We start from the raw sequence: 51,513 nt of genomic DNA, 5'->3' as shown, positions 1-51,513 counted from the left end.
CCACTGGGTCGGCCTGGTCACCCCCGTTCCCGCGGGCATCGCCCGGCCGCTGGTCGAATCCCTGCGCAACCAGGCCGTCTGCGGCGATGACGACTGCGGCGTGCAGGTCGCGGGGATCGGCCAATGAGTCGTAGAGGGTCTCGCGGACCAGGTCGTGCGCGAAGGCGAACTCGCCGCCGCCCTTGGTCACCACGAGCTTGGCGACCACGGCCAGCTCCAGCAGCCGGTCCACGTGCGCGACCGGCGCCGCCACCGTCGCCGCCAGCACCTGCCGATGGAACTCGCGCCCCAGCACGGCCGCCGCCGGCAACAACTCGGCGACCGGCCGCGGCAGCAGGGAGAGCCGGCGCAGCAGCGCGTCCCGGATGCCGGGCGCGATGGCAGTGGCCGAGCCGCCGCTGCGCCACAACCGCGCGGTCTGCTCGACGAAGAACGGGTTGCCGCCCGTGCGCCGATGGACCTCGGTGACCAGGTCAGGCGGCGGCTCCTGACCGGCGGTGCGGGCCATGAGCGCCGCCACCCCCGCCTCGTCGAGGCCGGTGAGCGTGATGGTGGTGGCCTTGGCGACGAGCGGCGACAGCAGGTCGCGCAGCGGGTGGTCGACCGGCTCGACCTCGGTGTCGCGATAGGTGCCGATCAGCAGCAGCCGCTCGAACCAGGTCTGCTGCGCCGCGAACTCCAGCAGCCGCAGCGAGGCGGGATCGGCCACGTGCAGGTCGTCGATGACGATGACGACCGGGCGGCGCTGCGCGAGCGCGACCAGGGCGGAGGTGACGGCGTCGTAGAGCCTGAAGGCGTCGGGGACCTCGTCCCCGCCCGGGGTGACCGTGAGGAAGGGGGACTGCCCGTTGCCCTGCTGAGCCTGGTCGCCATCCGGCACCTGGGTCTCGCCGAGGATGGCGGCCAGGCTGGCGCCCGCCGCCTCCTCCGCCGCGGCCCACTCCTCGGGCTCGGCGCCGCGGCGCAGCGCCCGGATGACCTGCGTCCACGGCCAGTAGCCCGGCGCGCTGCCGGAGTCCCAGCACGCGCCGCCCACCACCAGCGCGCCCTGCCGCCTGGCCTCCCGCGCCGCGCTCGTGACGAGCGTGGTCTTGCCGATGCCGGCCTCGCCGGTGACCAGCACCAGGCCGCCGTGGCTGCCGATCAGCCGCGCGATCTCGGCACGCAGCAGCGTGGCCGGGTGGTCCCTGCCGATGAGCTCGTGGGTGGCGGCGTCGATAGGCATGACGGTTGCACGCTACCCGCAGCCCCCGACAAATCCACTACGACACATCCACTACCAGGCGACCTCCAGGGACGACAGGCCGTACACGAGGCTGAACGAGCGGAACTTCGGCTCGTTGTCCGTCAGGCGCAGCCCGGGGAAACGCTGGAACAACGCCGGGAAGGCGATCTTCATCTCCATGCGGGCGAGCGGGGCGCCCAGGCAGTGGTGGACGCCGTGACCGAACGCGACATGGCCGGGCGCGCCGCGCGCCACGTCGAACGTGTCCGCGTCGGGCATCAGCGCCGGGTCGCGGTTCGCGGCGGGAAGGGCGCAGATCAGCAGGTCGCCGGGCGCGATGGTCTTGCCGCCGAGCTCGGCCTCCGTCATGGCGACCTTCGTCGTGCCCGAGTGCACGATGCTGAGCCAGCGCAGCAACTCCTCCACCGCGCCGTCGATCCGCTCGGGCTCCTTCTTCAGCAGCTCGAGCTGCTCCGGGTGGCGCAGCAGTGCCAGCGTGCCAAGGGAGAGCATGTTGGAGGTGGTTTCGTGCCCGGCGAACAGCAGCAGGCTCCCGATGCCGATGAGCTCGTCGGTGGTCAGGTCGTCGCCGTGCTCGCGGACCAGCATGCCCAGCAGATCCTCGCCCGGGTCCGCCTGAATGCGCCGGACCAGGTCCTCCATGTACCCGCGCGCCTGGAACTGCAGCCCCACCCGCTCCTCCGCGGGCACGGTCATGTCGAGCATCCGGCTGGAGCGGTACTGGAAGCCCTCGCGCTCCTCGTACGGGACGCCGAGCAGCTCGCAGATCACCAGCGACGGGATCGGCAGCGCGAACGACGACACCAGCTCGGCCGGGGACCCGGCGGCCTCCATCGCGTCCAGGTGGTCGTCGATGATGCGCCGGATCCGCGGCTCCAGGCGGCGCATCCGCCGGATCGTGAACTCGGGGGTCAGCATGCGCCGCAGCCGCGTGTGCTCGGGCGGGTCCACGCCGATCAGGTTGCCGGCGTTGATCTTGGCGAGCTGCTCCTTGGTCATCTCCGGCGCCCCGGGCAGCCGGGCGATGGTCTGCGGTGCGATCTTGAACCGCTCGGCGTCGCCCAGGACCTCGCGGACGTCCGCGTACCGGGTCACGAGCCAGGCATCCGCCCCGAACACGGTGGTGATGCGCTTGACCCCCTCCTCGTCACGCGCCGCCGCCAGCTCTGGAGCCGGGTCGAACTCCACTCGCCGCGTGTGCAGCGGCATCACCGAGGACTCGGTCATGGGGAACCCCTAGATGATCGTCGTTGGTCGCGTAAACCGTAACAACCGCGGGGGGTCCGTACTAGTGCGATCTTCGATTGGATATGAGGCAGGCTCGTATGATCCGGCCTTGACCCGGGCCGTGCGACACCACGACCATGCCCATGTTCATGGGAAAGATTGAGGGCGGTATTCATGAGTATGGTGCCCGTGCTGATCGCCGGAGGTGGGCCCGTCGGCCTGGCGACCGCCGTGGAGTTGGCCCATCACGGTGTCCGGAGCCTGGTGGTGGAGCCGCGCGAGACGGTGTCGTGGTTGCGGCCGCGGGCCAAGACGACGTCGGCCCGCTCGATGGAGCTGCTGCGCCGGTGGGGGCTGGCCGAGACGCTGCGGGCCCGTGCGCCGCTGGCGGTGTCGTGGTCGGACGAGGCGGTGTTCGTCACCAGCCTGCTCGGGCGGGAGATCACCAGGATCGGCGGCTGCTTCGGGCTCGATCTGGTGGGCTCCGACCTGGCCGCCGAGCCGGGGCAGCAGGCGCCCCAGCCGCTGGTGGAGGAGATCCTGCGCGAGGCGGTCGGCGACGCGTTGCTCACCGGGTGGCAGGTGGCCGGGCTGCGGGAGGACGCCGAGGGCGTCACCGTGCGCATCGTGTCCGGCGACGGCGAGGAGCGCGAGGTACGCGCCGGCTACGTGGTCGGCTGCGACGGGCCGCGCAGCGTGACCAGGGCCGCGATCGGCGCCCGGTACGAGGGCCGCCAGGACGCCAGGCCCAACTTCAACATCGTCTTCCGCGCCCCCGGCCTGGCCGAGCGCATGCCGCACGGCCCGGCCGTGCACTACTGGGTGCTGAACCCGGCGCAGCCGGGCCTCGTCGGCCGCCTCGACCTCAAGGACACCTGGTGGTGCATCGCGCAGGGTGTCCGGGCCGAGGACGCGGACCCGGTGCGGCTGGCGCACAACATCGCGGGAGCCGAGATCGACGTGGAGATCCTGGCCACTGACCCGTGGACCGCGCGGATGTTGCTGGCGGACCGGTACGCGAGCGAGCGCGTGTTCCTGGCCGGCGACGCCGCGCACCAGAACCCGCCGTACGGAGGGCACGGGTTCAACACGGGCATCGGGGATGCCGTCAACATCGGCTGGAAGCTGGCCGCCGTGATCAACGGCTGGGCGCCGGCCGCGTTGACGGCCACGTACGAGGCCGAGCGCCGCCCCATCGCCGCCGACACCATCGAGGCCGCGGCCGCGAACATGGCCACCCTGGCCCCCGAGCTGGCGGACCCGGGGCTCATGGGGGACGAGGCCGAGTTCGAGAAGGTGCGGCCCGCGGTCGCGGAGGCGGTGCTCAGGACCAAGCACAGCGAGTTCCACAGCCTCGACCTGGTGCTCGGCTACACGTACGCGGGCTCACCGATCGTGGCGGACGGTGCCGGCGAGCGGCTGCCGCACCGGTGGCTGGCGCCCGGGGAGTCCCTGTACGACCGGCTCGGCCGCGGGTTCAGCGTGGTCGGGGACCGGCGCGCTCCCGGCGTGGCCGCGTTGATCGAGGAGGCGCGGGAGCTGGGCGTGCCGCTGCAGGTGGTGGATCTGCCCGGCGAGCCGCTGACCCTGGTCCGCCCCGACCAGCACGTCGCCTGGCGCGGCGAGGACCCGGCCGGAGCGCTGCGCCGGGCGCTGGCACACGCGTAGGTCACGGCTTCCGCCACACCGACACGTGGCTGCGGCTCTCGCCCGTGAAGGGCTCGCGTTTCCAGCCGGCCCAGCGCTCGTGCAACGTCATGCCCGCCAACCGCGCCATCAGGTCCAGCTCCGCCGGCCATACGTAGCGGTGCGGCGTGGAGCGGGTCTCGAGCTGCCCGTCCACCACCCAGTAATGATGCGAGTACGCGATCTGCGTCGCGACGTCGTACTCCTCGAAACCCAGGTGCTCCGGGGTCACGGTGAACGGGTGGACGGTCTGGCCGGGCGGGAGCCGGCGCAGCTCGGGCACGTACACCTCGATGACGAAGCAGCCGCCGGGCTCCAGCTGCGCCGCCACCGTGCGGAAGCACTCGACCTGCTCGTCCTGCGTCGTCAGGTTCGTGATCGTGTTACGCACCAGGTACGCGACCTTGAAGGGCCCGCGCACCCTGGTGGTCGCGAAGTCGCCGATCGTCACGCCGATGTGCTCGGAGCCCGGCGCGGCCCGCAACTGCGCCACCATGGCCGGCGACAGCTCGATCCCGTGCACCGGGACGCCGCGCCGGCTGAGCGGCAGGGCGATGCGGCCGGTGCCGATGCCGAGCTCGAGAGCGGCGCCCGATCCCGCCAGATCGGCGAGAAAGTCCACCACCGGGTCGACGACCGCCGGGTCGAAGAGTTCCGGCCACTTGGCCGCGTACGTCTGCGCTGTCCGTTCGTCGAAGTTGTTCTCAGGCATACCCCGTCTGTGCCCGATCGAGGAGGACCGGGCACAGACGTGGCTCACTTCCGGTTGTACAGGCGCATGGTCAGCGTGCCGAAGACCGCGATCAGCACCACGGAGGACACCAGCACCCACGTGATCTCCCCGGCGTCCGGCGTGCCGGCCATCGTCGACCGTACGGCGGTCACCAGGTGGGTGATCGGGCTCGCGTTCACGAACACCTGCAGCCAGCCCGGCATGGTCGACGGATCGACATAGACGTTGCTCAGGAAGGTCAGCGGCATCAGCACCAGCATGCTGACCCCCATCACCGACTTCTCGCTCCGCATCAGCAGCCCGAACATGGTCCACAACCAGGAGAACGCGAACGAGAAGGCGAGCAGCAGCAGGATCCCGCCCGCCGCCCCGGTGACCCCGCCCGCGGGGCGGAAGCCCAGGAGCAGCCCGACCGCCAGGATGACGACCGAGGCGATCGTGTACCGCAGCAGGTCGCCCAGCAGGTAGCCGACCATGGTGGACGGGCGCCAGATCGGCAGGGTGCGGAACCGGTCGAAGACGCCCTTCTCGATGTCCTTGTTGACCTCCACACCCGTGTACATGGTGATCATCACGACGCTCGTCACCATGATGCCCGGCAGCAGGAACTGCAGGTACTCGGTCGGCGACCCGGCCAGCGCGCCGCCGAACAGGTACGTGAACATCAGCGTCATCATCAGGGGGAACGCCGTCACGTCGAAGAGCTGCTCGGGCACGTGCTTGATCTTCAACATCGCCCGCCAGCCGAACGTGACCGACGCCGACCAGGCGCTCGGCCGCGGCGGCCTCGCCCCCGGCGCCAGGACCATGCCGAGGGCCTCGGCCGCGGGCGCGTACGTGGTGGTGGTCTCGGTCGTCGTGCTCATGCTGCCTCCTTCGTCGGCCGCATGAGCACGATCGTGGCGTGTCTGATTGTTCGCTCGCTCATGCTGCCGCCTCCTCGGTGGCGCGATGGTCGGTGAGGGCGAGAAAGACCTCGTCCAGGCTGGGCTGGCCGAGGGAGAAGTCGTCGACGACGATGCCGGCCTCGGCCAGCCGGTGGAGGGCGCGCGAGGCCTGTTCCGCCTCGTTGCCGCTCCCCGTGACGCGCGCGGTCAGGGCGACCGGGTCGGACTCCAGGTAGACCGGTGCGTTCAGGGCCTCGGCCAGGACTCGCTCGGCGTCGGGGCGGGTGGCCGGGTCGCGCAGCCGTACGTGGACCGAGCCCGCGCCGACGGACGACTTCAGCTCGCCAGGAGTGCCCTCGGCGATGACCTTGCCGTGGTCGATGACCGCGATGCGGCTCGCCAGCCGGTCGGCCTCCTCCAGGTACTGGGTGGTGAGCAGCACGGTGGTGCCGTGGGCCACGACGATGCGGACGATGTCCCAGACGTTGTTGCGGCTGCGCGGGTCCAGCCCGGTGGTCGGCTCGTCGAGGAAGAGCAGATCGGGCGTGTTCAGGATGCTGGCCGCGATGTCGATGCGCCGCCGCATGCCGCCCGAGTACGTCTTGACCTGCCGCCCCCCGGCCTCCGCCAGCCCGAACGCCTCCAGCAGCTGGGCCGCCCGCTCCCTGGCGGCCGGCTTGCGGTGGCCGAGCAGGCGGGCCAGCAGGATCAGGTTCTCCTCGCCGGTCATCTCCTCGTCCACGGAGGCGTACTGGCCGGTCAGACTCACCCGGCCGCGTACGGCGTCCGCCTCGCGCACCACGTCGTGCCCGAACACGGTGGCCTGTCCCGCGTCCGGTTTCAGCAGCGTGGCCAGCATGCGTACCGCGGTCGTCTTGCCCGCGCCGTTGGGGCCGAGCACGCCGTACACGGCGCCGGTCGGCACCTTGAGGTCGAGGCCGTCGACGGCCCTCGTGTCGCCGAAGGTTTTGACCAGTCCTGAGGTCTCTATCGCCAGCATGATCTTCCTTTCACGAGACGTACGGCTGGGCGCGGCGGGCGTCCCGCAGGGCGCGGCCCCACCATGTGAGCTGATCGAGCATGGCCGCGATCGCGCGCAGCCGGTCGTCGGTGTCGCGGGGCCGCCCGCATCCCTCGAAGCCCTCGCCGAGCAGGTCCAGCCCCACCCAGTCGCGCATGGTGACGGCGTGCAGCGCGCAGAAGACCGTACGGAGGTGCTCGACCGCGTACAGTCCGGCCGAGCCCGAGCCGTATGCCACGAATCCGACCGGCTTGGCCTGCCACTCGTCGTAGGCGAAGTCGATGGCCTGCTTGAGCGAGGCGGGGAAGCTGCGGTTGTACTCGGGCGTGACCACGACGAACGCCTCCGCGTCCCCGACCGCCGCGGTGAAGCCCCGCATGGCCGGGGTCGCGGCGGCCGGGTAGCAGCCGGGGAAGGTGTACCCGGCCAGGTCGAGCACCTCGACCGCTAGGTCGTCGCGGCAGCGGGCGCGTTCGGCGAACCAGTGCCCGACCGCGTCGCCGGCGCGGCCGATCCGGGTGCTGCCGATGATCACCGTCAGCCGCAGCGGGCCGTCGCTCGCCATGGTCCGTCCTCCCCTCTGCGCCGTCACTCCCTAGGCGCTAGAAAGGCCGCTAGATCAGATCTAGCGGCCGGGGGCACACACAAATGACCCCGCCGAGACCAGCGGGGGAGAGGAATCCGATGAGGCTGGTCTCGGCGGGGTGGCTTGGGCAGGGTGACGTTTTACCGGCCGTGGTGGTGGCGGTCGTCACGCTGCTTCTTGGCGTCGGCCACGGTGAACGAGGCGGTGGCGACCTTGTTGCCGACCTTGACGGTCACGGTCTTCTTGCCCGGCTTGGCCTTGGCCGGCGCGGTCAGCGTGAGCGTGCCGCGGCCGCCGGAGAGCGCCACACGGTACGTCTTATCCTCAGGGCTCGTCACCGTGGCCGTGCCGGAGGAACCACCCTTGGCCAGGATCGTCACTTCGTAGGTGCCGCCGGCCCGCACCCGTCCGGGGTCGACGGAGACCTTGACCTCGACCCGGCGCTTGCCGTCCTTGTCCCACGCCGGGTGCACGTCCGTCTGCTGTGCCGGATGCTGGGTCGTGATCGTCGCCGTGGGCTGCGGCTTGGGCGTCTCCGCGAGGGCGGCGCCCGAGAACGGCAGGGCGAGCATGGCGGCGCTGACGAAAGTCACGGCAAGGGGCTTGGAGAAGCGCACTGGTAACCATCCAATCCGGGACCGACCTGGCCGAACATCTGCGTTCGGCTCCCGAAGGCCGTCCCATGCCGAACACTCTGCTGAGCGAATCTAAGAGCGACCTGTCACGACCTTATGAATTGCATGAGCGCAGGTCGTGGCCCTGACCTGCACTCAGTGATCTGCAGCACATAACTTCTCTCATGCGATTTTCAGCTTCTTATCGGGTTCGTTCTCAGGATCCGCGCGGGGTTGGGGAACGGCATGAGGCCGGGCGACCCCCGGGAGACCACGGCACGATCACGCGTATCTGTGCGCCGGATAAGTCCGGACAAAGCGGGACAAAACGCCGTCCTCAACCGGGATACCTTCCTGCCTCAACAGACGCACCGAACGCTCATGGCGTTCCCGCGACGAGCAAGGAGTACCCCCTTGAAGATCAAGCACACCCTCGTGCCCCTAGGCAGTGGCGTCGCGGCCACGGCGCTTCTCGACGCCGCACTGGCCGGGTCCGCGCAGGCCGCCCCCGACGTGAAGCCGTCCGAGAGCGTCAGCAGCACCACTGCCAAGGGCATCGCCGCGTACTGGCTGGAGAACAACGGCGCGGCGCTGAAGGCCGCCACCTACGTCGAGGAGGACACCACCGACGTCGACAAGCTCGTCTCGACCGGCACCGCCTCCACCGACACCAAGGCGGGCTCGGTCGCGCCGACCGGCACCACGACCTCCACCCCCTTCCGCTGCTCACAGGCATTTCATAAGCAGGCATCATCAAACCCTCATGCATGGCTGCCATCGTCACGACCATGCACAGGACCAGTACGATCAACATCCTCGTCGTGGACGACGAGCCCCCGCTGACGGAACTGTTGTCCATGGTCATGCGCCAGGAATCCTGGGACGTCCGCAGCGTGCACAACGGCGGCGAGGCCATCCGCGCGGCCCGCGGGTTCCGCCCGGACGCCATCGTCCTGGACGTCATGCTGCCCGACATGGACGGGATCGAGCTCCTGCCCCGGCTGCGTGCGGTGCTGCCCGGCGTGCCGATCCTGTTCCTGACCGCGAAGGACTCGATGCAGGACCGGCTGATCGGCCTGCGGGCGGGCGCCGACGACTACGTCACCAAGCCGTTCAGCCTGGAGGAGGTCGTCATCAGGCTGCGCGGGCTGCTGCGCCGTACGGGCGCGGCGCAGGCGCGGCCCGACGCCGGGCTCGTGGTCGGCGACCTCACCCTCGACCAGGAGACCCGCGAGGTACGGCGGGCCGGGCAGCCGATCAAGCTCACGCCCACCGAGTTCGAGCTGCTCAGATTCCTCATGCACAACCCGGGACGGGTGCTCAGCAAGGCCCAGATCCTCGACTGCGTGTGGGCGTACGACTTCGGCGGCCAGAGCAACGTCGTCGAGCTGTACATCTCCTACCTGCGCCGCAAGATCGACGCCCAGCGCCCGCCGATGATCCACACGATGCGCGGCGTGGGCTACACCCTCAGACCCGCGGAATGACACTCTCGCTGGAGGCCAAGCTGGTGGTCTCCTCGATCGCGCTGCTCGCCGTCGTCTCCGCGGTCATCGCCTCCGCGACGACCTTCCTGTTCCACGGTTTTCTCACAGACCGGCTCGACCAGCAGGTCAGCTCGGCTGCCCGCCGGTCGGTCGGCGCCGCCGGGCAGCCGCCGCACACGGTGTCGTTCCTGCTGGCGCCCGGGCAGGCCGAGGGCACGTTCGGGGCGCGGGTCCGGCACGGCGCGGTGAGCCGGGCCGCCGTGCTGACCGGCGCGGGCGCCGCACGGGACGTGACCGCGCCGGCCGCCGTGGCCCAGGTCACCGACCGGCCCGTCACGATGAACCTGGGATCCCTCGGCGACTACCGCATGGTGAGCGCCCGCGCACCCGACGGTGACATGCTCGTCACCGGGCTGCCCCTCACCGGCGTGCAGACCACGCTGACCAGGCTCGTCATGGTGGAGGCTGCGGTGACGCTGGCCGGCGTCGCGCTGATGGCCGTGGCCTGCACCCTGCTCGTGCGCCGCGCCGTACGCCCGCTCGGCCGCCTCGCCGCCACTGCCGCCAGGGTGTCGGAGCTGCCGTTGGCCACCGGCGACGCCGTGCCCCTGGACCGCGTCCCCCAGATCGACACCGACCCCCGCACCGAGGTCGGGCAGGTGGGCGGGGCGCTCAACCGCATGCTCGGGCACGTCGAGACCGCCTTCGCGGTACGGCACGAGAGCGAGACCAGGCTCAGGCAGTTCATCGCGGACGCCAGCCACGAGCTACGCACGCCGCTCGCCTCCATCGTCGGCTACGCCGAGCTCACCAAGCGCGGCGGTGAGCCGCACGGGCCGCAGACCGCCCACGCGCTCGGGCGCATCCGCTCCGAGGCGGGACGGATGACCACGCTGGTCGAGGACCTGCTGCTGCTGGCCAGGTTGGACGCCGGCCGGCCGCTGGAGCGACTGGAGCTGGATGTATCGAGATGCTCGCGGACAGCTGGGAGATGGGGCTCACCGCCGGGCTGGTCGGCGAGGCGATCGAGCTGCCGATCCACTCGCCGCGGGCGTCGCTCGCCCGCTCCAACGCCCGCATGGAGCGGCTGGCCACCGCTCTCATCAGGGCGTGCGACCTCGACAGGACCAGCGCGTATGCGATGGTCGCCGCCGCCATCGGCGCGATCAGCGGGGCCGTCGCGGTGGCGCTGAGCGAAGGGCGGACCGACGAGGAGGCGCTGGCCGAGGCCGCCCGTGCCTGCCGCCGGGCACTGGCGGGCTTCGACGCGTAGACCCGGTCCGCGGCTGGGCGTCCGAAAGGTCCGAAAGCGTCACGCGGGCGCGGTGCTCGACCGGACGACGAGGGCCGTGGCCAGCTCGGTGCGGGCCGCGGGCGCGCCGGACAGCAGCGCGGTCAGCGCGGCCGAGCCCAGCTCGGGCCAGGGCTGGCGGACCGTCGTCAGCACCGGCGAGACGTGCCCGGCCGCCCACGAGTCGTCGTAGCCGACCACGCTGACGTCGTCGGGCACATGCAGACCGTGCTCGCCGAGCGCCTGGTAGACCCCGATGGCCATCGAGTCGGAGCAGGCGAACACGGCGGTCGGCGGCTCCGGCAGCGTGGCGAGCAGCTCCCGGGTGGCCAGCAGGGCGCTCTCGGTCTGGAAATTGCCGCACACCTCCCACCGCGGGTCCACCCGCAGCCCGGCCGCGGCCATCGCCTGGCGGTAGCCGGCCAGCCGTTCGGCCGCGCACGGCACTCCGGTGCGTCCGGTGACGATGGCGATGCGCTCGTGCCCGAGACCGATGAGGTGCTCGGTGGCGGCCGTGGCGCCGGCGCGGTTGGCCGAGACGACGACCGGCACCCCGGACGGAGGCTTGCGCCGGGGGTCCACCATCACGGCCGGGATCCCGTGATCGGCCAGCCAGGCCCGCTGCGTGGCGGTCGGCGACGTGCGCACCAGCAGCACGCCTGCGCTGTCACGAGCGCTGATCCGGTCCAGCCAGGCGGGCGGCGGCTGGCCGTTCTTGGTGCGGTCGACCACGGCGGAGACCACCAGGTCCACGCCGAGCCGCCAGGCCGCGTCCTCCACGCCGCCGAGGATCGCCAGCGCGTACACCGAGTCCAGGCCCTGCAGCATGACGTCGACCATGCTGCCGCGCGCCGGCTTGACCCGCTGCCGGGGATAGCCGCGCCGCTCCAGCACCTCGGCGATGAGGCGGCGAGTGTGCGGGGAGACGTCCGATCTGCCGTTGAGCGCTTTGGAAACGGTTGCGACAGACACGCCGGCCTCACGGGCGATCACCGCTAGCTTGGGCAGCGGCTGGGGCTGGTCTTCGGCGGCCATGCCCCCACTTTCCTCCGCGTGCGGGGTAAAAGGCCAGGCCATGGCACCGAAAATTTCGAGATTTCGGCATTTGCCCTGATGGTGGCGCCGGCGCGCTCCCGCGCCATTGACGTTGCGGTCGTGCTACCGCAACGTTTCCTGCAACCGATTGCACCCCCGCCCCCGAAGGAGTCGTGCACGTTGGCGCAACCACGCCGAGCCGGTCCGTGGACACCTTATGTGCTGATCGCCCCGTCGTTGATCGCGATGCTCGGGTTCCTCGTCTACCCGATGGGCAGCGTGATCTATTACAGCCTCCAGCACTACAACGTGGCGAAGCCTTGGGACAACGGCTTCGCCGGGCTGGAGAACTTCCGCACGCTGCTGTTCGAGGACCCGCTCTTCTGGCAGAGCCTCGGCTTCAGCGTCCGGTGGGTGGTCGTCGAGGTCGTGCTGCAACTCCTGCTCGGGCTCGCGCTCGCGCTGATCGTCAACGAGAGCTTCGTCGGCCGGGCCCTGTCGCGGGCGCTGGTCTTCTCCCCGTGGGCGGTCTCCGGGGTGCTGACCACCGCGATCTGGGTGCTGCTGTACAACCCGTTCACCGGGATGTCGCGCTACCTCGCCGACATGGGCCTGATGGAGTACGGCGCGGCGCCGCTGGCGAACCCGGACACCGTGTTCTGGGCGGCGGTGCTGGCCGAGTTGTGGCGCGGGGTGCCGTTCTTCGCGATCCTGCTCCTGGCCGACCTGCAGTCGGTGTCGAAGGACCTGTACGAGGCCGCCGCCGTGGACGGCGCGAGCCGGATGCGCCGGTTCCTGCACATCACGCTGCCGCACCTGCGGGACGCGATCATCCTGTCCACGCTGCTGCGCTCGGTGTGGGAGTTCAACAACGTCGACCTGCTCTACACGCTGACCGGCGGCGGCCCGGCGCACCAGACGACCACGCTGCCGCTCTACGTCGCGCAGCAGGCCGCCCAGTCGCACAACTTCGGCTACGCGACCGCGCTGACCACGGTGGCGTTCCTGATCCTGACCTTCTTCTCCATCGTCTACCTGCGGCTGAGCAAGTTCGGAGCGAAGTCATGAGGGGGGCGCGGCGCTGGCAGATCTACGTCCCGCTGGGGTTGTACCTGCTGTTCACGCTGGTGCCCTTCTACTGGATGCTGGTCTTCGCGTTCCGTCCGCGCGGGTCGACGTCGATCGTGCCGTGGCCGATCACGTTCGAGCACTTCGACACGGTCTGGAATGGGATGGGGTTCGCCGTCTTCTTCCAGAACAGCCTGCTCGTCGGCCTCGCCTCGCTGGTCGCCACCACGGTGGTGGCTCTGGCCGGCGGGTACGCCCTGGCCCGCTACGCCTTCCGCGGCAAGGCCGCGTTCATGGTCGGGATGCTCTGCACGCAGTTCATCCCGGGCGCTCTGATGATCATTCCGCTCTTCGAGATCTTCCGGACGCTGTCGCTGACCAACTCCTTGTGGAGCCTGGTGATCGCGGAGACGGTCTTCCAGCTGCCGCTCTCACTGATCCTCATCAGCGGCTTCATCAGGAACATCCCGTACGAGCTGGAGCAGGCCGCCTGGGTGGACGGCTGCTCGCGGCTGCGGGGCTTCCTGGCCGTCGTGCTCCCGCTGCTCCGCCCGGCGCTGGTGGCGGTCGGCTCGTTCGCCTTCATCCACAGCTGGAACAACTTCCTTTTCGCCCTCATGTTCATCAACGACCAGGAGAAATTCACCGTGCCCGTGGGCTTGGCCTACAACCTCGGCGAGAACAGCGTCGACTTCGGCGCTCTGGCCGCCGGCGGCGTCGTCGCCGCGCTGCCCGTCGTGATCGTCTTCGCCTTCATCCAGCGTTACCTCGTCCAGGGGCTGTCGGCCGGGGCGGTGAAGGGATGACCGGTGAGGAGATGACGGGCACCTACCGCAATCCGGTGCTGAACGCCGACTGGTCCGACCCCGACGTGATCCGGGTGGGGGAGGACTTCTACCTGACGGTCTCGACCTTCACCAAGGTGCCGGGGCTGCCGATCCTGCACTCTCGCGACCTGGTCAACTGGACGATCATCGGACATGCCGTGACCAGCGGCTATGACGACGTACGGCCCGGGTGCGGGGTGTGGGCGCCGTCGCTGCGGCACCAGGACGGCCGGTTCTGGATCTTCTACGGCGACCCGGACGTGGGGATCTGCCAGGTGAACGCCGAGGATCCCCGCGGCCCGTGGAGCGAGCCGCGCGTGGTCAAGGAAGGGCTCGGGCTGATCGACCCGTGCCCGCTGTGGGACGACGACGGCCAGGCGTACCTGGTGCACGGCTGGGCCAAGAGCCGCGCGGGGATCAACAACCGGCTCACCCTGCACCGCATGTCGCCCGACGCCCAGAAGGTGCTGGACGACGGCACGCTGATCATCGACGCCGACCTGCTGCCGGGGTACCGCACGCTGGAGGGCCCCAAGCTGTACAAGCGCGACGGCGTCTACTGGGTCTTCGCGCCGGCGGGCGGCGTGGAGAACGGCTGGCAGTCGGTGTTCCGGGCCGAATCGATCTTCGGCCCGTACGAGGACCGCATCGTGCTGCGGCAGGGCGGCACCGATGTCAACGGCCCGCACCAGGGCGGCTGGGTGGACACCCCATCCGGTGAGCACTGGTTCATGCACTTCCAGGACCGCGGTCCCTACGGCCGGGTGGTCCACCTGCAGCCCATGACGTGGAACGGCGGCTGGCCGGTCATGGGTGCCGACGGCGAGCCGGTGCCCGGCGGTCCCGTGCCGGTCCCCGGCGGCGCCCCGAGCACGCCCGCCACCTCCGACGACTTCTCCGGACCCGAGCTGGGGCTGCAGTGGAGCTGGCAGGCCAACCCCGTCCCGTCCTGGTGGGAGCTTCGCGACGGCACGCTGCGCCTGGCCTGCGCGCCCGGACCCGACGACCTCACGCAACGCCCGTCCGTGCTCGGGCAGCGGCTGCCCGGCGACCCCTGCACGGTCACCACCACTCTCACCCTGGAGGGCGAGGGCCGGGCCGGCCTGGCCGTGGTCGGCGACACCGCCGCCTCCATCGCGCTGGAGAGCACCCCGGACGGCACCTTCCTGGTGTGCGGGGATGCCGAGCCGGTGCCGGCCAAGGCGGGAGAGCCCGTCACCGTGGGGGCTCGGATCGGGGAAGGCGCCCTCGTCACGTTCCTGGCCGACACCGGGGAGGGGCTGCGCGAAGTGGGCGAGTCCTTCCAGGCCACGCAGGGCCGGTGGGTCGGCGCGGTCATCGGCCTGTTCGCCGCGGGCGGCGGGACCGGCCAGGCGATCTTCGACGCGTTCACCGTGGACATCGAAAGGTAGAAGCCAATGAGACGACGTGTGGTGCCGGCGGCGTTCCTGGCCGTGGCGGCGCTGGCCGCACTGGCCGGATGCGGGTCGGACGCGGGCTCCGGCGGCAAGACCGAGATCACCTTCTGGGACACCAACGCCGGGCCATCCCGCACGCCGATCTGGCAACACGCGATCGCCGAGTTCGAGAGGGCCAACCCGACCATCAAGGTCAAGTACGTCGGCATCCCCATCGCGCAGGCGCCGCAGAAGCTCGACACGGCGATCGCCGGTGGCGGCGTGCCGGACGTGGCCGACGTGTCCACCTCGGGGCTGGCCAACCTGGTCGCGCAGAAGGCGCTGGACCCGGTGGACGACCGCATCAGCAAGAATCCCGCGTTGACCGGCAAGTTCAACGAGGCGCTGCTGACGACCGTCAGGAACGTGGTGCCGGACGGCAAGACGTACATCGTCCCGCTCTCCACCAACGCGGGCGCCTTCTGGTACCGCAAGGACTGGTTCAAGGAGGCCGGGCTGGAGCCGCCCAAGACGTGGAGCGAGTTCTTCACCGTGGTGGACAAGCTCACCAAGCCGAGCGAGAACCGGTTCGGCTTCACCATCCGCGGCGGCGCCGGGTCGATCGCGCAGATGCTGGAGGTGGTCTACGGCCAGTCCGGCATCACCGAGTTCTTCGACGCCGCGGGCAAGGCCACCATCAACGACCCGCGTAACGTGACCGCGCTGGAGAAGTACGCCGGGCTCTACAAGAAGAACACGCCGGAAGCCGACCTGCAGAACGACTACGTCAAGATGGTCGCCCAGTTCGACACCGCCGGCAGCATCGCCGTCATGCAGCACAACCTGGGCTCCTACCAGGACCACATCAAGGCGCTCGGCCCCGACAAGGTGGCCTCCTTCTCGGTGCCCAAATCGGACTCCGGGACGCAGGCCGTGTTGTCCAACCCGGTCGGCGGCGTCGGCGTGTTCTCGGCCGGCGAGAACAAGGAGGCCGCGTTCAAGCTCGCGGAGTTCTTCGCCTCGAAGGACATCGACGGCTACATCGCCGACAAGACCGGCGTCATCCCGGCCAACACCGACGTGCAGGGCACGCAGGCCGCGCACATCGTCGAGGCGCAGCGGGTGCTGAACGACCCGGCGACCAAGGTCGTGCAGATGCCGTACCACCTGCCGGAGTTCAACGAGATCACCAAGACCTGGGCGGAGCCGCTGTTCCAGAAGGTGCTCCTCGGCGAGCTGACCGCCAAGGACTTCCTTGACCAGCTCGCGGCCAAGCTGACGGAGGCACAGGCCGGGTACAAGGAGCGGCACGGCTGACGTAACGTCTACATCCTGGACAATACGTGGCCTTTCGCCGACGGCCTCCGGGGACCGGCGCGTGACCTCTACGATCACCTCGTGTCCTTCGACCCGAACACGCCGAATCCTGCCCGCATGTACGACTACCTGCTCGGCGGCAAGGACAACTTCGCCGTGGACCGCGAGGCCGTCGACCGGCTCGTCGCGCACATCCCCGAGGCAGGCTCCCTGGCCAGGGCCAACCGCGCCTTCCTGCAGCGCGCGGTGCGGCACCTGGCCGCGGCCGGCGTCCGGCAGTTCCTGGACCTGGGCAGCGGTCTGCCCACGCAGGGCAACGTGCACGAGGTGGTCCGTGACGTGGCCCCCGACGCCAAGGTCGTCTACGTGGACCACGACCCGGTCGTCGCCACGCACGCCAGGGAGATGCTCGAAGAGGCGGGCCGGGTCGCGTTCGTCCAGGCCGACCTGCGGTGCCCGGCCGAGCTGCTGGCCGCGCCCGAGGTCACGGGCCTGCTCGACCTGACCGAGCCCGTCGCCGTGCTGCTGGTGTCGATCCTGCACTTCGTCCAGGACGACGACGATCCGCAGGCCATCGTGAAGATCCTGCGTGACGCGATGGCGCCTGGCAGTTATCTGGTGCTCACCCACGCGGTGGCCACGCTCGGCCGGCGGCAGGCCGAGGACGGCGCCAAGAAGGTGTATCGAGGGTCCTCCAACGGCGGGGCCACAGGCCGCACGGTGGCGGAGATCCGGGCCTTCTTCGGCGACTTCGAGCTGGTCGAGCCGGGGCTCGTGCAGGCCATGGACTGGCGGCCCGACGGTCGCCTCCTCATGGGCGACACGCCGCCGTCCGGTTACCTGCTGGCGGGCGCGGCCAGGAAACCACTCGGATAGGACCTTTACCCGGCTCACCGCACAACCCCAGCGTAATCATGTCATCGCACACAGTTACTATGTGTCAGGTTCGTGCATGTACGCATCGTGCGGGTCCGCCCGAAACGAGCGGCCCGTACCGGGGGGATGAAATGAACGACGACGACACCAGGGCCGACAACCTCGCCGAAGTGAGCACCGAGGCCGAGGAGCCGCTGCTGCACGCGCAGGACGACCCGCTGGCCGCCGCGGCGGTCGACATGGCCGTCGAGACGGAATTGCTGGAGGACGACGACCTCGCCGACCGCGCGGCCGCCGAGGCGGAGTGGCTGGCCGCCAGGCGGGAGAGCGAACACCAGATCGCCGAGCTGGACTCCAAGGACCAGGACCGCGTACGCCGGGTGCAGGGTGAGCTGCGTGCCCTCGGCGCCGACGTCTGGCCGGTCGCCAGGTGGTGGGGCTTCGAGGTGAGCCTCAACGAGACCGCCGCGGTGCGCGCCGCCGAGATCTCCAAGCTGATCGGCGAGATCTCGGGCGCCGTGCTGGGCGGCTGGCTCGCGCCGATCGTCGAGCGGCAGGCGAAGAACAAGGCCAGTTGGATCACCTCGATCGCCCGGCCGTACGGCGTGAAGCTGGTCTCGTCCTGGACCACGCCCGCCGCGCTCATCCCGGTCCGCGTGGCCGGCGCGTCCGACGCCGACGCCCGCCTGTGGTGGACCGTCTACGAGCCGGGCGAGGGGTGGAGCGAGGACCAGCGGTTCGTCGACCACTTCACGGCCTCGGGGCCGGCCCTCGCCGAGTTCCAGGACCGGCTGTACGTCGTCCACCGGGGCAACGACGGTGATTCCGCCCTGTGGTGGACGGTCTACGACGCGGAGCAGGGGTGGAGTGAGGACCAGCGGTTCCCCAAGCACGTCAGCGCGAGCGCGCCGGCGTTGGCGGCCTACGACGGGCAGCTTTACTGCGTGCACCGGGGCGTCGCCGACGACAGCCTGTGGTGGACGCGGTGGGACGGCTCCAAGTGGAGCCCGGACGCCAAGCTGCCGAAGCACGTCAGCGCGAGCGCACCGGCGCTGGCGGCCTACGACGGGCAGCTCTACTGCGTGCACCGGGGCGGTGACGACGACAACCTGTGGTGGACGGTCTGGGACGGTGCCAAGTGGGGTGCCGACCAGCGTTTCCCCGGCCACAGCAGCCGGTCCAACCCGGCGCTTGCGGTGTACCGGGGCCACCTCTACTGCGTGCACCGCGGCGGGGGCGACGACACGTCGCTGTGGTGGACCCGCTGGGACGGCTCCAGCTGGAGCGCCGGTCAGCGGCTGCCCGGCCATTTCTCCGCCGAGGGCCCGGCCCTGACCGTCTACAAGGACCGGCTCTACGTCGTGCACCGCGGCGCGTCCGACCAGAGCCTGTGGTGGGCCTCTTTCGACGGCTCAAGCTGGAGCGCCGACGAGCGCCTGCCCGCGCACCACAGCGCCGAGGCGCCGGCCGTCATCGCCTACCGCGACAAGAACGCCACCCGCGACCAGCTCCTGGTCGTGCACCGGGGTAACCGCTGAGGCGACGGGTGCCGGCTCCGCCGGGCCGGCACCCGCTCACGGGCCGCTCACCAGCCGGCCAGCTGTGCCACGAACCACTCCACGAGCGCCTTGGACACACCGCCGTGCGGATGATTGCCGGTGTCGCAACAGAACGTGTCGAGGAACGTGTCGTCCTTGGGCAGCTCCCGCAGGTCGGCGTAGAGATCGGCCTGCCACTGGCGGGGGTCCCTCGCCAGCGCCACCGCGCTGACAGACGGGACGAAGCAGGTGCCGCGGAAGCGGTCCTCGATCGGCAGCCCCATCGCGTCGGCGACCCGCCCGAACGCGTCCAGGGTCCCCCCGGGCGCCCCGTCGAACGCTCCCACATGGGAGGTCGCGCTCGTCCACACCGGCTCACCGAAGCCGATCGCGCCGACGTTCCGCAGCTCGCCCATGTCCGGCTGGATCCTGGCGACCAGCCGCAGCGGTCCTTCCTCGCCCAGGTCGAGTACCGGCGTGCCGGGCTTGAGATCCGGCCCCCGGCCGTCGCCGGTCCCGTTGGCCAGGCCCAGCTTGTACGGCCGCATCGGAAACCAGCCGATCCTGCGTAGATCGTCCAAGAACTCCTTACGCAGCGGGCTCGCGGTCACCTGGCCCGAATAGCTCGCGCTCTCGGCCCAGCCCCACAGCAGCTGCTGCGCCGCCGGGCTGCGGATCAACTCGGCCTGCCCGGCCCCGTCGTGCCGGGGCTGCAGCGACTCGTGCAGGTAGGCGAGCTGCTGCAGCACCAGCGGGATCCACGCGCCGAGATGCGGGGTGTCGTAGGAGAAGTACTTGTCGGTCTGGTGGTCGACCCGCTCGCTCTCCATGCGGGCCAGCGCATACCTGGTGACCAGGCCGCCCATGCTGACCCCGCCCACCACCAGCGGGCTGTCGCCCCGCCGCTCGGCCAGCGCCCGCATGACGCAGGCGACCGCGACGCCCGCGTTGGCCTGAATGTACGTCTGCCGCTGGTCGAAGCCCAGCAACACCACGTCAATGCCCAACGTCCGCAACTGGTCCAGGAGACCGGGGACACCGTTCTCGTACGGGGCGTTGAAGCGCCGCCACATCGCGTTCAAGTCACTGGGCCCGTAGTTGAAGCCGTCGGCGAAGATCAGCGGACGGGCCAGAGCGGAGTGCTCGGCCGCCAGGTAGACGTGGGCCCGGCCGGTCGCGATGTGCCCCCGATGCGGCTTGTCGCCCACCAGCTCCCACACGAAGTCGGGCCTGGCCGCCTGGCCTGAGCGCACCGGCGGCGTGGCGAACCACACCCCCGGGTCGCCGAGCGCGCTCGCCACCCGCTGGATCTGCTCCGGGGTCAGGCTGCTCTCGACGGTCCTGGCATTGATCTCGACGTCGATCCTCGGTTCCTGTGCCATAGTCCATCCCTCCTGGCTCGATCACTCACAGTAATCGAGCCAGGTGGGAGGGGTGGCGACGGCACGCGCCACCTGATCGCGCAGTTGCTGCCGCGCTGATGCCGTGACCATGGAGGCGTTGGGGCGGAGGAGAGCAGAGTGACAGAAGAGGTGTGGATTGAGTCCTGACATTGGTCGTAAGGAAGTTGCGGAGGGGTATGTCAGCGTTGGGGCGTCGTCCGCCAGCCTGTCATGCAAACGGAGCGTCGCCACGTTTGCGGGCAGTCGCGGGGGTAGGGGCGCGACGAATAATGCGAGCAGGGACGATCGTGTTCCTGTGATCACGGGGGTGAAAGGCAATGGCTCTGCCCATGAGACGTAATCGGGCACCCGTTCAGTACGGTGGTGGCTCCTGGCCGGGCCGGTCATGGGACCCGTTCACGGAGTTCCAGCAGTTGTGGGATCAGATGGGCAGGCTCTTCGAGCAGAGCGCCGAGACCGAAACCGCCGCCTGGCGGCCCCTTGCCGAGACCGAGGAGACGCCGGACGCGTACGTCGTGCGCACCGAGCTGCCCGGGCTCAGGCGGGAGGACGTCAACGTCGAGGTCGACGGCAACGAGCTGCGCATCTCGGGGGAGATCAACGAAGAGGAGAAGGACAAGGGGAACATGCTCCGCCGGCGCACCGGCAAGTTCGTCTACCGGACGATCCTGCCGACCGACGCCGACACGGAGAAGATCGACGGCGACCTGCGTGACGGCGTGCTGGCCGTACGTGTGCCCAAGACCGAGCAGGGCCGCTCCCGTCGCGTCCAGATCAAGGGCTGACCGAGCGAGTACCTATGGCCGGGACCCAGGCGTTCTGGATCGACGCCGCGCACGAGGGCACGCAGGCGCGCTACGGGGAGCACCTGCGCAGGTGGCGGCACGCGTTCACGGTCGCGGAGGGGGAGCCCGGGTCTGGCGGGATCACGCTGGACCCGCTGCACTTCGCGTTGAGCGCGTGGGAGGTCGCCACCCGCCCGATGGCCGAATCGCCCTACGTGCGCTGCCACCCCCGCGTGCTCGACGCCACCTGCCACCGGCCGGAGGAGACGCGCGGCCCGCTGGCCGTGGTCGAGCTCGCGGTCCCGGCCCCGGTCCCCCTGCCTGAAGGCTGGTCCAGCTGGCACCGGCAGGACGGGGCGGACCCGGCGTACGTGGCGCCGCCGTACGAGCGGCCGACCGCCCTGACCACGCTGGAGCTGCGGGTGCCGCTGGCGGCCGACAGGCTGCCGACGCCCACCCGGGCGCGGGCCGACGGGCTGCCCAACCTGGACGACGCCCAGGCCTCGCTGGAGGTGCTCGTGGCGGAGCTGAACGACGTCGTCACACCGTTCCTGCGCGAGCTGGACCGAGAATGAACAACAAGCCACATGAGGAACCGGACGACGAGTTCTTCGCGCCCGTGCTGCGCGATCCGCCGCCCCGCGAGCCGGGGGAGGTGAGCGACACCGGCGTGCCGGGTGTGGCCGGCGCGGGACGAGGGCGGTGGGCGAAGTCGCCGCCGCCCTCGAACGCCCTCGAATGGCGCCTGCTGGCGGCCGCGCTCGCCCTGCTCGCCGGGGTGGTGCTGGCCGTGTGGGCGCTGCTGGCCGGGCAGGCGGCGCTGGCGATCCCGCCGGCCGTCGTGGCGCTGGGTGCGGGCGCGTACCTGGTGGTGTTCGCCGTGCGGCGGACCCGCTCGGACGGCGGGCCTCCGACGTTCGGGTGAGCCGGGTTTCAGGTCTTTCACCTGGGTGAGGAGAACGGCATGAAGCACCATCCTGAACTGACGCGGCTCATCGACCGCGAATGCGTCCGGCGGCTGCTGGAGTCGGGGGACCCCGACCCCACGCTCGTCTACGTGCGCGGCGAATGCATGGTCATGCCGGCCGCCGAGGTGGACGACGCGCACAAGGGGCTGGTCATCGCCCGCCGCGACGAGCTCGTGACCCATCTCCCGGAGGTGGAGATGACCGATCACCTTCTCGATGCCGTGGCCGACCGGCTGGACAACATCGTCCGCGACCTGGGCGCCTGAGGCCCTTCCCGCGCAGCGTGCCGTAAGCATTCCCTTCCCGCCAGGAGACTCTACGCACCGTGCTTGCTTGACTACGTTCGGTAGCGAGACGGAAGCGGCGATTGCGAGGGAACATGCCCCCCACGGATGCGCGGTCGAGCCTGGACACCCGGGCCGCACGCAACCTGGCCACCACCACCAAGACCCGTCCCCAGATGCAGGCCATCACCTCCCGGTGGTTGCTGCGCATGCTGCCCTGGGTGGACGTGCGCGGCGGCACCTACCGGGTCAACCGCCGGCTGACGCACCAGGTCGGCGGGGGCCGGGTGAGCGTGGCGCAGCACGGGGCGGACGACGTACGCATCATCCCGGAGACGCTCGCGGAGCTGCCCCTGCTGCGCGGCTTCGCCGACGTGGACGTGCTGTCGGCCATCGCGGCGACGTTCACGCCGCGGGAGGTGCAGGCCGGCGAGGTCATCGTGGAGGCGGGCGCCCCCATCACCGACACCTACGTGATCGCCCACGGCCGCCTGGAGCGGCTCGCCACCGGCCCGTACGGCGCCCCGCAGGCCCTCGGCGTCATCGCCGACGGCGACCAGTTCGGCGACGAGGCCGTCGGCCGGGAGGACCCGCGCTGGTCGCGCACGGTCAGGGCGGCCACCGCGGGGATCGTCCTGGTGTCCCCGCTGGCGGAGTTCCAGCGCATAGCCGGCCGATCGCCTGCCCTGCGCGAGCACGTCGAGCGGTATCTGGACGGACTCCGCAAGCCGGTCAACCGCCGCGGCGAGGCGGCGGTCGACATCGCCGCCGGTCACGTGGGCGAGCCGGTCATCAACGGCACGTTCGTCGACTACGACCTCCATCCCCGCGAGTACGAGCTCAGCGTCGCGCAGACGATTCTGCGCGTCCACACCCGCGTGGCCGACCTCTACAACGAGCCGATGAACCAGCTGGAGGAGCAGCTGCGCCTGACCGTCCACGAGATCCGCGAGCGCGAGGAGTCCGAGCTGCTCAACAACCGCGAGTTCGGGCTGCTCCACAACGCCGACTACGGCCAGCGCATCTCCACCTGGTCGGGGCCGCCGACCCCGGATGACATGGACGACCTGATCAGCATGCGCCGCAAGACCCGCCTGCTGCTCGCCCACCCCAAGGCGATCGCCGCGTTCTTCCGCGAGTGCAACAGGCGCGGGCTGGTCCCGGGCAGCACCGAGGTCAACGGCCACGAGATCCCCGCGTGGCGGGGCATCCCGATCTTCCCGTGCGGCAAGATCCCGATCAGCGCTCACCGGACCACCTCGATCCTGGCCCTGCGAACGGGTGAGGACGACCAGGGGGTGGTCGGTCTCTACCAGACCGGCCTCCCCGAGGAGTACGAACCCGGGCTCAACGTGCGCTTCATGGGCATCACCCCGCAGGCCGTGATGTCGTACCTGGTCAGCGCCTACTACTCGGTGGCCATCCTGGTCCCCGACGCGATCGGGATCCTCGAGAACGTCGACATCGCCGCCCCGCGCTCCTGACCCCATCGACCAGAGGAGGAGACGCGCCATGACGTCCGTGCCGCCCCTGCCCACCGGCCTGGGAACGTACACGCTCAGCCTCCGGGCCGCAGACCCGAGTGCCTTCGAGGAAGGGGACGGGCACGAGCCGGGCCTGCCCGGTGGCGGTCACTGGCACGACCTCGCCCCCCTGCCCTACCGGGAGCGGGAATGGGGCGACGGGTCGTACCCGCCGCTCTACTGCCCTGACACCGTCCGGGTCGACGACGGCCTCGGCGAGGAGGTCGACCGGCGGCTGGCCGCGTGGGCGGAGCGGGCGGGTCTGCACGAAGGGCGGATGGAGGAGTTCCGCGCGACGGGGTTCGGGCGGCTGGCCATGCTCACCCACCCGGACGGCGACGACCCAGACGTGCTGCTGGTCGCCGCGCAGATGAACACCGCCTGGTGGGCGGCCGACGACTACTACGCCGACGAGAGCGACCTCGGCGCCCGGCCGACGGAGTTGCCGCCGCGGCTCGCGCTGGTGATGTCGGCCATGGACCCACCGCCGCCCGCGGGCGACTACACCCGCCAACTGGAGGAGGCGATCAAGTCCGACCCCGTCCTGGTCTCGCTGCGCTCGGCCACCAGCCACATGAGCAGGCACGCCACTCCGTCGCAGGTCATGCGGGCCTGCTGCACCACGTTCCAGATGTACGTGAGCTGGTGCGCCTACGCCGCCTGGCGCTACCTGGAGACGTCGCCGCCGGTCTGGCGCTACCTGGCGGCCCGCCAGCACGACAGCTTCTACACCTCGATGACGCTCATCGACATCGTCGGCGGCTACGAGCTGCCCGCGGACCTCTTCTACGACCGGCGTTTCCACACCGCGCTCATGCAGGCCGGCACCGCCAGCGTCATCGTCAACGACCTGCACTCGGTCGCCAGGGAGGCGGCCGACGAACTCCCCGACTCCAACGTGATCCTGCTCATCGCCGCCGAGGACGGATGCTCCATCCGCGAGGCGACCGAACGCGCCGTCGCACTCCACAACGACTTCGTCAGGGGTTTCGAGGCCAGCCAGCGCAGGCTGGCCGCCGTGCCGTCCCCCGAGCTGAAGCGTTTCCTGCGCGGCGCGCAGGCGTGGATGGCCGGATGCCTCGAATGGCACGGCAGCAGCAGCCGCTACCAGTGATCGACCCCCATCGAAAGGAACCCGCTAGGTGACCGCCAACCCTGTGCTCGAAAGCCTCTACCAGCATTCTGTCGCCAACTATTGGAACGCGGAGAAGAACCCCGTCAATCTGCGGCTGGGCGAGGTGGACGGCCTCTACCACCACCACTACGGCATCGGTGACGTGGACTGGTCGGTCCTGGACGGCCCCGCGGAGACCAGGGAGAAACGCATCGTCAACGAGCTGCACCGGCTCGAGTCCGTCCAGGCCGAGACCCTGGTCGCCCGGCTCGGCCCGCTGCGGCACGAGGACCGGGTCATGGACGCCGGCTCCGGCCGCGGCGGCTCCAGCTTTCTCGCCAACCTGCGCCACGGCTGCCACGTGGACGGCGTGTCCATCTCCGAGTCGCAGGTGGCCTTCGCCAACGAGCAGGCCAGGCAGCGCGGCGTGGCCGACAAGGTCCGCTTCCACTTCCGCAACATGCTCGACACCGGCTTCGACACCGGCTCCTTCCAGGCGATCTGGAACAACGAGAGCACGATGTACGTCGAGCTCTCCCTGCTGTTCGCCGAGCACGCCCGGCTCCTGCGGCGCGGCGGCCGCTACGTCTGCATCACCGGCTGCTACAACGACGCCTACGGCCTGCCGTCCCGGGCCATCAGCCAGATCAACGCCCACTACATCTGCGACATCCACTCCCGCAGCACCTACTTCCGGGAAATGGTGGCCAACCGCCTCGTGCCCATCAGCGTCGTGGATCTGACCGCCGCCACCGTTCCCTACTGGGAGTTGCGTGCGAAGACGCATCTGGCGACCGGCATCGAGCAGTCGTTCCTCGACGCGTACAAGAACGGCAGTTTCCAATATCTGCTCATCGCCGCCGACCGCGTCTGACGGTCACTTCTTCTCTTCCATGGTGACGGTCACGGCCTGCGTCGCGCCGTCGCGTACGTAGGTGACCTCCACCTGCTGGCCCACCTTGAAGCCGCGGACCTGGCCGATGACCGTGTCCCCGCCCTCGACCGTCGTGTCGCCGATCTTGGTGATGAGGTCGCCCTGCTTCAGTCCCGCCTTCTCCGCCGGGCTGCCCGACGCCACCTGACTGATCAGGGCGCCGGGCGCCTGGCCGGCGGCGTTCGTGACGCTCACGCCGAGGTACGCGTGGCTCACCGTCCCCTTGCTGATGAGCTGCCCGGACACCAGTTTGGCGGTGTTCACGGGGATCGCGAAGCCGAGGTTGACGCCCTCGGCGGACACCGCGCTGTTGATGCCGATCAGCTCGCCGGCCGCGTTCACGAGGGCGCCGCCGGAGTTGCCGGGGTTGATCGCCGCGTCGGTCTGGATCATGCCGCCGAGCGTGGTGGTCTCGCTCCCCGTGCCCTGGCGGTTCCAGCCGGGCGGCAGTTGCTGCTCGCCGGGGTTGCCGCCGACGGTCACCGTACGGTCCAGCGCGCTGACGATGCCCGATGTCACCGACCCGTCCAGGCCGAGCGGGCTGCCCAGGGCCAGCACCTGGTCGCCCACCTTGACCTGGTCGCTGTCCCCGAGTGTGGCCTTGGCCAGTCCCTTCACCCCCTCGGCGCGGATGACGGCGAGGTCGGTCGCCGGGTCGGTGCCCACCACGCTCGCCTTGGCCGTCCTGCCGTCGTTGAACTTCACGGTCAGGGCGTTCTGTCCGGACACGACGTGGTTGTTGGTGAGGATCAGACCGTCCTCCGACAACACCACGCCCGAGCCCTCGGCCGTCTGTCCCTGGATCATCACGACGGACGGCTGCACCTTCTCCGCCACCTGCGCGATCGTGAGCTGGTCGGCGACCGTGCGGAAGACCGGGCTCGCCGCGGTCGCGGTGGCGGTCGGGGCCGGGCGGGCGGCGCCGGCGACGTACGCGCCGACCGCGCCCCCGCCGAGCGCCGCCACCCCCAGGGCGGCCGCGGCCGCCAGCGCGAGCCCGGCGATCGCCTTGCGGCCCAGCAGGAAGCCCTGCCGCGGCGGCGGTGGCGGCGGCAGGCCGGGGCCCGTACCGGGGAACCCGCCCGCGGTGGGCGGTGTGTCACCGAACTGGCTCCAGCCGCCGGCACTGTTCCCGCGAGGCTCGTTCGTGTCCATGCCATCTCCTTGCGTCCCGATGACACAAGCGTGATCAATGGCGAGTAAGTGCTGGTTAAGCCCGAGGTCGCGGCGGCTGCGGCCCGCTGACGCCGGCCTTATCGCCGCTGGCAGCGCGCGAGTGCCGCAGCCGGAAATCTGCTGAAATTTCTCCTGCGAGTTGGCTCACGAGACGGTGCGGGATTCTCGCGCCGCCCGGTAGAGGGAGACCGAGAAGGGGCGGTGGGCGTCGCGCTCGACGCGTTCGCCGATCTTGGAGAGGCCGGGGGCGGCGTCGGCGAACCGGTGCAGCCGCCTGGCCTCCGGCCACGGGTGCACGAGGACGAGGATGCCGCCGGCCGCCAGCAGCGAGGTCAGCCGGTGCGAGGCGTGGCGTAAGCGGTCGCCGCCGCCCACGTAATAGAGGGTCTCCGCGCAGACCACCAGGTCGAAGCCGGCCTGCAGATCATGGTCGAGGATGTCGGCGTGGACGAACCGTACGCGGTCGGCGAACTCCCCGTTACGCAGGCGGGCACGTTCGAGTGCCTTCTCCGAGATGTCCACCCCGGTGATGTCCGCGTCCGGGTACGCGGTCGCGAGGAGCTCGGTGAAGACACCCTCGCTGCAGCCGGCCTCCAGCACCCGCCGGTAGGCGGCGTCGGGCAGCTGCTCGAGTGTGGTCTGGTACTTGTGCTGCTCGTACGTGTCGGTGGACAACTGCCACGGGTCGGGCCGGCGGTGCCACCAGTCGAAGTACCGGCGCAGGACGGCCCCTTGGGATCGGCGGCCGAGCAGGGAGAAGGACTTGAAGAGAGCTCGATGCAAGATGTCGGGAAACCTGGTCACAGGGCTCCTTCGGAAGACGGTCTTCCCCTGGGAACCTATGCGCCCGAACCAGAACGTGCGTCACCGTCTTGCAGAAGGATTGTCGGTAATCTCCGGCACTTCGCTTTTATGCCTGCGTAAGAGTTTCCTCGGCCGGGCGGGATTGCTGGAGAGCGGCGAGCACCGCCTCCTGAACCGTGGCGTGCACGTGCAGAACGGTATTCGCCTGGGTGACGTCCATGAAACCCGCCACCTTGGGATGGGGGGCGGCCAAATGCAGGGCGCCGCCGTGCTGGCGGGCGAAGGTGTGGGTGTTGAGCAGGACGCGCAGGCCCGCGCTGCCCAGGAATCTGGCCTCGCTGAGATCGATCACCACGTGCTCGCCCGGCCTTCGCCGGCTCTGCTGGATGTGGCGGTCGAGCAGGCCGGCGTTGGCGGTGTCGATCTCCCCGGCCACGGAGATCACGCTCACACCCGGCAACCTCTGGGTGGCGAACGTCAAATGCAGCATGCGATGCCCACCGATCGGAATTCGGCGCGAATTTCGGAGAACATGGACGCAGGCGTTGGCTTGCCTCATCGCACAATAACCGGCGTTCGCCCGCCGTAGAAGATGCCCGCGTCTCTTTTCTCACTCGGGTTTCTCACGCCGGTGTTCAGGTAATTGTCAACGTCGCGCCCGGCGGGGGCGCATGATGAGCGCGGCGACGTAGTACGTGCACGCGACCGTGCCCGGATTGGCGTAAGCGTGTTCGACGTCGGCCGCGAAATAGACCGAATCGCCCGCGGCGAGGTCGAGCTCCCTGTCACCGAGGGTGAGCCGGAGGGTGCCGGACTCGACGGCGACGTACTCGTGGGAGCCTGCCGCGTACGCCGGGAACCGTCCCGCGTCGCACCGCGGCGGCAGCGTGGTGCGGATCCACTCGAAGTTCACCCCGGGCACCACCGGCGTGAGGACGGTGCGGTGCCAGCCGCCTGGTTCGTCGATGTGCTCCTGGTCGGCGGCGCGGCGCACGACGACGCGGTGGTCGCCGGGCGGCGTGACCAACTCGCCGACGGGCACGCCGAGCCCGTCGGCGATGCGGGCGAGCACGACGATGGTGGGCGCCTTGTGGCCGTGCTCGACCGAGGACAGCATGCTCACGCTCACGTCGGCCGCGTCGGCCAGTTGCTGGAGCGTCATGGCCCGCTCGTGGCGGAGCTCCTGAATGTGCTTGCCCAGGGCTTCGAGGTTCACTGGCTCCTCATCGTAGCCAAGGATGATGTAAGGGTTATAGTGAAACTATAAGCCTTACGGGAAGGGCTGGGGCGTGGACATCTCCATCAGTGATTACGCGGTGGGGGCCGGGGTGGCGACCGGCCTGGTCAACACCGCGCCCGCCGTGCGTGGGGAGGCGCTGCCCGACGTGGACGCGCTGGTGGCGTTCCTGTCCGAGCATGGCGTCCGGGGCGAGCGGCTGCCGGACGGTGACGATCTGCACCAGGTGCGTCTGCTGCGCGGCGAAGTGCGTGCCGTCCTGGAGACCGAGACGGAGGAGCAGGCCGTCGCGGGCGCGACGGTGCTGGCCGGGTGGGCGGGCCAGGCCCCGGTGCTGCGCCGTGCGGGTGACGGCGGCTGGCAGTGGTACGTCCCGACCGCCCCGGGTGTGCCGCTGGTCGCCGAACTGGCCGCCCTCATCGGTGTCGGCCTGCTCGGCGCCGTCCGCGCGCTCGGCCATGGACGCTTCCGTGGTTGCGCGGCGCCGGGCTGCCGGGGGGTGTTCGTCGACACCAGTCGCGCGGGCCGCCGCACGTACTGCATGCCAGGCCTGTGCGGCAACCGCGTCAACGTCGCCACCCACCGCGCCCGCCGACGCACCACTAGCGAGGCCCGATGAGCGGGCGGGTGAGGAGGGTGATCCGGTGAGTGGTCTGCGAGACGAGGGGCGTGGCGCGATGAGCGGTCCCCCTTTGGCGGGTGCGTTCCGGCTTCCGGACGGCTCATGGGTGCGGGGCCGGGGCCTGCGGCGGCCACTCGCGGCCGGCCCGGCGCCCGACTTCGGCCTCTATCTGGGGTCCGGACGGCTCCGCCGCCGCCACGAAGGCGCGTTGCCGTGGCGGCACGCCTGGGTGGAGTGGCCCGACTTCCTGCTCCCGCGCGACCGTGACGAGGCCGTCCGGCACATTCGCGCACTGCACGAGCGGGCGCGGGCGGGGGAGGCGGTCGAGGTCGCCTGCGGTGGTGGCGTCGGCCGCACCGGCACGGTCATCGCCTGCCTCGCCGTGCTCTCCGGACTGGACCCCGTCGCCGCCGTGGCCTGGACCAGGGAACATCATCATCCCCGTGCCGTCGAGACCCCGTGGCAACGCCGCTGGGTAGCCCGGTTCCCGGCGCTATAATGTGATCTAGTTTCGCTATAGAGAAAGACGATCACTGTGGCGCCTCCCCAAGCCGTGATCCGCCCGGCGGTTCCCGCGGACCTCAAGGCCGTGGCCGAGATCAACGCCCACTACGTCACCAATACCGTGATCACCTTCGAGGAGACGCCACCGACCGTCGACGACTGGCATCGGAAGCTGGCCGACCTGACCGGCCGTGGTCTGCCCTTCCTCATCGCCGACCTGTCCGGCGAGGTGGCCGGGTACGCCTATGTCGGCCCCTGGCGCCCCAAGCCCGCCTACCGGAACACCGTGGAGGACACGATCTACCTGTCCCCCGAGCACACCGGCCGGGGGCTGGGCGGGGCGCTGCTGGGCGAGCTGGTGAGCCGGTCGATCGCGGCCGGCCCGCGCCGCATGATCGCAGTCATCGCCGACACCGGCGACGGCCACTCGATCGCCTTGCACCGCCGGTTCGGCTTCACCGAGGCGGGCCGGCTGACGGAGGTCGGCTACAAGCACGGCCGCTGGATCGACACCACGCTCATGCAACGCCCCCTGGCCGGCTAGGCGACCTTCGGGGTGCGCGCATCGGTTTCCTGGGCGCTGCCCGGGTAGCCGGACCTGGTCAGGTCGTTCGCTAAGGAAGTGGGCAGATGCGTGCGTCGTTCCGTCTGGGCCGCATCGGCGGGGTCGTCGTGGGGCTCAACATCAGCGTCCTGTTCATCGTCTTGATCCTGGTGGTCGGGCTGGCGTTCGGGCGTTTCCCGATCGTCTTCCCCGGCTACTCCGTGACCACCTATGTGCTTGCCGGGCTGGGTTCGGCCGTGTTGTTCATGGCGTCCCTGCTCGCGCACGAGCTGGCGCACGCCCTGATGGCCAAGCGCCACGGCATCGAGGTGCCGCAGATCACGCTCTGGCTGCTGGGCGGGGTGGCCGAGCTGCGGAGCGAGCCCCGGACGCCGGCCGCGGACCTGAAGATCGCCGTCGTGGGCCCCGCGGCCAGCCTGGCCTGCGCTGTGGTGTTCGGCGCACTGGCGCTGCCGGCGTCCGGCGCGCCGCTGGTAGCCGGGATGTTCGCGTACCTGGCCGGGGTCAACGTCCTGCTGGCCGTCTTCAACCTGATCCCGGCCGCGCCGCTGGACGGCGGGCGGGTGTTGCGTGCCGCGCTCTGGGCGCGGTGGCGGGACCGGGTGCGGGCCGCCGTCATCGCCGCCCGCGCGGGGCGGGTCTTCGGCTACGTGCTCATCGCGCTGGGCTTCCTGCAGGTCGTCACCGGGCGCGGCTTCGACGGGCTGTGGCTCGCGCTGATCGGCCTGTTCCTGGTCAACGCCGCCAGCGCCGAGGAGCAGCAGGCGCAGATCGGCGCCGCCCTGCACGGGGTGCGGGTAGGTGACGTGATGTCATCCCGGCCCGTCACCGCCTTCCCGGACGAGACCGTGTCCGGGCTGGTCGACCGGCTGGTGATGAGCCGGCGCCTGTCCACGTACCCGCTCGTGGACGAGCACGGCGGATTCCTCGGCCTGGTGACGCTCAACCGCATCCGGGAGGTGCCTCCCGAGGCGCGGGACACGACCCGGCTCCGCGAGATCGCCTGCCCGTTCGAAAAGGTGCCGCGGGCGACCACGGAGGAGCCGCTGACCGGCCTGCTGAGCCGCATGACCGGCTGCGCCGACGGGCGCGCCGTGGTGCTCGACCCCTCCGGCCGGCTTGTCGGCCTCCTCACGCCGAGCGACATCAGCCGCGCGATCCAGACGGCCGGCCTGCGCGGGAACGACCCCTATCCGCACCCGCGCGGCGCCGACATGGCCGTGCCGCACCGCGACGCCTCCTGAAGCGTTACTCGAAGTCGTCCGGGTTGAGCTCCTTGCTGCGGATGAAGGCCGCGTCGAACTCGTCCAGGATCTCGCCGGGCTCCTCGTCCGCCGCGAGCTTGGGCGGCTCCTCCTTGTCCGTGGTCAGCAGGGTCCGGATCCTTGCTTCGTCGTCCCCCCGCTCGGTAGGCGGGCGCTCTCCAGGGCTGCTCATCTCCATTCCCCCTCTCCAGGCACCTCTGCCCAGCCGGCCCCACGTCATGTCGAGGCTTTGGACTGATCCGCCGCCCGCGGGGTAGTGTCCGACGACTCGGGATAGGGCTGGTGGCCGTCGTCCTAGATGCCGTGGAGGTGGCCGGGATCGGGCCAGGATCGGGCCAGGGATCGGGAAGGCGGCGTGGGTGACGGTCAGCGCGGAAACTCAGATCACGGATCTGACGATCGACGACCACGCCTGCCTGACCTACGGCGAGCCCGAGGAGCTCCTCGACCTGACCGCCGCCTTCGTCAGAGACGGGCTGGCCGAGGGGCAGCGGATCGTCTGGCTGGCCGAGGAGCCCGAGCGCCGGCTGGCCGAGCTGGGCCGGCGCGGCGCCGTCGCGCGGGCGGCCGCGCGGAGGGGGCACGTCACCGTCCTGGCCTGTCAGGACGGCCTGCTGGACGGGCAGGCTTTCGCGGTGGAGCACGCGATGCGCTGGCTACGCGACCAGATCGCGAGCACGGCACGCGAGGGGTATCCGGGGCTGCGGGTGGCGCTCGACATGAGCTGGGCCCTGCGGCCGGTGACCGGGATCGAGCAGCTGCCGGCATTCGAGCAGGAGATCGCGGCCACGCTCGCCGGCGCGGGCGCCGCCGTGTTGTGCCAGTACGACCGCGAACGCTTCGATCCGGTCACCCTCGCCTCCGTCTCCGGCTACCACACCCGCTCGGTCGCCGCGGCCACCTACCATCGCGACGCGTTGTTGCGTATCTGCCGGCAGTACGCGCCGCCGGGGATCCGGCTGGCCGGGCAGATCGACCGGTCGGCCGAAGAGGCACTCGGGCTGGCAATGAGCGAGGCCATCAGAGTCGACGGCGACATCACCGTTAATATGGCGGAATTGTCGTTCATCGACCTGTATTGCGCACGCATGATCATTGATGCCGCCCGTAGCCTCCCACCATCCCGCAAGGCCGTGCTTCGTTGCAGCCCCGTCGTCAGCGGGCGGTTCCTCCTGCTCGGCGCCACCGCCGTGCCCGGGATCACCCTGGTGACCACCCATGACACGTGACCGGCCACCCAACAGCCCGCCGCCGGCCTCCGGCGGCGTCGCCGGAAACGGCAGTCCTTCCACCGTCCTGGAACAGCCCTTCGACCGCAACTCGCTGTACGTCCTGCGGGCGACGGTGGAAGCCCACGCGATCCACGCAGGCCTGCCGGAGGGCCGCACCGCCGACCTGGTGCTCGCCGTGCACGAGCTGGCCACCAACGTCATCCTGCACGGCTCGGGGTCGGGACGGGTCCGCCTGCGCGCCGGTGACGGCATGCTGCACTGCCAGGTCATCGACACCGGCGCCACCTCCACGGAGCCGGGAATCCCCGCGTGGCCGTACGAGTACGGTCACGGGTTGTGGATCGCCCGCTCCCTGGGTGACCGCCACTCGGTGACCCGCGGCCCGGACGGCACCGCCGCCACCGTCGGTTTCGTCCTTCCCCATCCCCGCTTCCCCTCCTTCCAGCTCACCCGGCACGACCAGGACGGCCGCACCACACTGCGCCTGATCGGCAGCCTCGACCAGGGAACGGCCCCCGACCTCACCGCCGCCGTCGAATCCCTGATCGCCGCAGGCCGGCCGCGCCGCCTGGTCCTGGACTTAAGCGGCATGACCCTCTGGGACTCCATCGGCATCGCGACCCTCCTCGCCGTGCAGGAACAGGTCAACGCCGCCCCGGGTGTCTCCATGACGCTCACAGGGGTCTCCGCCGACTTCCGCCGCCGCCTCGACTCCCTCACTTTCATGCCGCTCGACTACGAGAACCCCCGCGACTAGCCACACCTGCCGGGCCCGGCTGCGGCTCGCGGATGTGGAGCGGGGCCGAACCCGCCGGCCCTGGCGGCCGTACCTCACGGTGGAAGGGAGGCGGCCACGTGCGGCACCGGATCACGAGCGCAGCCGTCGTGCTGCTGCTGTCGTCGGGCGTGATCGCCGGCCCGGCGGGCGCGCACGGCGCGCTGGAGAGCCCGCTCAGCCGGGCGGCGGCCTGCGGCGCGGACAGCCCGCTGGCGAAGAAGCCGGCCGCCTGCAAGGCGGCCACGGCGGCGAGCGGCTCGGCCCTGCCCGGCGATTGGGACAACCTCCGGGTGGCGAACGTCGCAGGCAGGGACCGGCAGGTGATCCCGGACGGCGCGTTGTGCAGCGGCGGCCTGCCCGCCTTCAAGGGCCTCGACCTCGCCCGCGCCGACTGGCCCGCCACCACGGTCAAGCCGGGAGCACGGTTCGCCTTCAGGTACCGCGGCACCATTCCGCACCGGGGCACGTTCCGGTTGTACGTCACGACGGCCGGCTACGACCCGGCCAAGCCGCTGAAGTGGTCCGACCTGGAGCGCGAGCCCTTCCTCGAGGCCACCGACCCCCAGCTGACCGGCGGCTCGTACGTCATCAAGGGCCGCCTGCCCACGGGCCGCACCGGCCGCCACCTCATCTACACGATCTGGCAGAACTCCGATACCCCGGACACCTACTACTCCTGCTCCGATGTGATCTTCCGCAAGGACGGCGGTACGACCGGGCGTCCCCGCCCCGTGGCGGCGTCCCAATTCACTGGCCGATCCACCGGCCAGTCCACCGGCGCCGGCGGCCTCCCCTGGCAGATCGGGCTGGCGGTGCTGTTGTCCGCGGGCGTCGGCGTCGCGATCATCATGGCCGCTCGCGCGCGGCGACTGCGATAGGCCGGCTCGGCGGCCAGGAGCCAACTACGTTCGGGCCACTTAGTCCGATTGCGCGCGAAAGATGCTCGATCGCGCGTAATTAGGCCCTCGTCCATCGGCGTAACTCGGGTTACATTCACGTTACTTTGCCCTCTCTTATCCCCCCGAGTAGACCGAAGGGAGAGGCATGAGAGCCCGAACCGCAATCGCGGCCATGACTGCTGCGGCGATCCTCATGCCGGCCGCCGCTGCGAACGCCACGGGGACCGCCGGAGCCGCGGCCCCGCCGCCGGACGACCAGTTCCAGAAGGTGACACTCAACGACAACCCGGGCGAGCCGATGGACCTGGCGGTGTTACCGGATTCGAGGGTGTTACACACCACCCGGCCGGGCGAGGTCTGGTTACACGACCCGAAGACCGGGCTCAACACGCTGGCCGCCCGGCTCGACGTCTACCAGCACGACGAGGAGGGACTGCAGAGCATCGCCCTCAGCCCCGGGTTCGGGACCGGCTCGAAGAAGGACGACTGGGTCTACCTGTACTACTCCCCGCCGCTGAACACCCCGGTCGACGACCCGGCCACGCCCGACGTCAACGAGGGCGACGCGCCGTTCACCGGCACGCCGCAGGACTTCGCGCCCTTCAAGGGGCTGATCCGGCTGTCCAGGTTCCGCTTCGCCGGCGCCACCATCGACCTGCGCAGCGAGCAGCGCATCATCGACGTGCCGGTGGACCGCGGCATCTGCTGCCACGTCGGCGGGGACATCGTCTTCGACGCCGACGGCAACCTCTACCTGTCGACCGGCGACGACACGAACCCGTTCTTCTCCGACGGCTACACCCCGATCGACGAGCGGGCCGACCGCAACCCGGCGTTCGACGCCCAGCGCAGCTCCGGCAACACCAACGACCTGCGTGGCAAGATCCTGCGCATCAAGGTGCGGGACGACGGGTCGTACACGATCCCGCGCGGCAACCTGTTCAGGCCCGGCACGGCGGGCGCCCGGCCGGAGATCTACGCGATGGGCCTGCGTAATCCGTTCCGCATCGAGCTCAACCGGCGGACCGGGGAGCTGTACGTCGCCGATTACTCGCCTGACGCGGACGAGGCCGATCCGCAGCGCGGTCCGGCGGGGCACGGCAAGTGGGCGGTCGTCCGCAAGCCGGGCAACTACGGGTGGCCCTACTGCGCGACGGCGCGGCTCCCGTACGTGGACTACGACTTCGCCACCGGGGCGTCAGGCGCGCCGTTCAGCTGCGCGGCGCCCGTCAACGAGTCGCCGCGGAACACCGGCCTGCGCGCGTTGCCGCCGGTGGTCCAGCCGGAGGTGTGGTACTCGTACGGGCCGTCGCAGGAGTTCCCGCAGCTGGGCACCGGCGGGATCGGCCCGATGGCCGGGCCCGCGTACGACTTCGACCCGCGCGACACCCGCGGCCGCGCTCCCGTGGCCTGGCCGAAGTACTACGACGGCGTCCCGCTCTTCTACGAGTGGACCCGCGACTACGTCAAGGCGTTCCACGACAACGGGCGGCGGATCGAGGACGTGCTGCCCTCGCTCGTCTTCGACAACCCGATGGACATGGAGTTCGGCCCCGACGGCGCGTTGTACGTGCTGGAGTACGGCGACGGCTTCTTCAGCGAGAACCCGGACGCCCAGCTGGCCCGCTTCGACTACATCGGCTACACCGGCAATCACACTCCCATCCCGGTGGCCGCGGCGTCGGTGACGGCCGGCCACGCGCCGCTCACCGTGGCTTTCACCAGCGCGGGCACGTCGGACCCCGACGGTGACAGACTGCGCTACGCGTGGGACTTCAACGCCGACGGCCGGGTCGACTCGCGCAGCCCCGACGCGTCGTACACGTACCAGCAGAACGGCCTCTACCACGCCACCCTCAGGGTCACCGACCCCGACGGCATGTCCGCGGCGACGTCGGTGCGGATCGTGGTCGGCAACGCCGCGCCGGTCGTCGAGCTGGTCCGGCCGGCCGACGGCGGGCAGTTCGCCTTCGGCGACGTCGTCGAGTTCGAGGTACGCGTCACCGACGACCAGCCGGTGAACTGCGCCAACGTGACCGTGGACTACATCCTCGGCCACGACGACCACGGCCATCCGCAGACCACGGCCCGCGGTTGCACGGGCTCGATCCAGACCACCGAGCCGAGCGGCCACGACCCGGAGAACGACGACCTCTCCGGCGTCTTCGTCGCCACCTACACCGACCCCGGCGGCGACGGCCTGCCCCCGCTGACCGGTAGCGACCAAGCCGTACTCGAGCCCACCAGTTAGGAGATCCCCCATGTGCTACGGCTACGGCCCCAGCAGGCGGTCCTTGCTCGCCGCCGGCCTCGGACTCGGAGCGGCCGCCTTCGCCGCCGCCTCCCCGGCCGCCGCGGCGACCCCGCCGCACGGCAGGGACCGCGTCCCGCCGGGCCAGATCAGCGTCCAGCTCTGGACGGTACGCGACGACCTCGCCCAGAACTACGACGCCACCCTGGCCTACCTGGCCGAGATCGGCTACCCGAAGGTCGAGCTCGCGCTCGGCTACTTCGGCCGGACGGCGCAGCAACTCCGCGCGTTCCTCGACGGGCTCGGCATCCGCGCCACCTCCAGCCACGACGGCATCAGCGAGGACGCCGCCGGCCTGGAGACGAAGATCTCCAACGCGCTGACCCTGGGCCAGTCCTTCATGGTCGTGCCCTACCTGAACTCCGACAGCGAGGATCAGTGGAAGGCCTGGGCCGAGCGCATGAACGTCGAGGCCGAAGCCGCCCGCAAGGCCGGGCTCCGGTACGGCTACCACAACCACGCCCACGAGTTCACGATCGACCTCGGCGGCGGGAAGACGCCATGGGACGTGCTCACCTCGGAGCTCGATCCCCGGCTGGTCCACCTGGAGATCGACATCTACTGGGCGGTCACCGGCGGCATCGGGCGCGGCGTCGCCGACCCGGTGCGCTTCACGCTCGACGTCATCCGCAGGGCGCCGCAGCGCGTGCTGCAGTTCCACGTCAAGGACCGGCACCTCGACGGTGACATGGCCGACCTGGGCACCGGGACGATCGACTTCCGGCGGATCTTCGACAAGCACCGGGTGCTGGAGTACATCGTGGAGAACGACACCCCCGACGTGACTCCCCGGCAGACGGCGGAGGTGGGATACCGCTACCTGCGGAAGATCAGATTCTGAGCGCCGATGACGCCGGTCTCGGGTCGCGGTGTCACCGCGGCCCGAGCCCCTGTCTCGCGTACGTGCCCCGCGACGTCTCGATCTCCTCCATGTGCGCGGCGGTGAGCATCCGCCGGCCGATGCCGGGGACGGCGCGCCGCAGCGCCCCGGTCGCCTCCTCCAGCGCCGCCCCTCGGCCGCGCCGCGGCGTGTTGGTGGTCTCGTACTCCTGGTCCATCCAGCCGAGCCCGAGCCCTGCGACCGCTCGGCCGCCGCTGAGCTGGTCGAGTGTGGCGAACCTGCGGGCCGGCCGGGCCGGCCGCGAGAGGTGCGGTCAAGCGATGTGACTGACGGAGAACCAGACGACTTTGCCGCCGTTCGCCGCGGTGACTCCCCAGTCGTCGGCGATCGCGGCGACGATCTGCAGCCCGCGGCCTGAGAGCGCGTTGACGTTCACCTCGCACGGGCGGGGCTCGCCGTCGCCAGGGTCGAAGACCTCGCCGTACAGGCGGTCCTCACGTTGTTCCAGGCGGAGCGCATAGGCCGCACCGCCGTACCGCACGGCGTTGGTGACCAGTTCGCTGATGATGAGCAGGCAGTCGTCGATCATCGGCTCGAGGCCCCAGCCGGTCAGTTTCGCACGGACCAGGGAGCGCGCCTCGCCCACGCCTGACGGCACGGACGGCAGCACGTACTCCGCCGTGCGGATCGGCGTGGCCGACAAGGGGTGGAGGGACATCTGCATCACTCTCTCGTTTGGGAGCGCTCCCAACCCCACGGTAACCCGACGTCTTCACTCTTGGAATCCGGGGAAGACACCATTGTTGCGATTTTGTGTCTTGGTTATGAAGGCCCGCTATGACGGCCGCGCTCAGGGGATGCGGGCCACGGCGCCGTAGTTGCCCGACGAGCCGGGCTGGTCGCGGCAGGCGAGGTCACGCTCGGCGGGGCGCCACTGCGGGACCCACACCAATCCGGGCTCCACCAGGTCGAGACCGTCCAGCAAGGCCGCGACCTCGTCCCTGGAGCGGATCGCGAGACCGGGCAGCGTCATGGCGAGCAGATCGCGGATCGCGGGCAGCAGCTCCGCCGGGATGCTGTCGAACGTGGTGTGCAACAGGCCGAGGAAGCTCCCCAGCGGCGCGATGTGCCGGAGCCGCTTGACGACATAGTGCGCGTACTCGTCGTCGTCGAGGCTGTACGTCGACAGCAGCAGCACGGCCAGGGGGCGGTCCCAGTCGATGAACGTCTGGACCACCTGGTCCCGGAGCATCTCGTCGATCTCCCGCACGTCGCCCTCCACCACGCGGACCAGGTCGGTGAAGGGTTCGATGGTGGCCTGCGCCATGGTCACCACCATCGGGTCGTTCTCCACGTAGACGACGCGCAGGTCCGGGTTGGCCGAGGCGCGGCGCGCTATGTCGTGCAACCGGTGCCCGGCGGAAAGGCCGCTGGGGACTCCGCTGCCCACGATCATGAATTGGTCCACGCCTTCGACGGCGGCCAAATGGCGTACGACCCGGGACAGAAACTGGAGCACGGCGCGGGCGGCGGTCGTGATCGCGGGGGTCACTTGATCGAAATGGCGGACCGTGTCCTTGTCCACCAGGAAGTTGTTCTTCCCGCCCGCCGCCGCGTCGAATATCCGCGTGATTCTGGCCTGCGTGGAGTCGAGCTTGGCCAGGTTTCGGACAGCTCTTCCGTGCATGAGCGTTGCCCCTTTCCCCTCGCCGCCCACCTTCTCGCGGTAAGCGATCTATGGACCTCACTCGTTGACTCAGACCATATGTTCCAACAATTCCAGTCAATGGCAATACGGTAGACCGGTTCTTTCGGGAAATGTTTGTTACCAGAATCTTCGGGTCGGACGCCGCAAATGATCTCGAATGCAGATCAGAAGCGCTCTTCGCCAGGGCCGTCTTCTGTGACATGCCGCCACGCGGGGACGCATCGCTGCGGTCCCTTACCGTCCTGACCGGCACGTGGGGAGGATCGCCCGGCCGTCCGCCGCGTACGTTCGCGCAGGGGCGGCGGAGTTCGCAACCACGTCCAGCCCCAGGGAGCCGCCTGAGCGGTCGCCACGGTGCTCAGCGTTGTGCGAAGGCCCGCAGCCCTGCCTCCCAGGCGGCGCTGAGGTCGGCGCCGGGCGGGAAACGGCCGTCGAGTTCGAGGATGACCATCCCGTGCGCGAAGGCCCAGACGGCCCGCGCCGCGGCTTCGTCGAACCCGACGGTCCGCACCAGTGGCAGCGCCGCCCGGTCCTCCACGCCGGGGGGCAGCAGGTCACGCGGCAGAGGTCCGTTGCTCATCAACCTGTACAGGTGTGGACAGGCCAAAGCGTAGCGCCGGTAGGCGGCGCCGAGGGCGAGCAGATCGCCGATCGGCTCCGCCGCTTCGAGCGCCTCGGCCAGCTCGGCCATCGCCACCCCGATCACCTGGGCCTCGACGGCCGCTTTGTCGGGGAAGTGCTTGTAAAGCGAGGGCGCCCGGATCCCGAGCCGGTCGGCGAGTGCCCGCATGGTCAGCGCGTCGGGGCCACCCTGCTCGATCAGCTCGCGCGCGGCTCGTACGATTTGCCCGGCCCGTTCAGACACGGCGGGACCCGTCCTGGTTGCGCAGACCGTAGCCGAACGCCCGATCGGCGGCGACGTGCAGCAGCCACGCCAGCCCCGCCACGAACAGCGGCACGAAGTCGATCGGCCCGAACGAATATCCCACCATGATCGCCAGCGGGATCCAGGGCCGGTGCATGAAGTTGTAGTACGGCACCGCCTTGGGTGACAGCAGGCCGTTGCCGCCCTCGCGGGCCCCGATGAGCATGGTGAGATCGGGCAGGATCGCGAACAGGATCGCGGTGACCAGGGCGGGAGCGCCGTGGTTGGCGACCTCCAGCACGGTGAAGGCCAGCAGGAAGAGCGCCAGCGCGGCCCAGGCGGTGCGCGAGGCCACGCGGCGGGCGGGGGTGACGGCGGCGGTGGACATCAAGACCTCCATGGACGGCTAACACTGTTAGCCACACCTTAGGCTAACGCCGTTAGCCTGGCAAGGGGTCAGATGGTGCCGCCGAGCCGGGTGCGCACCTTGGCGAGGAGGTGCTGCGGGAGCGGGGCGTAGCCGTACAGGGCGAGGTAGGACTGCCCGGCGTCGCCCGCGGCGTAGCGGAGGAAGGTCCGCACCAGCGGGTCCGGGTTCTTCGAGCAGATGATCTCGTACGTGACCAGGACGATGGGGTAGGCGCCCTCGCCTTTGGTCAGGTAGTCGAACTCCACCACCAGGTCGTCGTCGCGGCCGACGATCCGGGCGCCCTCCAGGGCCTGGGTGGCACTCTGGGGTGACAACGCCACGAACTGGCCGGAGGCGTTGCGTATCTTGGCGGTACGCAGGTGGGCGTTGCTGGCGAACCCGTACTCCATGTACCCGATGGAGTTCTCGGTGTGCTGGACGGCATCGGTGATCTCCGAGGAGCCGCCGACGCCGTGCCCGGGGCGGGGCCACTTTCTGGATGGCTGGTGCGGCCATTGGCCCGCCGCCTTGAGGTAGGTGGTGAAGTTGTGGGTCGTGCCCGAGTCGTCGGCGCGGTGGAAGAAGCGGATGCCGGCATGCGGCAGGCGCTTGCCGCGGTTGTCCGCGGCGATCTCAGGGGCGTCCCATTTGGTGATCCGCCCGCTGAAGATGCCGGTCAGGGTGGTGGGCGAAAGCTTCAGGTCCGGCACGGACGGCAGGTTGTACGCCAGCGCGATGGGGCCGGCCACCATGGGCAGGTGCACCGCGCGACTGCCGCAACGCCTGTCGGCCTGCGCCTGTTCGCAGGGTCGCATCGCGACGTCGGAGCCGGCGAACGAGGTGGTGCCCGCGATGAAGTCCTTGATGCCGTTCCCCGACCCGTTGGACCGATAGTTCACCTGCAGGTCGGGGTGGACACGCTGGAACTCGGCACGCCAGGCGTCCATCGCGCCCTTCTGCGCGGTCGAGCCCGAGCCGGAGACCGACGCGGTGATCGGGAGACTCTCGGGCGCGTCTTCTCGGCTCAGTATCGCGCCCCCGCTCACGCCGGCGGCTGAGGCGGCCAAGGCCAGGCCGGCGATCAACGCCGGTCCAGCGGTCCATGTCAGCTTTGCCATCTCATCGAGGATATGAAGCCGACATGTCTGACTAGTTAATCAGCCGTCAAACTCCCGGACATAAAGGGTCATTTAGTCGCCAACTTGTCTGCGGGTTCGTCGTGCTCCGTTGAGGGCGATCAGTCGACGGTGGTGTCCCAGGCGTCCTGGCGTACTTCCAGGTGCGGCGAGTCGCGGAGGTCCCGGAGGATCTCCCGCCACGGGGCCGGCCATTCGGTGCGCTCCCCGCCGGCTCCATGGGCCTCAACGGCCTGGGCGGAGATCGCCCTTTCCACTAATCATGCCGACGATGGTGGCCGACCAACCCCTTGCCGTGCAAGCCCGCAAGATCGGCGATGCCGCGGCGTCCTGCGTGGCCGGCGGCGGGCACGAGCCGGCCCGGCAGCACGTACTGCCAGGCCGGTTCGTCTGATCACGGGTGTGGCCACACGTGGCAGACCGTGAAGTCGTACTCGGACCCGAAGCCGCCCTGGGTGAAGGCGTCGTGTACCCCGCTGGGGAACGGCGCCCACGCCCAGGCCGCGGCCTCCTTGTTGAAAAGCGCGCGCAGCGGCACCGTGCCCGGCACGGGCTGGGCGAAGCAGGCGAACGCCTGCCCGTCCGCCACCCAGTTGGGCTGTGTCGCCTGATTGCCGGTGAAGTAATAGCCGCCTACCTCGCCACACTTGGCCTCACAACGTTGACGGTAGATCACCGACAGGCCGTCGACCTTGCCCACCGCCTCCAGCGGGTACACCCGTCCGATCGTGCCTTGTGAGCTCCACCCAGTTGGCCCGCCGCCGCCCGCCGACAGATAGCCGCCGCGCTTGGCGCCCGGCGCCTTGAACCGGTTGAGCGCCACAGGACTGATCGCCTGGTAGACGATGGTCACAGCGGTGTCCGCGGGGTGGCGGCTGCCCGCGGCGGGGCTCTGGTGCAGCACTTTGTTGACGTCGAGCGTTGCGGCAGTGGCCTTGGGAGCGCACTTCAGCTTGGCTTGGGCGATGGCGGCGCAGGCCGCTTCAGGCGCCATCTCGGTCACGGCGGGCACGACCGGGTTGCCGAGGAAGTTGATCGTCACGGTGGCGCCCGGCGCCAGACCCGTCCCCGGGGCGGGGTCCTGCGACTGGACGACGCCGGCCGGCGCGCCCTGGCCCGTCTCCTGCTGCTTGCACACCAGCCCGGCCTGGGAGATGACGGCGCACGCGTCCGCGATCGGCTGGTTCGTGTAGGTGCCGACCTCGATCTGGTCGGGGAAGGTGATCGTGACCGTGGTGCCGGTGGCGGCGGGGGAGCCGGCGGCCGGGCTCTGGGCCTGGACCACGCCGACCTTCGCCACCGTCGCCGCCTTGCCGGAGGGCTGCTTGGCGCACTTCAGACCGGCCTCATCGAGGGCCTCGCACGCCTTGTCGGCGGACACGTCCGTGACGTTCGGCACGGCGAGCGGGCCGCGGTAGTAGACCGTGACCGCGCTGCCGCGCGGCGCCCGCGCGCCCGCCTGCGGCTTGGTCTCCAACACGGTGCCCGTGGCGTCCTGCGCGGTGCTGTCCTCCCGCGCCACCTCCACGCACCGCAGCTCCGGCCGCAGCTCCGCGCATGCCGCCGCGCGGTCCTTGCCGACCAGGTCGGGCACGGTGGTGCTGCGCGGCTTCGGCGCGGCCGTCGGGGTGACGATCTTCGACTGCGGCGTCTGCGGCCGGTTGCTCACCTTGGTGACCGGGGGCGTCGGGGTCGGCGTCGGGGACGGGGTCGGGAGCGGCTTGTCCTCGGCTCCCTCCGTGTCGCCCGAGTCGATCTGGGTACGCTTGCCGTTCGCGTCGAACGACAGCGTGAACCGGCTCTTCTGGTCGTTGACCCACACACGGTCGTCACGGGCGGTGAGCTGGAACTGCCCCGACGGGCTCGGCACCCGCTCGCTCCTGACCCGCTCCGTGGCCACCTCGACGATCAGCACGTGCAGCTTGGTGAAGTCCGGGACGTACACCCGGCCCTTGTGCACCAGCGGCCGGTCGAACTGGTTGCCCTCCCGCCCGCTCAGCTTCACGCTCCGCACGCGCTGGGTCTGGAAGTCGCCGATGACGAGGGTGCCGGTGGCTCGTACCACGACGGCGATCAGGCTGGAGGTGGTGCCCGGCTGGGACACCGTGCCCTGGCCCGCGCCGAGCTCGAGCTGCCTGCGCGGTCCGTCCGCGTCGTACATGACGGCCTGGCCGGTGTCGCTCCGGTAGACGACCGGCAGGTCGGAGACCGTGGTCAGGGTGATGGTCGTGCCCGGCTCGCTCACCGCCTGCCGAGCTTTCAACGCGCCGTCGACGATCTCCAGCAGCTCGCCGGTCGGTGCGGTGTAGGCCCACACCGTGCCGCGGGAGTCCGCCACCGCATCCGCGACCGGCGGGACCTGGACCGTGCCCGCCTTGCCGCGCGAACCGTCGAGTTTGTCCAGCTTGCCGGAGCCCTGGTCCAGCAGGTATGTCTGCCCGTCGCCGGCCATGAGCTTGAGCTTGCCCGTCGCGGCGCCTTTGGGGACCGTCTTGTCCGGCTTCAGTGTGTCGGTGGGCAGCCTGGTCGCGACCTTGGTGTCGTTGTTCACGACCCAGACCGAGTCGGGGCGTACCTGCACGACCTCCAGGGTCTGGTCGCGCGTCGCCAGCTCGACGGCGGTCTGCGCGTCGACCTGGTTGCTGCTGGCGTTGATCTGTGCGAGGCCCGGCCCCTTCGGCAGGATGGCACTGCCGTCGCTGAAGGCGGCCTTGGAGGTGGTGTAGCCGGTGCCGAACCCCACCCCCACCACGAGCGCCACGATCAGCACGCCGAGCAGGGCGCGGTTGAGCGCGGTGCCGGTGATCAGCCGGCGGAGCCGATCGACGACGGCTTGCCGGAGCGGCGGGGACGGCTGGGGGGAGCCGGACATCACGATCCTCCATGCGGTCGAGCAGGGGAGCGCACTGAGAATAGGGCTATTCGATCCCTTGCCGCCGCCGATCCGAATGGGAAATGCTTCCCAAATCGGCGGACATGAGGTGATGTGGAGAGGCGGGTATGGCCGCGATGCGAGTCGAGCGGGCCGGACAGATCGTGGAGCTCGCGGAGGACGAGCAGCTCACCTTCGGGCGTGATCGGGAGTGCACGATCTGCCTCGATCCGGAGGACACCGGCATCTCGCGGCTGGCCGGCAGCGTCGGCCACGAGAACGGCAGCTGGTGGCTGACCAACCGGTCGAGCGCATGCAAACTGACCGTGGTGGACGGGCTGGGCCTGCCCAGTGTCCTGGCCCCGGGGCGGCGGCGGGCGATCGAGGAGCGTACGAAGATCCTCGTCCACGGCACCCGAGGGCGGCACGACCTGCTGCTGACCCCTCCGCCCGTTCAGGCCGAGCCGACGGCGGGCGAGCCCGCGCCCAGCGGCAGCCTGCCGACCGCGATCGGCGAGGAGGTCGTGGTGAACGAGAGCGACCGGCTCGCGATGGTGGCGCTGTTCTGCGGCTACCTGGAAGAGCCGCCCCGGTACGACCCGCACCCCAAGGACTACAACGCCGCCGCGGCCCGGCTCGGCTGGCCGCGCACGACCCTGGTCAAGCGGATCGAGTACCTGCGCAACCGGCTGGACATGGCGGGCGTGCCGAACATGAAGGGGTTCAACGCGCTGGTCAACCTGGCCGAGTACGCGATCAGCCGTGGCCTCATCACCCGAGACGACCTGCGGCTGCTGCGCCGCTAGGAACCCTTTCCCATACCGCCGTCGCGGGCGGCGCTTCTAGCCTCGGAGCCGGCAACACCGACGACACCGAGGAGAGAAAGCCATGACCGTCATCGGCGGCGAGATTCCCCAGCTCCACGCGCTCAACGCGAGCTTCCAGCGGCAGGCGGGCACCGTCGACGCCCTGCTGCGCGACCTCGGCAACGAGCTGGCCGGCACGTACTGGCGCGGCGGCGCGGCCGACAGGTTCCGCACGTCCTGGAGCGGCGAGTACGAGCCGGCGCTCAGGAGATTGTCCGCGGCCCTGGTCGAGGCGGCGACCGAGGTCCGGCGCCGGGCCGACGCGCTCGAGCAGGCCGGCAGCTGAGGAACGCGAAGGGACCGGGCGGTGGAGAGGGAAGTCCGCGTCGCGGCCGGTGGGCAGGAGGCCGCGATCGTGTTACGTGCCGGGCAGTTGGCCACGGTGGCCGATCTGGCCACGACGCTGGCCCTGCCGGCAAGCGCCCGCCTCCGCGCGGACGGCGCGGAGATGGTGGCGGCCGCCCCGCTCGCCCGCGCCCCTCTGCCCATCGGCGCCTGCCTCGGCCCGGATCGCGGAGCGGACGCGGGTGAGCAGGGCGGGTTCGAGGTGGCGGTGATCGGGGGAGCAGGCGGCGCGTCCCGTGCCCTGCTGCGACCCGAGACCGTCACGACGCTGGGCCGGTCGGCGGCCAACGCGCTCGCGCTGGCCGATCCCGAGATCAGCCGCCGGCACGCGACCCTGACCCTGGCGGACGACGGCACGGCCGAGCTGGCCGACGCGGGTTCGCGTAACGGCGTCGGCTGGCACGGGGTCCGGCTCGCGGCCCCCGCACGGGTCGCGCCCGGCGAGCCGTTCGGGATGGGGGAGACGGTGCTCGCCATCCGCCCCGTCGCCGCCGCGGACGCGCCGCTGCAGCCGGTGCGGGAGGACGGCTGGGTGTTGTTCAACCGCCCGCCACGGTTGCCGATCAGGCAGGCCGTCCTCCGGGTCACGGTGCCGCGCCGTCCCCAGCCGCCGCGGACCGTGCGGTTCCCCCTGCTGGCGGTGCTGCTTCCCCTGGTGCTCGCGGGCGCCGCGTACCTCGTCTTCCCGGGCGCGGCCTACTTCCTGGCCTTCGCGGCGCTGTCTCCCATCCTCATGGTGGCGAACCTGATCGCCGACCGCCGGGGCGGGCGCCGCGACCACCGGACGGCCTGCGCCGAGTACGACCGGCAGCGCGCCGACATCCAGGACCGCTTGGCCACGGCCGCCGCCGAGCAGGGGCAGGCCGCCCGCGAGGCGTTCCCCGACCCCTGCCGGGTGCTCAGGATCGCCACCGGCCCCACCAGCAGGCTCTACGAACGCCGCCCGCACGACCCCGACTTCCTCGGGCTCCGCGTGGGATTGGCGCCGCGTCCGGCAGAGGTGACGTTCGCCGGCGCGACGGACGAGGAGGAGCTCGAGGTGCCTGCGATCGAGCACGGTCCGGTCACCGTCGGCCTCGCCGAATCCGGGGTGCTCGGGCTCGCCGGCCCGCGTGACGGCCTGTTGCCGCTCGCCCGGGCGGCCCTGGCGCACCTGGCCACCCTGCACGCCCCGCACGACGTCGGCCTGGTGATCCTCACCGGCAAGGAGGAGGCGGCCTCGTGGGAGTGGGCGACCTGGCTGCCGCACACCCTGCCGCACGTGCCGGGGCTGGCCTGCCGCCGCATGATCGCCGTCGGCGCGGACCAGGCGGCCGCGCGGGTGGCCGAGCTGCGCCGCATCGTCGCGGAGCGGCAGGCCGAGCAGCGGGCCACGCTGAACGCGGGCGCGCCCGAAGGCCGCCGCCTGGTCGTGGTGGCCGACGGCGCGCGTCGGTTGCGTTCGGTGCCCGGCCTGGCCGAGCTGCTCGCCGAAGGGCCCGAGTCCGGCGTGTACGCCATCTGCCTGGACACCGAGGAGACCCACCTCCCCGACGAATGCCGGGCGACCGTCGTCGTCACCGGACCTTCGGGCACCCGGGCCAAGGTACGCCGGCGCGATCTGGCCACCGAATCCGTCCTGCTCGACCGCCTCACCGACGACGACGCCGACCGGCTGGGCCGCGCCCTGGCGCCGATCCGCGTGCTGGGCGGCAGGTGGGGAGCCGAGGCGGACCTGCCGGACTCCGTACGCCTGCTCGACCTGCTCGGCCTCGGCCCCGATCCCGACGCCGAGGCGATCCAGCGGCGATGGGCCGCCGGGCGCGGCAGCAGGGTGACGCTCGGTGTGGGCGCGGACGGCCCGGTCACCGTCGACCTCAGAAGGGACGGGCCGCACGCGCTGGTCGCGGGCACCAGCGGCGCCGGCAAGTCCGAGCTGCTGCAGACCCTGATCGCCGGCCTGGCGGTGGCGAACTCCCCCGAATGGTTGTCCATGGTGCTCGTCGACTACAAGGGCGGCAGCGCCTTCGCCGAGTGCCGTGACCTGCCGCACTGCGCCGGCATGGTCACCGACCTCGACGGCCGTCTGGTCTCGCGGGCGCTGGAGTCGCTGAACGCCGAACTGCGCCGCAGGGAGGAACTCCTGGCCGCGGCCGGGGCCAAGGACATCGAGGACTACTGGGCGGTCAGCGACCGGCCGCTGGCCCGGCTGGTGATCGTCATCGACGAGTTCGCCTCGCTGGTGGAGGAGGTGCCCGAGTTCGTCACGGGCGTCGTCGGCATCGGGATGCGCGGACGCAGCCTCGGCGTGCACGTCGTGCTCGCCACCCAGCGACCGGCCGGGGCGGTGAGCGCCGATCTGCGGGCGAACCTGAACCTGCGGATCTGCCTCCGCGTCACCAGCGCCGCCGACAGCGGCGACGTCATCGACGTGCCCGACGCGGCGCGGCTCTCCCGGCACCGGCCGGGGCGGGCGTACCTGCGGGCGGGCCACTCCGACCTGACGCTGTTCCAGGCGGCCCGCATCGGCGGCCCGCGAGCCGGCGCCGGGGGCGCGGACCGCGAGGTGACGGTCACCCCCAGGAACGTCGCCGACCTGGGGCTCGCGCCCGCCGGTCAGGATCGCGACGACGACGAGCACGGCGGTGAGACCGACCTCGGCGCGCTCGTCGCGGCAGTCGGGGAGGCCGCCCGGCGCTCCGGCGCCGCCGTGCCGCCCTCACCCTGGCTTCCGCCGCTGCCCGGCCGGATCGCCGCCGACGACCTGCCCGCGATGGTCAGCACTCCCGCCGCGGTGGGCACTCCGGCCACCGGCACTCCTGCCATGGCCGTGCCCATCGGACTGGCGGACCATCCGGACCGCCAAACGCAGACGCCCTTCGTTCTGGATGTCCGGGCCAGCGGGACCGTGCTGGTCGCCGGCATGGCCAGGAGCGGTCGATCCACCGTGCTCCGCACCCTGGCCACGGGGCTGGCGCGCCGCAACAGCCCGGCCGATCTGCACCTGTACGTCCTCGACCAGGGCAACAGGGCGCTGGCCCCGCTCCAGGAGTTGCCGCACTGCGGCGCGTACGTGGACGGGGACGACGCCGACCGGACCGAGCGGGTCCTCGCCCTGCTCGCCAGCGAGATCGGGCGGCGGCAGCGGCTGCTCGCCGAGGGCGGCCCGGCGGCGCTGCCGTACCTGCTGTTGATGGTCGACCGGTACGAGGCCTTCCTCGCCCGGTACGCCGACACCGAAGCAGGACGGCTGGTGGACACCCTCGACGGGTTGCTGCGGCACGGGCCCTCGGTGGGGATCGGCGTCGTGATCGCCACCGACCGGTCCGGCTTCACGCACCGGCTGTCCGGCGCGGTGGCGACCCGGCTCGTGTTGCGCCACGCGGATCCCGAGGACGCCGCCGTGTACGGCGTGAACCCGCGGGATCTTCCCGCCTCGATGCCCGACGGCCGGGCGATCGTGCTGCCCGGCATGGTCGAGACGCAGATCGCGCTGCCCGCGGAGGGACCGTGCGCGAGCGCGGCAGGCGTCCCGGCCGAGGCGCTCCCGCGGCCGGTTGATCCGCTGCCGGACACCATCAGCCCGAGCGAACTCGAAAGGCTCCGCGTCGCCGAGCGCCCGCCGGGCGCCACGGTGTGCACGATCGGCGCGGGCGGCGACCGGCTGGCTCCAGTCGACGTCGACCTGGCCGACCTGGGTCACCTCTTCATGATCGCCGGGCCGCCGCGCTCCGGACGGAGCGGCGCCCTGCTGACCATGGCCCGCTCGCTCACCGGGCTGCCGCTGGTGCTGGTCTGCCCCCGCCCCTCACCGCTGCGGGACCTGGCCGGGCTGCCGGGCGTGGCCGCGGTCCTGTCCGGCGCTGCCGAAGCGGACGGCCTGAGCGATGTGCTGACGGGGCTGCCCGGCCCGTACGCGGTCCTGATCGACGACGCCGAGCTGCTCGGGGACGGGCGCTGCGCGCCGGCGCTGGAGGAGCTGGCCAGGACCGCGCGGGATGACGGGAACGTGCTCGTCGCCGCGGGCACCACCGACGACCTGCAACTCCAGCGCTACCGCGGCTGGCTGGCAACGATGCGGCGGGCGCGTGCCGGCCTGCTGCTCGCCCCCGCCTCGCCGGCCGACGGGGAGTTGTTCGACATCAAGCTGCCGCCACCGCGTGGCGCCTGGCCCTCGGGACGGGGGATCCTGGTGGTGCGCGGGAGACGTATACCGATTCAGGTTCCGCTCGACGAAATGGCGATCGCCCCATGAGCGCGGCCGGTTATAGTACGACCGCCGTGGCCAGCTGCCCGGTTCGCAGCCTTTCCGTTGAGGACACCACCCCCTTGGACAAAGACCCGGCCAAGCTGCCCACGATGCCCCCTTCGGGATCCCCTTTGCCCGAGCCTGTCCCGTTGCGCACTGGCTACGTCAAGGAAGAAGCCCTCGGCCAAGGCGCGAACGGTCAGGTGTGGCGCGGACGGAGGGTCTCGGACGACCGGCCCGTCGCGATCAAGGTGTTGCGGGAGGAGTACGCCGCCGACCCCGCCGCCGTCGCCCGCTTCCTGCGCGAGGGCATCGCGCTGCGGTCGATCGACCACCCGCATCTCGTCCCCGTCTACGACCTCGTCGCCGAGGGCACCATGCTCGCCATCGTCATGGAGCTCGTGCCCGGGGAGAACCTGCGTGCCGCCATCGCGCGCGGCGTCGTCGATCCTGGCAAGGCCGTCACCCTGCTCGGCCACGTGGCCCAGGCGCTGGCTGCCGTGCACGCCGCGGGAATCGTGCATCGCGACGTCAAGCCCGAGAACGTGATGGTCACGTGGCGCGGCGGCGAGCCCTGGGCGCGGCTGACCGACTTCGGCGTGGCCCACGTCGCCGACGGGCAGGCGCTCACCCGGCAGTCCACGTTCGTCGGGACATCCGCGTACCTGGCTCCTGAGCTGGCCCAGGGCCGTTCTCCGACGTCCGCCGCCGACGTGTACGCGCTCGGCGTCATGGCGTACGAGCTGCTCGCCGGACGCAGGCCGTTCACCCACGACAATCCGATGGCGTTGTTACGCGCGCACCTGGAGGACCAGCCGGTCCGGCCCGCCGCGATCAGCGACGACCTATGGCGGGTCATCGAGGCCTGACTGGCCAAACGGCCCGATCAGAGGCCCGCGGCAAGCGCGCTCACCCGCCTGTTCGGCGGCGCCGGTGGCCTCCCTCCAGGCGCGCCGCCCCCGCTTCCCCCGCTGCCCGCGGCGCTCTCGCAGCCTTCGCCACC

Annotated in this window: 52 protein-coding genes and 2 pseudogenes; 32 read left to right on the top strand and 22 right to left on the bottom strand. The window is 70.8% G+C overall.

Going from position 1 to position 51,513, the window contains the following annotated elements:
- Positions 1–694 precede the first annotated feature (694 nt).
- Both ETD86_RS58165 and ETD86_RS17155 read right to left on the bottom strand, forming a co-directional pair.
- Positions 695–1,225 (bottom strand): annotated as a pseudogene (locus tag ETD86_RS58165) (AAA family ATPase); the annotation flags it as partial.
- Positions 1,226–1,276: 51 nt separating this feature from the next.
- Complete coding sequence (locus tag ETD86_RS17155) at positions 1,277–2,473, bottom strand: cytochrome P450 (protein ID WP_138667162.1); 1,197 nt, start codon at positions 2,471–2,473, stop codon at positions 1,277–1,279.
- Between the two features lie 174 nt (positions 2,474–2,647).
- Between ETD86_RS17155 and ETD86_RS17150 the strand changes: the two genes are divergently transcribed.
- Positions 2,648–4,141 (top strand): FAD-dependent monooxygenase, encoded by a 1,494-nt coding sequence (locus ETD86_RS17150; RefSeq protein ID WP_138667161.1) that lies wholly within the window; start codon positions 2,648–2,650, stop codon positions 4,139–4,141.
- Between the two features lies 1 nt (position 4,142).
- On the opposite strand, the gene ETD86_RS17145 is transcribed toward ETD86_RS17150, so the two are convergent.
- The 5 genes from ETD86_RS17145 to ETD86_RS17125 all read right to left on the bottom strand — a co-directional run bounded on the left by ETD86_RS17145 (position 4,143) and on the right by ETD86_RS17125 (position 7,979).
- Entirely contained in the window at positions 4,143–4,871 is a 729-nt protein-coding gene (locus ETD86_RS17145) for a class I SAM-dependent DNA methyltransferase (RefSeq protein ID WP_138667160.1), read from the bottom strand.
- Positions 4,872–4,915: 44 nt separating this feature from the next.
- Positions 4,916–5,758 (bottom strand): ABC transporter permease, encoded by an 843-nt coding sequence (locus tag ETD86_RS17140; RefSeq protein WP_138667159.1) that lies wholly within the window; start codon positions 5,756–5,758, stop codon positions 4,916–4,918.
- A 58-nt stretch (positions 5,759–5,816) separates the two neighbouring features.
- Positions 5,817–6,779: an ATP-binding cassette domain-containing protein gene (locus tag ETD86_RS17135; protein ID WP_138667158.1), complete on the bottom strand. Its 963-nt coding sequence runs from the start codon at positions 6,777–6,779 to the stop codon at positions 5,817–5,819.
- A gap of 10 nt (positions 6,780–6,789) precedes the next feature.
- On the bottom strand, positions 6,790–7,365 hold the full coding sequence (locus tag ETD86_RS17130) for an NADPH-dependent FMN reductase (protein ID WP_138667157.1): 576 nt from the start codon (positions 7,363–7,365) through the stop codon (positions 6,790–6,792).
- A 161-nt stretch (positions 7,366–7,526) separates the two neighbouring features.
- Entirely contained in the window at positions 7,527–7,979 is a 453-nt protein-coding gene (locus tag ETD86_RS17125) for a hypothetical protein (protein WP_138667156.1), read from the bottom strand.
- A 435-nt stretch (positions 7,980–8,414) separates the two neighbouring features.
- On the opposite strand from ETD86_RS17125, the gene ETD86_RS17120 reads away from it, so the two are divergent.
- The 4 genes from ETD86_RS17120 to ETD86_RS59125 are packed head-to-tail and all read left to right on the top strand — an operon-like array spanning position 8,415 to position 10,760.
- Positions 8,415–8,843, top strand: coding sequence for a hypothetical protein (locus tag ETD86_RS17120; protein WP_138667155.1), 429 nt, complete (start codon positions 8,415–8,417; stop codon positions 8,841–8,843).
- Entirely contained in the window at positions 8,789–9,487 is a 699-nt protein-coding gene (locus tag ETD86_RS17115; protein WP_170223122.1) for a response regulator transcription factor, read from the top strand. Before ETD86_RS17120 ends, ETD86_RS17115 begins: the two co-directional genes overlap by 55 nt.
- Entirely contained in the window at positions 9,484–10,680 is a 1,197-nt protein-coding gene (locus ETD86_RS17110; RefSeq protein WP_138667153.1) for a sensor histidine kinase, read from the top strand. Before ETD86_RS17115 ends, ETD86_RS17110 begins: the two co-directional genes overlap by 4 nt.
- The gene (locus ETD86_RS59125) at positions 10,629–10,760 is read left to right on the top strand and encodes a hypothetical protein (RefSeq protein WP_281286923.1); all 132 of its coding nucleotides are present in this window, start codon (positions 10,629–10,631) and stop codon (positions 10,758–10,760) included. The genes ETD86_RS17110 and ETD86_RS59125 overlap by 52 nt, the downstream gene beginning before the upstream one ends.
- Before the next feature lie 39 nt (positions 10,761–10,799).
- Here the strand turns inward: ETD86_RS59125 and ETD86_RS17105 are convergent, their stop codons facing one another.
- Positions 10,800–11,813, bottom strand: a complete 1,014-nt coding sequence (locus tag ETD86_RS17105; protein ID WP_138667152.1) for a LacI family DNA-binding transcriptional regulator — start codon at positions 11,811–11,813, stop codon at positions 10,800–10,802.
- A 219-nt stretch (positions 11,814–12,032) separates the two neighbouring features.
- Here ETD86_RS17105 and ETD86_RS17100 point away from each other — a divergent pair, with 219 nt between their 5' ends.
- The 6 genes from ETD86_RS17100 (at position 12,033) to ETD86_RS17075 (ending at position 18,836) form a co-directional block, all read left to right on the top strand.
- The gene (locus ETD86_RS17100) at positions 12,033–12,881 is read left to right on the top strand and encodes a carbohydrate ABC transporter permease (protein WP_246147957.1); all 849 of its coding nucleotides are present in this window, start codon (positions 12,033–12,035) and stop codon (positions 12,879–12,881) included.
- On the top strand, positions 12,878–13,687 hold the full coding sequence (locus tag ETD86_RS17095; RefSeq protein ID WP_138667150.1) for a carbohydrate ABC transporter permease: 810 nt from the start codon (positions 12,878–12,880) through the stop codon (positions 13,685–13,687). Before ETD86_RS17100 ends, ETD86_RS17095 begins: the two co-directional genes overlap by 4 nt.
- On the top strand, positions 13,684–15,120 hold the full coding sequence (locus ETD86_RS17090) for a glycoside hydrolase family 43 protein (protein ID WP_138667149.1): 1,437 nt from the start codon (positions 13,684–13,686) through the stop codon (positions 15,118–15,120). Before ETD86_RS17095 ends, ETD86_RS17090 begins: the two co-directional genes overlap by 4 nt.
- A gap of 6 nt (positions 15,121–15,126) precedes the next feature.
- On the top strand, positions 15,127–16,422 hold the full coding sequence (locus tag ETD86_RS17085) for an ABC transporter substrate-binding protein (protein ID WP_138667148.1): 1,296 nt from the start codon (positions 15,127–15,129) through the stop codon (positions 16,420–16,422).
- An 81-nt stretch (positions 16,423–16,503) separates the two neighbouring features.
- Positions 16,504–17,298 (top strand): SAM-dependent methyltransferase, encoded by a 795-nt coding sequence (locus ETD86_RS17080; RefSeq protein ID WP_138667147.1) that lies wholly within the window; start codon positions 16,504–16,506, stop codon positions 17,296–17,298.
- Positions 17,299–17,429: 131 nt separating this feature from the next.
- On the top strand, positions 17,430–18,836 hold the full coding sequence (locus tag ETD86_RS17075) for a PLL family lectin (RefSeq protein ID WP_138667146.1): 1,407 nt from the start codon (positions 17,430–17,432) through the stop codon (positions 18,834–18,836).
- A 47-nt stretch (positions 18,837–18,883) separates the two neighbouring features.
- Here the strand turns inward: ETD86_RS17075 and ETD86_RS17070 are convergent, their stop codons facing one another.
- Positions 18,884–20,218 carry a lipase family protein gene (locus tag ETD86_RS17070; RefSeq protein WP_138667145.1) on the bottom strand — a complete coding sequence of 445 codons (1,335 nt, stop codon included), beginning with the start codon at positions 20,216–20,218 and terminating at the stop codon, positions 18,884–18,886.
- Positions 20,219–20,568: 350 nt separating this feature from the next.
- Between ETD86_RS17070 and ETD86_RS17065 the strand changes: the two genes are divergently transcribed.
- From ETD86_RS17065 to ETD86_RS17035, 7 genes are all read left to right on the top strand, one after another.
- Positions 20,569–21,024, top strand: a complete 456-nt coding sequence (locus ETD86_RS17065) for an Hsp20/alpha crystallin family protein (RefSeq protein WP_246147956.1) — start codon at positions 20,569–20,571, stop codon at positions 21,022–21,024.
- Between the two features lie 14 nt (positions 21,025–21,038).
- A complete protein-coding gene (locus ETD86_RS17060; RefSeq protein ID WP_138667143.1) occupies positions 21,039–21,599 on the top strand; it encodes a hypothetical protein in 561 nt (186 codons plus the stop codon).
- Complete coding sequence (locus ETD86_RS17055) at positions 21,596–21,949, top strand: hypothetical protein (protein ID WP_138667142.1); 354 nt, start codon at positions 21,596–21,598, stop codon at positions 21,947–21,949. The genes ETD86_RS17060 and ETD86_RS17055 overlap by 4 nt, the downstream gene beginning before the upstream one ends.
- A 39-nt stretch (positions 21,950–21,988) precedes the next feature.
- Positions 21,989–22,258, top strand: a complete 270-nt coding sequence (locus tag ETD86_RS17050; RefSeq protein ID WP_138667141.1) for a hypothetical protein — start codon at positions 21,989–21,991, stop codon at positions 22,256–22,258.
- Between the two features lie 113 nt (positions 22,259–22,371).
- On the top strand, positions 22,372–23,760 hold the full coding sequence (locus ETD86_RS17045) for a family 2B encapsulin nanocompartment shell protein (RefSeq protein WP_138667140.1): 1,389 nt from the start codon (positions 22,372–22,374) through the stop codon (positions 23,758–23,760).
- A gap of 28 nt (positions 23,761–23,788) precedes the next feature.
- A complete protein-coding gene (locus ETD86_RS17040; RefSeq protein WP_138667139.1) occupies positions 23,789–24,913 on the top strand; it encodes a family 2 encapsulin nanocompartment cargo protein terpene cyclase in 1,125 nt (374 codons plus the stop codon).
- 28 nt (positions 24,914–24,941) lie between these two features.
- A complete protein-coding gene (locus ETD86_RS17035; RefSeq protein WP_138667138.1) occupies positions 24,942–25,787 on the top strand; it encodes a geranyl diphosphate 2-C-methyltransferase in 846 nt (281 codons plus the stop codon).
- Between the two features lie 3 nt (positions 25,788–25,790).
- Here ETD86_RS17035 and ETD86_RS17030 read toward each other — a convergent pair whose 3' ends face one another.
- The 4 genes from ETD86_RS17030 to ETD86_RS17015 all read right to left on the bottom strand — a co-directional run bounded on the left by ETD86_RS17030 (position 25,791) and on the right by ETD86_RS17015 (position 29,043).
- Positions 25,791–27,002: a S1C family serine protease gene (locus ETD86_RS17030; protein ID WP_138667137.1), complete on the bottom strand. Its 1,212-nt coding sequence runs from the start codon at positions 27,000–27,002 to the stop codon at positions 25,791–25,793.
- 165 nt (positions 27,003–27,167) lie between these two features.
- A complete protein-coding gene (locus ETD86_RS17025; protein WP_170223121.1) occupies positions 27,168–27,827 on the bottom strand; it encodes a class I SAM-dependent methyltransferase in 660 nt (219 codons plus the stop codon).
- Positions 27,828–27,933: 106 nt separating this feature from the next.
- Positions 27,934–28,317, bottom strand: a complete 384-nt coding sequence (locus tag ETD86_RS17020; protein ID WP_170223120.1) for an STAS domain-containing protein — start codon at positions 28,315–28,317, stop codon at positions 27,934–27,936.
- A 156-nt stretch (positions 28,318–28,473) separates the two neighbouring features.
- Positions 28,474–29,043, bottom strand: coding sequence for a helix-turn-helix domain-containing protein (locus ETD86_RS17015; RefSeq protein ID WP_138667134.1), 570 nt, complete (start codon positions 29,041–29,043; stop codon positions 28,474–28,476).
- Positions 29,044–29,116: 73 nt separating this feature from the next.
- Here ETD86_RS17015 and ETD86_RS17010 point away from each other — a divergent pair, with 73 nt between their 5' ends.
- From ETD86_RS17010 to ETD86_RS16995, 4 genes are all read left to right on the top strand, one after another.
- Entirely contained in the window at positions 29,117–29,683 is a 567-nt protein-coding gene (locus ETD86_RS17010) for a CGNR zinc finger domain-containing protein (RefSeq protein WP_138667133.1), read from the top strand.
- Positions 29,684–29,741: 58 nt separating this feature from the next.
- Complete coding sequence (locus tag ETD86_RS17005) at positions 29,742–30,185, top strand: protein-tyrosine phosphatase family protein (protein ID WP_138667163.1); 444 nt, start codon at positions 29,742–29,744, stop codon at positions 30,183–30,185.
- 36 nt (positions 30,186–30,221) lie between these two features.
- On the top strand, positions 30,222–30,734 hold the full coding sequence (locus ETD86_RS17000; RefSeq protein ID WP_138667132.1) for a GNAT family N-acetyltransferase: 513 nt from the start codon (positions 30,222–30,224) through the stop codon (positions 30,732–30,734).
- 86 nt (positions 30,735–30,820) lie between these two features.
- Positions 30,821–31,999, top strand: a complete 1,179-nt coding sequence (locus ETD86_RS16995) for a site-2 protease family protein (protein WP_138667131.1) — start codon at positions 30,821–30,823, stop codon at positions 31,997–31,999.
- A gap of 4 nt (positions 32,000–32,003) precedes the next feature.
- Here ETD86_RS16995 and ETD86_RS16990 read toward each other — a convergent pair whose 3' ends face one another.
- Positions 32,004–32,192 carry a hypothetical protein gene (locus ETD86_RS16990; RefSeq protein ID WP_138667130.1) on the bottom strand — a complete coding sequence of 63 codons (189 nt, stop codon included), beginning with the start codon at positions 32,190–32,192 and terminating at the stop codon, positions 32,004–32,006.
- A 187-nt stretch (positions 32,193–32,379) separates the two neighbouring features.
- Here ETD86_RS16990 and ETD86_RS16985 point away from each other — a divergent pair, with 187 nt between their 5' ends.
- The 5 genes from ETD86_RS16985 to ETD86_RS16965 all read left to right on the top strand — a co-directional run bounded on the left by ETD86_RS16985 (position 32,380) and on the right by ETD86_RS16965 (position 38,081).
- Complete coding sequence (locus ETD86_RS16985) at positions 32,380–33,249, top strand: MEDS domain-containing protein (protein WP_170223119.1); 870 nt, start codon at positions 32,380–32,382, stop codon at positions 33,247–33,249.
- On the top strand, positions 33,239–34,009 hold the full coding sequence (locus ETD86_RS16980) for an ATP-binding protein (RefSeq protein ID WP_138667128.1): 771 nt from the start codon (positions 33,239–33,241) through the stop codon (positions 34,007–34,009). Before ETD86_RS16985 ends, ETD86_RS16980 begins: the two co-directional genes overlap by 11 nt.
- Before the next feature lie 98 nt (positions 34,010–34,107).
- Entirely contained in the window at positions 34,108–34,908 is an 801-nt protein-coding gene (locus tag ETD86_RS16975; protein WP_211370102.1) for a lytic polysaccharide monooxygenase auxiliary activity family 9 protein, read from the top strand.
- 166 nt (positions 34,909–35,074) lie between these two features.
- On the top strand, positions 35,075–37,180 hold the full coding sequence (locus ETD86_RS16970) for a PQQ-dependent sugar dehydrogenase (protein ID WP_138667126.1): 2,106 nt from the start codon (positions 35,075–35,077) through the stop codon (positions 37,178–37,180).
- Between the two features lie 10 nt (positions 37,181–37,190).
- The gene (locus tag ETD86_RS16965) at positions 37,191–38,081 is read left to right on the top strand and encodes a sugar phosphate isomerase/epimerase family protein (protein WP_138667125.1); all 891 of its coding nucleotides are present in this window, start codon (positions 37,191–37,193) and stop codon (positions 38,079–38,081) included.
- A 31-nt stretch (positions 38,082–38,112) separates the two neighbouring features.
- On the opposite strand, the pseudogene ETD86_RS16960 reads toward ETD86_RS16965, so the two are convergent.
- The 7 genes and pseudogenes from ETD86_RS16960 to ETD86_RS55155 all read right to left on the bottom strand — a co-directional run.
- Positions 38,113–38,376, bottom strand: a pseudogene (locus ETD86_RS16960) (LLM class flavin-dependent oxidoreductase); the annotation flags it as partial.
- 18 nt (positions 38,377–38,394) lie between these two features.
- Positions 38,395–38,799 (bottom strand): ATP-binding protein, encoded by a 405-nt coding sequence (locus ETD86_RS16955; RefSeq protein ID WP_211370101.1) that lies wholly within the window; start codon positions 38,797–38,799, stop codon positions 38,395–38,397.
- A gap of 132 nt (positions 38,800–38,931) precedes the next feature.
- A complete protein-coding gene (locus tag ETD86_RS16950; protein WP_138667123.1) occupies positions 38,932–39,768 on the bottom strand; it encodes an SAM-dependent methyltransferase in 837 nt (278 codons plus the stop codon).
- Between the two features lie 379 nt (positions 39,769–40,147).
- A complete protein-coding gene (locus ETD86_RS16945) occupies positions 40,148–40,654 on the bottom strand; it encodes a TetR/AcrR family transcriptional regulator (protein ID WP_138667122.1) in 507 nt (168 codons plus the stop codon).
- Positions 40,647–41,042: a DUF4260 family protein gene (locus tag ETD86_RS16940; RefSeq protein WP_138667121.1), complete on the bottom strand. Its 396-nt coding sequence runs from the start codon at positions 41,040–41,042 to the stop codon at positions 40,647–40,649. The genes ETD86_RS16945 and ETD86_RS16940 overlap by 8 nt, the downstream gene beginning before the upstream one ends.
- Before the next feature lie 68 nt (positions 41,043–41,110).
- Positions 41,111–42,181, bottom strand: a complete 1,071-nt coding sequence (pstS, locus tag ETD86_RS16935; protein ID WP_138667120.1) for a phosphate ABC transporter substrate-binding protein PstS — start codon at positions 42,179–42,181, stop codon at positions 41,111–41,113.
- A 119-nt stretch (positions 42,182–42,300) separates the two neighbouring features.
- Entirely contained in the window at positions 42,301–42,456 is a 156-nt protein-coding gene (locus ETD86_RS55155; RefSeq protein WP_170223118.1) for a hypothetical protein, read from the bottom strand.
- A 5-nt stretch (positions 42,457–42,461) separates the two neighbouring features.
- Here ETD86_RS55155 and ETD86_RS59120 point away from each other — a divergent pair, with 5 nt between their 5' ends.
- Entirely contained in the window at positions 42,462–42,593 is a 132-nt protein-coding gene (locus ETD86_RS59120; protein ID WP_281286922.1) for a hypothetical protein, read from the top strand.
- On the opposite strand, the gene ETD86_RS16930 is transcribed toward ETD86_RS59120, so the two are convergent.
- Positions 42,594–45,071: a PASTA domain-containing protein gene (locus ETD86_RS16930; protein ID WP_138667119.1), complete on the bottom strand. Its 2,478-nt coding sequence runs from the start codon at positions 45,069–45,071 to the stop codon at positions 42,594–42,596.
- A 128-nt stretch (positions 45,072–45,199) separates the two neighbouring features.
- Here ETD86_RS16930 and ETD86_RS16925 point away from each other — a divergent pair, with 128 nt between their 5' ends.
- The 4 genes from ETD86_RS16925 to ETD86_RS16910 all read left to right on the top strand — a co-directional run bounded on the left by ETD86_RS16925 (position 45,200) and on the right by ETD86_RS16910 (position 51,379).
- Positions 45,200–45,877, top strand: coding sequence for an FHA domain-containing protein (locus ETD86_RS16925; RefSeq protein ID WP_138667118.1), 678 nt, complete (start codon positions 45,200–45,202; stop codon positions 45,875–45,877).
- 82 nt (positions 45,878–45,959) lie between these two features.
- Positions 45,960–46,223: a WXG100 family type VII secretion target gene (locus ETD86_RS16920; RefSeq protein WP_138667117.1), complete on the top strand. Its 264-nt coding sequence runs from the start codon at positions 45,960–45,962 to the stop codon at positions 46,221–46,223.
- Positions 46,224–46,244: 21 nt separating this feature from the next.
- Positions 46,245–50,516, top strand: a complete 4,272-nt coding sequence (locus ETD86_RS16915; protein ID WP_138667116.1) for a type VII secretion EssC family protein — start codon at positions 46,245–46,247, stop codon at positions 50,514–50,516.
- A gap of 143 nt (positions 50,517–50,659) precedes the next feature.
- Positions 50,660–51,379, top strand: coding sequence for a serine/threonine-protein kinase (locus ETD86_RS16910; protein ID WP_170223117.1), 720 nt, complete (start codon positions 50,660–50,662; stop codon positions 51,377–51,379).
- Positions 51,380–51,513: the final 134 nt, after the last annotated feature.

The sequence above is a fragment of the Nonomuraea turkmeniaca genome, from assembly GCF_005889735.1.
Classification (GTDB): domain Bacteria; phylum Actinomycetota; class Actinomycetes; order Streptosporangiales; family Streptosporangiaceae; genus Nonomuraea; species Nonomuraea turkmeniaca.
Note: the sequence above shows the minus strand (reverse complement) of the source record. Positions and strands in the feature narration are given on the sequence as shown.

Excerpts from the sequence above, each read along its gene's own strand:
- ETD86_RS17155 (WP_138667162.1), bottom strand. The coding sequence starts at position 2,473 with ATGACCGAGTCCTCGGTGATGCCGCTGCACACGCGGCGAGTGGAGTTC.
- ETD86_RS17150 (WP_138667161.1), top strand. The coding sequence starts at position 2,648 with ATGAGTATGGTGCCCGTGCTGATCGCCGGAGGTGGGCCCGTCGGCCTG.
- ETD86_RS17145 (WP_138667160.1), bottom strand. The coding sequence starts at position 4,871 with ATGCCTGAGAACAACTTCGACGAACGGACAGCGCAGACGTACGCGGCC.
- ETD86_RS17140 (WP_138667159.1), bottom strand. The coding sequence starts at position 5,758 with ATGAGCACGACGACCGAGACCACCACCACGTACGCGCCCGCGGCCGAG.
- ETD86_RS17135 (WP_138667158.1), bottom strand. The coding sequence starts at position 6,779 with ATGCTGGCGATAGAGACCTCAGGACTGGTCAAAACCTTCGGCGACACG.
- ETD86_RS17130 (WP_138667157.1), bottom strand. The coding sequence starts at position 7,365 with ATGGCGAGCGACGGCCCGCTGCGGCTGACGGTGATCATCGGCAGCACC.
- ETD86_RS17115 (WP_170223122.1), top strand. The coding sequence starts at position 8,789 with ATGCACAGGACCAGTACGATCAACATCCTCGTCGTGGACGACGAGCCC.
- ETD86_RS17110 (WP_138667153.1), top strand. The coding sequence starts at position 9,484 with ATGACACTCTCGCTGGAGGCCAAGCTGGTGGTCTCCTCGATCGCGCTG.
- ETD86_RS59125 (WP_281286923.1), top strand. The coding sequence starts at position 10,629 with ATGGTCGCCGCCGCCATCGGCGCGATCAGCGGGGCCGTCGCGGTGGCG.
- ETD86_RS17105 (WP_138667152.1), bottom strand. The coding sequence starts at position 11,813 with ATGGCCGCCGAAGACCAGCCCCAGCCGCTGCCCAAGCTAGCGGTGATC.
- ETD86_RS17095 (WP_138667150.1), top strand. The coding sequence starts at position 12,878 with ATGAGGGGGGCGCGGCGCTGGCAGATCTACGTCCCGCTGGGGTTGTAC.
- ETD86_RS17090 (WP_138667149.1), top strand. The coding sequence starts at position 13,684 with ATGACCGGTGAGGAGATGACGGGCACCTACCGCAATCCGGTGCTGAAC.
- ETD86_RS17085 (WP_138667148.1), top strand. The coding sequence starts at position 15,127 with ATGAGACGACGTGTGGTGCCGGCGGCGTTCCTGGCCGTGGCGGCGCTG.
- ETD86_RS17075 (WP_138667146.1), top strand. The coding sequence starts at position 17,430 with ATGAACGACGACGACACCAGGGCCGACAACCTCGCCGAAGTGAGCACC.
- ETD86_RS17070 (WP_138667145.1), bottom strand. The coding sequence starts at position 20,218 with ATGGCACAGGAACCGAGGATCGACGTCGAGATCAATGCCAGGACCGTC.
- ETD86_RS17065 (WP_246147956.1), top strand. The coding sequence starts at position 20,569 with ATGAGACGTAATCGGGCACCCGTTCAGTACGGTGGTGGCTCCTGGCCG.
- ETD86_RS17060 (WP_138667143.1), top strand. The coding sequence starts at position 21,039 with ATGGCCGGGACCCAGGCGTTCTGGATCGACGCCGCGCACGAGGGCACG.
- ETD86_RS17055 (WP_138667142.1), top strand. The coding sequence starts at position 21,596 with ATGAACAACAAGCCACATGAGGAACCGGACGACGAGTTCTTCGCGCCC.
- ETD86_RS17050 (WP_138667141.1), top strand. The coding sequence starts at position 21,989 with ATGAAGCACCATCCTGAACTGACGCGGCTCATCGACCGCGAATGCGTC.
- ETD86_RS17045 (WP_138667140.1), top strand. The coding sequence starts at position 22,372 with ATGCCCCCCACGGATGCGCGGTCGAGCCTGGACACCCGGGCCGCACGC.
- ETD86_RS17040 (WP_138667139.1), top strand. The coding sequence starts at position 23,789 with ATGACGTCCGTGCCGCCCCTGCCCACCGGCCTGGGAACGTACACGCTC.
- ETD86_RS17030 (WP_138667137.1), bottom strand. The coding sequence starts at position 27,002 with ATGGACACGAACGAGCCTCGCGGGAACAGTGCCGGCGGCTGGAGCCAG.
- ETD86_RS17020 (WP_170223120.1), bottom strand. The coding sequence starts at position 28,317 with ATGCTGCATTTGACGTTCGCCACCCAGAGGTTGCCGGGTGTGAGCGTG.
- ETD86_RS17005 (WP_138667163.1), top strand. The coding sequence starts at position 29,742 with ATGAGCGGTCCCCCTTTGGCGGGTGCGTTCCGGCTTCCGGACGGCTCA.
- ETD86_RS16995 (WP_138667131.1), top strand. The coding sequence starts at position 30,821 with ATGCGTGCGTCGTTCCGTCTGGGCCGCATCGGCGGGGTCGTCGTGGGG.
- ETD86_RS16990 (WP_138667130.1), bottom strand. The coding sequence starts at position 32,192 with ATGAGCAGCCCTGGAGAGCGCCCGCCTACCGAGCGGGGGGACGACGAA.
- ETD86_RS16980 (WP_138667128.1), top strand. The coding sequence starts at position 33,239 with ATGACACGTGACCGGCCACCCAACAGCCCGCCGCCGGCCTCCGGCGGC.
- ETD86_RS16970 (WP_138667126.1), top strand. The coding sequence starts at position 35,075 with ATGAGAGCCCGAACCGCAATCGCGGCCATGACTGCTGCGGCGATCCTC.
- ETD86_RS16965 (WP_138667125.1), top strand. The coding sequence starts at position 37,191 with ATGTGCTACGGCTACGGCCCCAGCAGGCGGTCCTTGCTCGCCGCCGGC.
- ETD86_RS16955 (WP_211370101.1), bottom strand. The coding sequence starts at position 38,799 with ATGTCCCTCCACCCCTTGTCGGCCACGCCGATCCGCACGGCGGAGTAC.
- ETD86_RS16950 (WP_138667123.1), bottom strand. The coding sequence starts at position 39,768 with ATGCACGGAAGAGCTGTCCGAAACCTGGCCAAGCTCGACTCCACGCAG.
- ETD86_RS16940 (WP_138667121.1), bottom strand. The coding sequence starts at position 41,042 with ATGTCCACCGCCGCCGTCACCCCCGCCCGCCGCGTGGCCTCGCGCACC.
- pstS (WP_138667120.1), bottom strand. The coding sequence starts at position 42,181 with ATGGCAAAGCTGACATGGACCGCTGGACCGGCGTTGATCGCCGGCCTG.
- ETD86_RS59120 (WP_281286922.1), top strand. The coding sequence starts at position 42,462 with ATGCCGACGATGGTGGCCGACCAACCCCTTGCCGTGCAAGCCCGCAAG.
- ETD86_RS16930 (WP_138667119.1), bottom strand. The coding sequence starts at position 45,071 with ATGTCCGGCTCCCCCCAGCCGTCCCCGCCGCTCCGGCAAGCCGTCGTC.
- ETD86_RS16925 (WP_138667118.1), top strand. The coding sequence starts at position 45,200 with ATGGCCGCGATGCGAGTCGAGCGGGCCGGACAGATCGTGGAGCTCGCG.
- ETD86_RS16920 (WP_138667117.1), top strand. The coding sequence starts at position 45,960 with ATGACCGTCATCGGCGGCGAGATTCCCCAGCTCCACGCGCTCAACGCG.